We start from the raw sequence: 54656 nt of genomic DNA on the forward strand, positions 1-54656 counted from the left end.
CTGTCGGCAAGCATCCCGACAGGCACCTGCGCGGCCAACCCGCCGATCACGACCGTGCTCATGAACATCGCGGCCTCGGTCACGTCCAGCCCGATCTGGCGCGCAAAGACGACCCCCAGCGCATAGAAGGATCCGATCAGCGTCCCCGCGACGGCGGCGCCCACAACGCCCACGGGCGAGGCGGCAAACAGTTGCCTCACGCCCAGAGCGCGCAGGTCCGACAGGTTCGGCTCGCCCAGCCGGGTCTTGGCGACGGGGATCAGCGCAAGGCCGATCAGCGTGGCCGAGATCATCAGGTGATCGTCCCCGCCCACCGGCGCGACGTTCACAAGCGTCTGGCCAAGCGCGATCGCCAGATAGAAGGCCAGCATGTAATAGCCCAGAATGCGCCCGCGCGTCTCGTTGCTACTGCGCTCGTTCAGCCAGCTTTCGATGGTCGTGGTCATCCCCGCGATGCAGAACCCGTTGACGATGCGCAAGATCACCCATGCCGCCGGATGAAAGAAGAACGCATAGGCAAGGCATACCGCCGCCGTGAGGGCGGCGAAAACCGCGAAGGCACGGATATGGCCGATCCGCAGAATGACGCGCTTGGCGCGAAAACCCCCCAGCGCGAGGCCCAGGTAGTAGGCAGCCATGATGATGCCGATGAGGGCCACGGGGAATCCCGTCGCCTCCATGCGCAAGGGCAGGACCACGCCCAGCAGGCTGTTTCCGGCCATGAAAGCCACCGTGCCGCCGAAGAGGGACTTGACGGGGGTAAGCAGCCCGCGAAGGTTTTGAGCCATTGCAGCGATCCGAACCGGGTTTCTGGGTGCGGACTGTCAGATAGAGCTGACGACCACCCGTGGACCATATCGCGGTTTGCCGAAACATGGCAGCCCGGCAGTTCCCGGCCCGGCGTGCCGGCTCAGGGGCAAGGGGCTGCGGGCGGGCACACCAGCACATCGCAGGGCGCATCGCGCAAAAGGCGCCGGGTCACGCTGCCGATGAACGCCCGGCGGATCAGGCCGTTGCGACCGGGACCGACGACGATGAGATCTGCCTTGACCAGTCGCGCCGCCCGCGCGAAAGCCGTCGCGGATGCGCCTCGCAGGATTTTCGTTTTCACATCCGGGGCGAAGGCCGCCGCGATATCGCGCAGCCGCTGCTGTGCATCGCGCGCCAGGGCCTGGCGATAGGATGCCAGCTCGGCCTGGTCCGTGCCGCTTCTGAGCATCGCACCTTCGAGGGGCGGGGGGATCTGAACCGCTTCGGCAAGGGTGAGCGAGGCGGATGGCAACAGACTGCGCGCGCAGCGGAGCGATCGCTCCACGTCGTCGTGGCCGTTCGTCGCCACGATGACCTTGCCGTAGGCGTCATCTGCCTCGCGTTTGACCACCAGCACCGGGTGGCAGCCAGAAGCGATGAGCCTGTCGGTTGTCGAGCCCAATAGCTTGTCGGCGATACTGACCTTTTGATGTGCGCGCATGACGACGAGGCCCGGCCGAAGCGCGTCGCAAATGTCGATCAGACCCAAGGAGGGCGATCCCGCTTCGACGCGCATTTCCACCTGGCCCGGATCAACCTGCAGGCGGCTGAGCGCCGCGCCGATCTTGTCGCGTGCGGCGAGGGCGGCCTGGCCCATCTGGCTGCCCACGCTGGCGATATCACCCGCCCCTGCGGGAAGATCGACGAAATGAACCGCGATCAGCCGCGCGCCGGATGCCGCGCATAGCTCCAGCGCGCGGGCCAAAACGGCGTCGTCCTGCGGAAAATCACCGATAGGGGCGAGGATAAGTTTCTCTGTCATGGCACATCTCCATCGCCAAACGCCGCTCTTGTTAAGGTCATCCCGGCACATGAGTCCCGATGTCCGAGACGCCCCGCAGTTTGCGCCTTCCAAAGAATGCGCCGAATTTTAGTGTTCGACTGACTGGCGGCTGCAATCAATCGCTTACGCTGCTTTGAGATAGGCTCTCTGGACGGGCTCAGCCGTTCTGTCGCCTTGATTGACGGGGCGCATCACCAACTCGCGATCGTCGAGTGTCTCCACAAGGCGCCCGATCTCGGCGCGGTGCACGCCGATCTCCTGCAGAGTTCTGTCATCCAACGCGTCCAGCGCTGCGATCATCTTGCGCCGCTTCCAATTTCGCGCTGCGGAACGAAGGGCGTGTCCAATGGCATCTGTGAGCCGCGTCGTTTTTCGAGCGATAGCGATGAAGGGGCGGGGTTGGAAAGCGAGGTGACGGGACATGTTATCCTCCTGTCCTGAGCGACGATGTGGCGGATCGACCAAGCGCGCATCGCCGACGCGGTTGCGCGGCTGCACGTCATCGGATCGTCCGTTACGGGTGAGGTGAATGGATCTGACGAAACCCCGAGGCAGCAGCAGGCATATCGCCCGCCCGCTCGGGGCTATGGGCGGTTCAGAAGGTTACCTGCGCCGGGCAGGTGCCTCTTATGAACTCTGAGCATCATCATATCCCATAGCTGATGGCGCGAGGGCGATCTTGCAAGCCGCCGTGCGCGCCCGCCCGCGGGCTCGGCGCAAAGGCGCCGATGCAGTTGCCAATCGGCATATTGCGCAGCCCGAACCGTCACGGTCGATTGACCTCGCGCAATCGCGTGCCTACATGAAGTATATGTTGGTACATGCAGATCATTATCGATTTTTACTGCTGACCCGCCCGCTTCCCCGGGCGGTGTAAACGCGTTCGCGTCTTTCCTATCCTCCCGGGGCTCCTCGACATTCTGAAACGACGAGATGGCGCAAAGCGGCCGAGGGGATACTTCATGATCGACCTTCATTTCCAATCATACCGAACGTTGAGGCACGCGCCCAGCTAGCCACCAAGCGGCTCCGGCAGTTCGGTCCGCACGAGGCGTGGACGCATTGTGCAATGCGAATGCGCAGTCCCATCGCATGGTGGTGGATATCGGTGCGCGACGCTCCTGCACCGCTTCTCACAGCGGATCGATGTCTCAACAGCCACTTGCGCGCTGCGCCCAGTGTAAGGCGCAGCGCCCGGTCTGACAGCAATTTCTACCTGCCGAACCACCTGATCCTTCGACCTTCTTCAGCCAGACTTTGTCACATCATGAAAGGCACGATAAAATGTTGTCTCCTCAAACGACCACTGCACCCAAAAGCCGCTCGCGCCAGCCGCGCATCGTTCTGAACGCGGACGATCTGCCCCGTATCGAGGCGCTGGCCGACGGGGCGATGGTGCGCAATCCCGCACTGGCCGACCGTCTTTTCGACGAAATAAATCGGGCGCGGATCGTGCCGGCGTCGAAGATGCCCAAAGAGGTGATTGGCATCGGCAGCACCGCGACCTATCGCGATGAAACTACGGGCCAGGAAAAAGCCTTTACGCTGGTCTATCCTGAGGATGCGGATATCGCGCTGGACCGTGTGTCGGTCCTGACGCCCATCGGGGTTGCCCTGCTGGGCCTTGCCGAGGGCGCGGCGTTCCATTGGGACACTCGGGCAAACCAGCGACGAACGCTCACAGTGATACGGGTCGAGCAGTCCGCGGAAAACGGCGAGAGCTGAATGTGTCGGAAGAGCGCCCGCCCGATAGTGCGGCGGGTTTGCTTGAGAAGGGTGTCAAAAACGCCAGCGCGCCCCGTCGCCCCAAAGGCCAAACTTCATTCGGAGACAGCAAGATGAGTTACGGTACCGATCGAGCGGTTTGCAGCAATTGCGCCGAACTTCTGCCGCGCGCGGCAGCGGGCCGCTGCCCCATCTGCAAGGCAACCATAGACCGGCCGGAAGAGGCCGTACCGGCTTGCCATCAGTGTGGCGCCACCCGTGCGCGCATCTGGGCAGGCGGGTGTGCATTTTGCCAAACCGCGGGGCTCAGCCATCCGGTCTCGGACAAGGGCACGGGGATCAGGTCATGAGTGCGAAGCAACATCTATACCGGCTTTTCTGGCCCGTGCTTCTGACGGCAGTCTGTCTGGCTCTCATCCTGTTTCCTGCATTTACCGCGGGTCTGCCAGCGGATGACGAGGCTTTGTCGCGCGGCCTGACGGCGGCGGCTTATTTCGCCTCCGCCTGGCTGGTCGCCCGGATCGCGGCGCTTGCGCTTGACCGGGCGCCGGGGCGGCGACGGCCCTATCCGCGCCTGTTGACCGATATGATCACCGCGCTGCTCTTTATCGTCGCGCTGGTGGCGACGATCTCGCTTTTCATGGGGCAGGGCGCATTTGGCACGCTTGCCGGTTCTGGCCTTGTGCTGGCGCTGTTGGGGTTTGCGATCCGCAACGTCGTGGCGGACATTCTGTCGGGGATCGCGCTGGGCGTCGAAGGCCCGTTCCGCATCGGCGACTGGGTGGATATCGACACGCTGGCGCGCGGCAAGGTGATCGAAATCGGCTGGCGCACCACGCGGCTTCTGACCCGCGACGGCACCTATACGATCCTGCCCAACAGCCAAATCGCCCGGCAAACCATCACCAACTATTCCGCGCCCCGGCCGGAATATCGCGCACAGATCAGCATCACGTTGGATCACGGGATGTCCATCGCCAAGGCGCGGCAAGTCATGCTGGACGCACTCAGGACGGCAAAGCTCATTCAGCAGGAGCCGGCCCCCGATGTGCGCGTCACCTCCTACGATGAAGGCGGGATCACATATGCGCTGCGCTACTGGCTGTCGCGCTTTGACCGCGACATCGACTGCCGGGATGAGGTATTCACGCTGGTCGATGATGCGCTGCGCAAGGCTGGCAGCATCGCACCCTATCGCCGGATCGAGGTTGTTCAGGCATCCGCGACGTGACCCGGCAAAGGCCGCGCGGCAGAGCCTTGCGGCGGCATCTGTGCCTTTATCTGGAAATAATCACCGCCGCATTTGAAAGACCCGAACCGCGGCTGCATACTGCCGAAATGAAACGGAAAGGCGTTTGAAATGAAAGTCGTTGTCATGGGTGCGGGCGTTATCGGCGTCACCACTGCGTATTATCTGGCCAAAGAGGGCGCGGAGGTCGTGGTCATCGATCGCCAGACCGGACCGGGCCTTGAGACCAGCTATGCGAACGCGGGCCAGCTGAGCTACGGCATGTCCTCGCCCTGGGCCGCGCCCGGCATCCCGATGAAGGCCGTCAAGTGGATGTTCATGAAGCGTCGTCCCCTCTTTATCTGGCCGCTGATCAGCCCGACCATGTGGAAATGGTGCGTGCAGATGGTGGGCAACTGCAATGAAGAGAGCTACCGCCGCAACAAGGGGCGGATGGTGCGGGTATCCAGCTATTCGCGCGATGTCATGCCAAATCTGATCGCCGAGACCGGGATCGACTATGACGGGCGCGCGCAAGGCACATTGCAACTCTTCCGTACGGAAAAACAGGTCAAGGCATCAAAGGCCGATCAGGAGGTGCTGGCCGAATACGGCTCGCCCTACGAGGTGCTGAACCGGGACGAATGCATTGCGGTCGAGCCGGCGCTGGCAGAGGTACGCGACAAGTTCGTGGGCGGCCTTCGCCTGACGGCGGACCGGACCGGCGATTGCCGCATGTTCACCATCGCGCTCACCGAAAAATGCGCCGAAATGGGCGTCGAATTTCAGTATGGTCAGACGATCAAGGCGATCGCCGTTGAGGATGGACGCATTGCGGGCATCGACACCGAGATCGCAGGGCGCATCAGTGGGGACGCCTATGTCTGCGCAATGGGCAGCTACGCGGTGAATGTGCTGAACCCCATCGGCGTCAAGCTGCCGGTCTATCCGGTCAAGGGCTATTCGGTGACTTTGCCCGTGACCGATGACGCCTTCGCACCCCAATCCACGGTGATGGACGAAACGCACAAAGTGGCCATCACGCGCCTTGGCGACCGCATCCGCGTCGCGGGGCAGGCCGAAATCGCGGGCTATTCCAACCGGCTCGGGCCGCATGCGACCGACACGGTCAAGCATGTCATCGGCGATCTTTTCCCCAAGGGCGGCGATATCAGCCGCGCCGAGGGCTGGACTGGCCTGCGCCCGATGACGCCGGATGGCACCCCCGTGCTGGGACCGACGCAATATGACAACCTTTTCCTCAACACGGGCCACGGCACGCTGGGATGGACCATGGCCTGCGGGTCGGGCCGGGCGGTCGCGGATGTGGTTCTGGGCAAGACGCCGGAAATCTCCTTCGACGGATTGACGGCGGCGCGCTATGCGAAGTGAGCGAAGCGCCCCGGCCGATGGCCGGGGCGCGCCCTGCGGTTACGCGGGCGTATTGCGGACGGGTGCATATCCACCGCGCGGTTCGCTCCGCCCGTATCCACGCAGTGCCGCGCGGCGGGCCGCACCGGCGCGGAACCTCTGCGGATCGCGCACAGCCTCGCGGATATCGGCCCGTTCAAGGCCAATATCGCGCAACATGTGATCATCCAGCGCCTCCAGCGCCGCAATCGCACGCCGCTGGCGCCATGCGCGTGACAAGAAGCGGGCGAACGGTGCGAGAATGCTCTGCTCGCCATAGTGGCGATCTGCGTAGGACGCGCGCCGGACCATGTCCCGTGTGATGTAGACCGACATTGTTTTCTCCAATCCAGAACATGACATCGCAACGCTTCTTTCGCTGCCCGAACATGCATTGCGCATGGTCAGCGGTGCCTTGCGGAAGGTTTGCGATGTCGTTTGATAGAATGCACGTGATCAAGAGCCCCGGATCGTGACAAGGCGTACCCGCCCGTCCGTCCGGGGTTGCCGGCGGTTCAGTGATTGCCCTGCGCGCTGCGCGGACCTCCCGTGGAAGCTGAACATCGTCATGCTGTAGATATGGCCATCACAACGCTTGCTTACAAGCGTGTCACACTGGCCTGTGTGGTTTATGGCACAACGCTCTGCAGCGTTAAACCAACGGGTCGTCTTGCAGCTTGACGAGGGCCAGTTTGATCTGACTCAGCAACTCACTGCGGTCAACGCCCTCCATGCCTTCGTCTGTCGCGCGCATGTAATCCTTCTTGTCGTCCCGCCATTGCTCCAGCATCCTGATCTTGCGATCACGGCTGAGGCTGTCGTCGCGCAAGAGATCTGCGGGCGTCTCGTATTTTTCAAAATATGCCATGTCGCTTGTCCTTCCATCGTCCTGCTGTCGGCCTGTGCACGCACACGGTAACATGGTGTAACGCGCCACCGCCAACCGGGGTTCCTCTACGGATACCCAAAATGCACAAATTCCCGTCGCTTGTCGCCTGAGCGAAGCCGAAGCACGATGTGAGGGGCAATCGCAGAGACATGCGCAGTGGGTAATTGTGTGCCAACTGCGCCTTGGATACTTCACCGCGGCCACATCGTGCCTCGTATCGGCCCCAAACCGGTTGACCATTCTCCGCTGCGCGCTGCAACTGCGCGATCATATTGCGTCTATACACGTCCGCGGGCCGATCCGCATCATGCCCCTCCAGCACCGGGGAAGATGGAAGGATGAAACGCCCAGTTTCTTCTTGCTGCAAATATCCTGGGGTCCGGGGCAAAGCCCCGAAAAACACCACCTGCGCCCATTAAAAAAGGCGCGCCAATGAGGCGCGCCCTATAAATGTTGCGCAAAGCGTCTTCAGCCGATAGCCGCGGCTTTCACGTCTTCGTCGATATGCGGCAGGTATTGCTCGAAATTCTCTGCGAACATCTTGACCAGTTTGGCCGCCTGGCGGTCATAGCTGTCGGGCTTGTCCCAGGTGCGGCGCGGGTCCAGCAAAACCGTGGGCACGCCGGGCGCGTCCACCGGAACCTCAAAGCCGAAATTGGCATCTGTGCGGAACTTCACATCCCCCAGCGAGCCGTCGAGCGCCGCCGTGAGCAAAGCGCGCGTTGCCTTGATCGGCATGCGGCTACCGGTGCCGTAGGCGCCGCCCGTCCAGCCGGTATTGACCAGCCAGCACGTCGCGCCGTGCTTGGCGATCTTGGCGCGCAGCAGGTTGCCATAGACCTCGGGCCGGCGCGGCATGAAGGGCGCGCCGAAGCAGGTCGAGAAGGTCGGCTCGGGCTCGGTAATGCCGCGCTCGGTACCGGCGACCTTGGAGGTGAAGCCCGACAGGAAGTGATACATGGCCTGCGCCGGCGTCAGGCGCGCGATCGGCGGAAGCACGCCGAATGCATCGCAGGTCAGCATGATGATATTCTTGGGATGCCCGCCCACAGCTGTTTCGCTGGCATTCGAGATGTATTCCAGCGGGTAGGCGCAGCGCATGTTCGCCGTCAGTGAGTCGTCGTCGAAATCCAGTTCCTTGGTCTCTTCATCATAGACCATATTCTCGATGACAGTGCCGAATTTCGACGTGGTGGCATAGATCTCGGGCTCGGCCTCGGGGTCGAGGTTGATCGTCTTGGCATAGCAGCCACCCTCGAAGTTGAAGGTGCCGCGGTCCGACCAGCCATGCTCGTCATCGCCGATGAGCGTGCGGTCGGGATCCGCGCTGAGCGTCGTCTTGCCGGTGCCCGACAGGCCGAAGAAGATGGCGGTATCGACCGGATTGCCCTTGGCGTGGTTGGCCGAGCAGTGCATCGGCATCACGTCCTTTTCGGGCAGCAGGTAGTTGAGCAGGCTGAAGACCGACTTCTTGTTCTCGCCGGCGTATTCCGTGCCGCCGATCAGGATGATCTTGCGGTCGAAATTCATCGCAATAACCGTCTCGCTGCGGCAGTCATGCTTGGCCGGGTCGGCCTGGAAACTGGGGCAGTTGATGACCGTGAAATCGGCGACGAAATTGTCCAGCGCCTCGCGCTCGGGGCGGCGGAGCAGATGGCGGATGAAAAGGCCGTGCCAGGCCAGCTCGGTCACCATGCGCACCTTGATGGCATGCGCGGGGTCGGCGCCGCCGACGAGGTCCTGCACGTAGTAGGTGCCGCCCTTCATGTGCTCGCGCATATCGTCGTAGAGCGCATCGAACCCTTCCGGCGACATGGCGGCATTGTTGTCCCACCAGATGGTATCCTTGACGCTGTCTGTCGCGACAACGTGCTTGTCCTTGGGCGAGCGGCCCGTGAACTTGCCGGTCGACACCAGAAAAGCGCCGCCGCGGCCGAGGGCGCCTTCGCCGTTCTTGAGCGCGGCTTCGATCAATGCGGGCTCGATCAGATTGTAATGCACGCTTTCCAGCCCATCGATCCCTTGATCCTCAAGGCGGAATTTCGGGTTAACCCGTCCCAATGTCATGACACTCTCTCTCCGATATCTGATCCTGGCCGCCCAGTTGGCGCGGTGTGCGGGGCGCATCCTCGGACACGTCTTCGCGCAGACCACGCCGGGTCACGCGGGCCTCTTAGCATGGGGCCCAACGGATTGAACAGGCGACTTTGAGAAGGTTAGCGCAATCAAATTGCCGTTAGCGCAATCGGGGCTGATCGCCGCCGATACGCGGGATTTGCAGCGAATTTGGCCGAAATATGTGAGTCATATTAGCCATTGGTTACGAAAATCGGCCCCAAATGGACTGATAAACGCAGGTGATTCGCGAATTGGGATTGATCGCTAAGTGCAAACAGCGGCATAGTTATGAAAAAAATCAGGCAATCTGAGCAGTACAAGGAATGACGACATGTCCAAAATCGCCCTTGTGGACGATGACAGGAATATTCTGACATCCGTATCCATGACCCTCGAGGCCGAAGGCTTCGAGGTCGAGACCTACAATGATGGCCAGCAGGCCTTCGACGCCTTTTCCAAAAAGCTGCCCGACATGGCGGTTCTGGATATCAAGATGCCCCGCATGGACGGAATGGACCTGCTGCAGCGTCTGCGTCAGAAGTCCCAAATGCCGGTCATTTTCCTGACCTCCAAGGATGACGAGATCGACGAGGTTCTGGGTCTGCGCATGGGCGCGGATGATTATGTGAAAAAGCCTTTTTCGCAGCGTCTCTTGGTCGAGCGCATCCGCGCGCTTCTGCGTCGCCAGGACGCGCTGGAGGGCCATGTGACCGCCGCCGATGCCGAAGAGGGCAAGGTGATCGAGCGCGGCCAGCTGCGCATGGACCCGCTGCGCCATGCGGTAACGTGGAAGGGCTCTGACGTGTCGCTGACCGTGACGGAATTCCTATTGCTGCAGGCGCTTGCGCAGCGCCCCGGTTTCGTCAAGAGCCGCGATCAGCTGATGGATGTCGCTTATGACGATCAGGTCTATGTCGACGACCGGACTATCGACAGCCACATCAAGCGTCTGCGCAAGAAGTTGCGGCAGACCGATCCGGAATTCTCGGCGATTGAGACGCTTTACGGCATAGGCTACAGATATAACGAAGAATAAACGTGACGCTGGCCGAGGGGATTGACGTGCGCGATGCGGCACAAGGACGGGATGGCGACGTAGTCCTTGGCGACGATTTTGTCGCCCCCGATAACGTGGTCGAGGAAGAGTTGCGTGCGCGCCGGGCGCGGCGCGGCTTCTTTTCGCTGCGCGACTCGCCCCTGACACGCAAGATCATCATCTTCAATCTGATCGCGCTGAACATTCTCGTCGCGGGCATTCTCTATCTCAACTCCTCGCGCGACGGGCTTGCCGTGCAGCGGATGAGCGGCCTCGTAGGCGAGGCCGAGCTCGTCGCAAATGTGTTCGAGGTCCAGATGCCCGGCCGCTCGCCCGTCAACCTGATCACAGGCGATGGCGTCGATGTCGAAGGCACATTGGGTGCGATCGACGTTCAGGACGGGGCCGAGGTATTCGTGTTCGACACGACTGGCGGATTGGCCGGGCGTATGACTGGCGAGGCCAGCCGCCCCGCCAGCAGTGCGGACCGGCAGCCGACTGTCATAACCGACGCGATGGCTCGGGTATGGGACTGGCTTTCAACGCCTTTCACGGACAGCAGCGCCGAGACGCTGCCCGATATGGAAGAGCTGGCGCGCGCGCAGGTTCCGGGCGCGTTGGCCGAGGGCACGCAAGTGACTACTGGCGAGCTGGATGGCGGCGCGGTTTTTGTCGTCTCCACCCCGATCGAACAGGACGGCACCGTGGTGGGTGTCGTGTCGATGGTCAGCGCGACGGGCGAGATCGACAATCTGGTGATGTCCGAGCATGAGCGCGTGCTGCAGATGTTCCTGATCGCGACCCTGGTTTCCATTGGCCTCAGTCTGATCCTGGCCTCGACCATCGCGCACCCCTTGGCCGATCTGGCCGCCGCCGCCGAAATCGGCGGCGCGCGCAACCGGGGCAAGCAGGGAGCGGGGCGGATTCGTATCCCCGACCTGACCGCTCGCCCGGACGAGATCGGGCGCCTGTCGGGCGCCTTGCGAGGCATGGTCGCCGCTCTCTATAATCGGATCGACGGGAATGAGCAGTTCGCGGCGGATGTCGCGCATGAGATCAAGAATCCCCTGGCCAGCCTGCGCAGTGCCGTCGGCACGATGCGCGTGGCCAAGCGCGAGGATCAGCGCGAGAAACTGCTCGATGTCATCGACCACGACGTGCGCCGCCTTGACCGGCTGGTCAGCGACATTTCCAACGCCTCGCGCCTCGACAGCGAATTGGTCAAGGAAGAGGAAGAAGCCTTCGATCTGCTGACCATGATGCGTAACCTGGGCGAGTATCTGGGCCAGCAGGCGGGCGAGAAGGGTATCGAGTTCATCACCGATTTCCCGGAAAATCCCATCGTCATCAACGGGCTGGAGGCGCGTCTGGCGCAGGTCTTCGTCAACCTCATCTCCAACGCGACCAGTTTTTGCGAGGAGGGTGATGCGATCCGTCTCTGGGCGCGCCGCCGCGAGAACCGCGTGCTGATCGTGGTCGAGGATACTGGGCCCGGAATTCCTGATCAGGCGCTGACCAAGATATTCCAGCGTTTCTATTCGCAGCGCGACGCGAATGATTTCGGCAACAACTCGGGCCTCGGCCTGGCCATCTCCAAACAGATCGTGGAAGCGCATGGTGGCGTGATCTGGGCCGAGAATATCCGCCCCACCGATGCCGATATCACGTCGGACCCTCTGGGCGCTCGGTTCGTCGTCGGATTGCCGGTCTGAGTCCATGGCGGGTCCGCAGCCTCTGATGCTGCACGCGACAAGTGTGGCTGTCGACGGGCGGGCGGCCATCATCCGTGGCCCTTCGGGCAGCGGTAAATCCGCGCTGGCCTTGCAAATGATCGCGCTGGGTGCGGAGTTGATTGCCGATGACCAAACCTGCATTCACCGCGAGGGCAACGATCTGATCGTCGATGCTCCGGACACGATCCGCGGACGTCTGGAGGCGCGCGGCGTCGGTATTCTGAATGCGCCCGCCGCCGGACCGGCGCGCGCGGTGCTGGTCGTGGATCTGCCCCCTTATGGGTCCACGCCGAATGCCCCCAGATTGCCGCCCGACGAGACGGAGGATCTGCTGGGCGTTGCCCTGCCTTTGGTGCGCGGTGTTGACGCAGGGCATTTTCCAGCCGCTCTTCATCTTTATCTCAAGTACGGGCGAAGTGATTGAAGCGCCCCAGTCAGGACACCCATTCGATGACTTCTGAATCTCAGCGCCCGGACCGCAGTGAGCCACCCGTCGTGCTGGTGACCGGCCCCTCGGGCGCCGGGCGTAGCACCGCGATCCACGCGCTGGAGGATATGGGCTTCGAGGCGATCGATAATCTGCCACTCAGCCTGTTGCCGCGGCTTTTGGGGCCTAGCGACAGCGATGTCGCAGCCCCGTCGGCGCCAGCCAGGCCCATGGCATTGGGCGTGGACCCGCGCAATCGCGATTTCTCGGCCGAGGCGGTGATAGACGCTGTTGACCGCCTTCAGGCGCGCGGCGACCGGCACGTCCAGCTGCTTTTTGTCGATTGCAATCAGGACGTGCTGCTGCGCCGCTTTTCCGAAACGCGCCGCCGTCATCCCCTGGCCCCCGCCGAAAGCGCGCTCGTGGGAATTGTGCGCGAGATGGATCTGCTCCGGGCCGTGCGCACCCGCGCCGATATCCTCATCGACACGTCCGAGCTCAGCCCGCAGCAGCTGCGCGCGGAACTGGAACAGTGGATCACCCCCGGAGATGCCGCGCGCCTTGCCGTGTCGGTTCATTCCTTTTCCTACAAGCGGGGTTTGCCGCGCGGCATTGATATGGTGTTCGACTGCCGCTTTTTGCAAAATCCCTATTGGCAGCCGGAGCTGCGCGCGATGAATGGACAGGCGCCGGAGGTGGCCGCCTATGTCGCCGCCGATCCTCGCTTTGACGACTTCCTGAATAGCCTTACAGGCATGATGAAGCTGCTCTTGCCCGCTTTCGAAGCTGAGGGTAAATCGTACCTCTCGGTCGCGCTTGGCTGCACCGGAGGGCAGCACCGCTCGGTTGCCATGGCGGAAACTTTGGCGCGGACCCTTGCGCAAGAGGGCTGGCAGGTGTCAATTAGGCACCGAGAGCTTGAGCGCGGCCTGTTGAATGCGGCGCGGCCATGATGGCCAAGAGATCCTGCGCGTCCGGCGTATGCGGCAGGGCAAAAGTTACAAGGATTTAAGGGCGTTGATTGGCATCGTCATCGTAGCACACGGCGGCTTGGCGCGAGAGTATCTGGCCGCGATTGAGCACGTCGTTGGCCCTCAAAACGGCATCCGCGCGATTTCCGTCGAAAGCGGCGATGATCGCGAAGCAAAAGCTGCGGAAATCAGCGCTGCCGCCAGCGAGGTGGATCGCGGCGCTGGCGTGGCTGTGGTCACAGATATGTTCGGTGGATCACCCTCGAACCTGTCGATGCCCGCCTGCCGCAGCGGCGATCGCCGCATGCTTTACGGCGCCAACTTGCCGATGTTGATCAAGCTGGCGAAATCGCGAGACAAGGCACTGCCCGATGCGGTACGCGACGCGCTCTATGCGGCGCGCAAATATATCGACAGCCAAAATATTTCAGTGGAAGATTGAGCTTATGTCCGCACCGGTGACGCGCAAGTTGGAGATCGTCAACGTCAAGGGCCTGCATGCCCGCGCCTCGGCCAAGCTGGTTGAGGTCGTCGAAGGCTTCGATGCGACGGCGGAAATCTCGCATGATGGGCAATCGGCCAGCGGCGACAGCATTATGGGCCTTTTGATGTTGGCAGCCGCGATGGGAACCACTATTGACGTCGAAACCCGCGGCCCCGATGCCGAGGCGCTGGCCGATGCGGTGGCCGCCCTCGTCGCGGCCAAGTTCGGCGAAGACATGTAGCGCCTCAGTGCGCTGAGTGACGGATTGGAACGGTCCACTTTGGCAATCGAACATAGCGACGACCGACATCAGGTGCACGGCCAATCCGGCACGGAGGCCGGCGGTCACGGCGCGCCGGGCGGCTCCACGATGACCTTTCCCAAATATGACAGGCGCAGCCTGACATATTCCAATTCCTTCGATCCGCCCCTGACCGCATCTATCATCCGCGGCATTGAGTGGATGACCGGCAAGCTGTCGATCATCCGCATGATCCGCGATTTCGAGCGGCGCGGCGCGCCTACCGGCCAGCCTTTCTGGCGCGCGTCGCTTGACACTATGGGGATTGACCTGCTGACGCCGGAAGACGAGTTGGACAACATACCGCTCACCGGCCCGGTCGTTGCGGTGGCCAATCATCCTCACGGGTTGGTCGATGGCATGATCCTCGCCGATCTGATCGGGCGCCGCCGCACCGATTACAAGATCCTGACGCGCGCCCTTTTGACGGGTATCGACGAGGTGGCCGCCAGCTACATGATCCCGGTGCCCTTCCCGCACGAGCCGGACGCGCAGCGCAAATCGGTCGAGATGCGCGCCAATGCGATGGCCCATCTCAAGGAGGGCGGGCTGATCAGCGTCTTTCCCTCGGGCGTTGTCGCGTCGTCCGATACGATGTTCGGCCCCGCCGTCGAGCGCGAGTGGAACGTCTTTACCGCGCAAATGATCCGCCGCTCGGGTGCCAAGGTGGTCCCGATATATTTCCCCGGTGCCAACAGCCGCTGGTACCAGATCGCCAATCGCATCTCGGTCACGCTGCGGCAGGGCCTTTTGCTGCACGAGGTCGTGCATGCCTGTAATCGCCCGCAAAAGCCTGTCGTGGGCAAGCCCGTTTCGGACGAACGGATGCAGATGCTGCAGAGCGATCCGCGCGGCTTCATGACGTGGCTGCGCGCGTATACCTTGTCGCTGGGCCAGGACAGCGGCGAGGACTGATCGCGCGATGGACCGCCATGCGGCGGTGCGCTATCAGAGTTGCAACACACTTCAGGTAAAGGCGCGCTTATGTCAGGCCACGGCAATCCCATCCCCATGAGTTCGGCCAAATGCGGCCCGCTGACCGGCACCGCGGATGTCCCGGGCGACAAGTCGATCTCGCACCGTTCGCTGATCCTGGGCGCAATGGCGGTGGGAGAGACGCGCATCACCGGCCTTTTGGAAGGCGATGACGTGCTGGACACGGCCCGCGCGATGCGGGCCTTCGGCTCCGAGGTGACGGATCACGGCGGCGGCTCCTGGTCGGTACATGGCGTGGGTGTCGGCGGCTTTGCCGAGCCCGAGGGAGTCATCGATTGCGGTAATTCCGGCACTGGCGTACGCCTGATCATGGGCGCGATGGCCACATCTCCTATCACTGCAACCTTCACCGGCGATGCGTCCCTCAACAAGCGGCCAATGGCGCGCGTGACTGATCCTCTGGCGCTATTCGGTGCGCAAAGCTATGGCCGTGCAGGCGGCCGCTTGCCCATGACCATCGTCGGCGCTGCCGACCCTGTGCCAGTGCGCTACACGACGCCCATGCCCTCTGCGCAGGTTAAATCGGCAGTGCTGCTGGCGGGCCTCAACGCGCCCGGCCAGACAGTAGTGATCGAGCGTGAAGCGACCCGCGATCACTCAGAGCGGATGCTGGCGGGTTTCGGCGCAACCATCACGACCGAGGATACGGATGAAGGCCGCGTGATCACCCTGACCGGCCAGCCCGAGCTGCGCCCGCAAACCATCGACGTACCGCGCGATCCCAGTTCGGCGGCCTTTCCCGTCTGCGCTGCGCTGATCGTGCCCGGCTCGGACGTGCTGGTGCCGAATATTGGCCTCAACCCGACGCGCGCCGGCCTCTTTACCACGCTGCGCGAGATGGGCGCGGATCTGAGCTATGAAAACGCCCGCGAAGAGAGCGGCGAGCCTGTTGCCGACCTGCGCGCGCGCTTCTCGCCCGATCTCAAGGGGATCGAGGTGGATCCAGCCCGCGCTGCCTCGATGATCGACGAATACCCGGTGCTGTCGGTCGTTGCCGCCTTCGCCGAGGGCGCGACGGTCATGCGCGGCGTGGCAGAGTTGCGCGTCAAGGAATCCGATCGGATCGAGGCGATGGCGAGCGGCCTGCGCGCCAACGGGGTCGAGGTCGAAGACGGCCCGGACTGGTGGATCGTTCACGGACGCGGTCACGGCGCCGTGCCGGGTGGCGCTATCTGTGCCAGCCATCTGGATCACCGCATTGCCATGTCTTTCATGATCCTTGGTATGGCGTCCGACAAACCGGTCAGCCTCGACGACGGCGCGCCAATCGGCACGTCCTTTCCGATTTTCGAACCTCTGATGAAGCGTCTGGGCGCGCGGATTACCCGCGGCGATGCCGATTGAAAACGGCTGGACACGGCTGGGCAAAGTTAGCGCCAGACGGCGTGTGCAGGCCGGATTGCTCTCGCTTCGAGAGCGCGGCAGGGGGTAGGGCAGGGGGCGTGTTCGTTCACCTATGCATGAAGTTCGTTGTCAGGTCCGCTCGGGTCTACCCGAAATCTAAACCTGCCCTGGCGGATCAACTTCATGCGTGACTTCAGCCCGGATTTTTTCATTGTCGCTAGGTGCAGTTTACCCGCGCCGTAGCTGTCAGCCCGACAATGCTGGCAGGGTATTCGCAGAATTATTCAGCGTTTTCCGCGACCACAGCCTTGGCGGCGTCTTCCGGCATGATCCGGCCCAAGCCCTCGGCGAAACCGTTCAGCGACAGCGGGATGGCAATTCCGCCCGCGTTCGGCTGTACAACCGTAAGACTTGCGGTCTGACCTCGCGCAAGCGCCCTGACCAGCGCCTCCGGGAGCGCGGCCTCGATCAGGCAGCCACTGGCCACGCATCGCGACCAGGTAAAGCTGGCCGCAACCACGCCATCAATGCTCAGCGTGGGCTGCTGCGTCAGATCGCTGCCGAGTGGCAGGGAGATTTGGGCGAGAAGCGCCTCTTGCGGCGGGGACCATGCGATTGCGGCGATCATCGCGGCGGTGCCCGGATCCTGCGTCAAAACACGTTGGTAGAGCTGGCACCCACCGTCAGCGGGGCTTGCGCCCGAGACGCACTCGACAGCCCAATCGCCGACCGTAGAACGATTGGCCTTATCGAAGGTCACGGCCTCCTGGGCCTGTAGCGAGGACGCCCAAAGAGCGGCCATGGCCAGCCCGAAGGCAAACGTGCACCTGTCAGCGATCAGCATCGGCCAGGATCCGTAGCGGCGTCGCAACAGGGCCTTCGTCAAGCGCCATAGCGGCCCGGGTCACCTCTGGTTGAGGTCTCTGCGCGGACGCGCTGATGAGGTCGAGACGTCTCTGCTGACGCGCGATCAGCGCCTGCTGCACCGCAGGATCCTGGAACTGCCAGATATTTTCCTCGGCGCCTTCAAGGATCAGGTCGTAAACGGCCAACTCGACGGCCTGACGGACCGCAATACCCGTGGGCTCATTCACCGAGAAGCCTGCGTCAAGCTCCAGCAGGCGGTCGACCGCCACAAACCGGAAGATCGAGACCTGATCGGCCAGCGAATAGATCGTCTTCTCGGTTTGCACCGATGTCAGAACTTCGCCGGTTTGAACGCTGACCGCCCGCAGAACGACCGAAATACGGTCGCGGCGATACTCGTAGTTGTTACCAATGCCCAGAAGCCGGGCGCCAATCCCGCCGGTGATCACGTTGGTGTCGTAGTCGATCACGCCACCCGAAATGATGATCCCGGCGAAACGTAGCGGTTGCAGCGCCGACGTCTGCAAGCCACGGTAATTCTGGTTGGTCTGGTCGATCAACTGGCGTTCGGTCAGGAGGTCCTGGATGTTCGCTCGTTCGATCACGTTGAACCACTGGCCGTCGCCGACCTCGGTCAGCACGTCGATCAACACATCCGACATGCCCTGCGACACTGCGCGCGAGAAGCGGGTGAAGTTGTCCGATTCTTCGTTTTGTCCGGTCTTGTCGTCGTATTTGTAGATCGCGACATCGATCGTCTTTTTCGCCGGCGGCAATTGCCGCAGCGCCAAGCCAGTATGGGTCGCAGGGGTCGAGAGCGGGGGGACCGAATCGGGATCGAAACGCGTTCCGATGGACTGCATGCCCAACTCTCCGCATCCGCCAAGCGCCGTCAGTAACCCAAGACTCAGCGCAAGCGCAGTAGGTCTGGGGCAAAGTCTAGGAAATGATTTCATGCTGCCCTCATTGAGCGCCGCCGTTTTTGGCGGTCTATTATTTCTGTCAATTGGAGATCGTTGTGCCAGGAAGAGGCGTGGCCGACGCGGCTGCGGGTGCTGCTGGTGTCACAGGAGGCGTCACGCCGCCGCCAATGCCGCCAAGATCAATTACGATGGGCGGAAAGTTGATGTCAGGCGCACCGCCTCCGCCGCCACCATTGCTGGGCGGTAGATGCGTATTTTGAATTTGAGCTGTGTTGAGCAAATACCCGAAATTATCGGGGTTCCCACCGAAGGCCGGGATCAGGGGTCTGTACAGCAGATCTCCCGCCGTTGCGGCCCCGGCAGCGGTCATCAGCGCCGCCGCAATTAGTCCAGTCAACTTCCTTGCCGTGAACATGATGGCCTCCGTTCAAGCAACAGCCCATATGCAATAATCAGAGCGGCGCCTTGACATCAATCGTTTAAAATATAGACCAACTTACCAAGGCAATCTGAATGCTGCAGTCAGGATCAATTAAGTCTGACGACAGTGCCCCGAGGGGCATTGCGTACTACAATACCTCCACTGTAGCCTTGACCTGCTTGTCCGTAAACAACCTTCGTGCCTACGGAGTCCACGAGGGCAACGGAATTACTGAGGTTGTTGCCGATTTGCGCCGATGCGATCCCGTTTTCCGATCCACCCACGATGGCAGCTGCAGAATAATTGTTGCTGCCCAGTTGAGCTTGCGCGATGGCACTGCCCGGCGAATTCTGGATCACGGCCACGGTGGTGTTGGCGTTGCCTTGTTGCAACACTAGGGTGCCTGAATTGAGGCTGCCCGTGATCGAACTGACCGCACTGTTACCTGTGCCGCCCTGGGCGATGACCGCCGAAGAGCTTGAATCGCCGGAGCCGCCATGTGAGGCCGCCGACGCGCTTTCCTGGGTAACGACCACCTGTTCGAGCGTCAGTCCGTTGCTGACCTGAAATCCGAATTGTTGCGCCTGTGCGGCGGACATGCTGCCCAACATCAGGGCGGTTGCGGCAAGAATTATCATGGGGCGCATATCTGAATCCTTCGAATCGGGTCTCTACCGCTCGTAGTCTAGAGAGCAGGACGCGTTGCGGTTTCCGTCTTCGATGGAGAGCGTGACAGTCAGACGGCCGCCATCTGCAACATACACTGTTGTGGACGACAAAACAAGAAAACCGTCCGTGAACGCAGAGCCTTCGCCGAAGGCGCCCGCCTGCCGCGACAGGGATTTATTGCTGCCCTGCTGCACTTCCATCGTCATGTCATAGGTGCCACGGGGCCAGATCTGCGGATCGACGACACCCTGCAATGTGACGAAGTTTCCGTCCTCCGACATGCGCAGGCTGCAGCTTTCGGACGACGGCGTGGCGCTCGCCTGTGCGGCGCTCAACGCAAACAGAAGTAGGGTTGGGAACATCTTCATGCCGTGCTCCTCATCAGGCGTTGATACGGGGGCGCCAAACTGGCGCCCCCGGTCGTGTCGTGTCTTCCCTGCCGAGGCTGAGAAGGAGAGCCTATCAGTTGCTCTGGTAGTTGACAGCTTGGTTGCCGTTGCCCTGCTGGATGATTGCGCTCTTGTTCGCAGTACCCAGCTGGATGCTTGCGGCGGAGTTCAGAGACGCCGCACCAGCAACCGCACCGATTGTGGCCAAGCCTGCCGGGATTGCAACGTTCCGCATCGTGCCATCGATCGCGGACAGCGAGTTGGAAGCGCCGCCACCCTGCGAGATGAACGACAGGTTGTCGTCACCCACCTGGACCTGCGCCGCGGTGTTGTCCCCATTGTTCTGGAACGTCACAGCCGAGTTGTTGTTGCCGAACTGCGAGTTGGCCGCGATGTTGTGGTTGCCGTCCTGCAGGATGACCGACGAGTTGTCGTTGCCGACCTGTGCGGCGGCAGCGCCGTTATCGTCACCGTCCTGGAAGATCGCGTTCGCATTGTTATCGCCCAGCTGCGCGATGGCGGCTTCGTTGCCGGCGTCGGTCTGACTGATGATCGCGGTGTTCGCTTCACCATTCTGGATTGTCGCCGATTCTTGGCGGACGCCCGACTGCATGTTCACAGCCTGGTTGTTGTTGCCGACCTGGAACTGAAGGTTGGCGTTCGACTGCTGCTGAGCGACAGTGCCCTGAATGCCACCCGAGGTTGCGCCACCGGCGGTAATTGCCGCGCTCAGGTTGACCACAGCCCGTGCTTCGTTGCCAGCTGCGCCAGCCCAGGCATCGGCTTGCTCGTCGTTGCCGCCGCCAGCCGAGTCGAGAGCTTGTGAGTTGTTGCGGGGGCCACCATCCTGATTGGCCGTCGCGGCTGTGTTGCTTTCCGCGCTCGCGTTTGCCGGGGCAAGGCCCGCACCGGTCGAGGTTGCCTGAGCTGTTGCCATACCGGCCGCAAAGACCATCGCTGTTGATGTCAAAAGAAGCTTTTTCATTTTTGTAATCCTTTTCGATCCATACCCACCCCGAGGATGTCCTCGCGGCATACCCAACGATAAGAAGCGCAGCGGCAGCGGGACATTCTGGAGATCACCCATGGCCTATCGGCACCGGTCCCGGTGGTTCGGGGGTCGATGATGCGGGAAAACCCTCGCGGCAGGGTGGGGGGCGTAACCGATTCCGGTACTGCCCCTACAAGGAAACCGGTTGATTGAGTGATTCGTGTGGGGTTCTCCGGTACGCTTTGGTTTGCAAGTCGCAAAAAACTTGACTTGGCGTTAACTTTTGGCGAATTTATGGCAACGTTGCATCACGTACGTTTATTGCAAAATATGTTTCGAGATTGAAATTCAAGGCTGGTTTGCCGGCCCGAAGGTTGAACGATATTTTTCGTCGTTGGGGGATCAGATATGGATGCTTTGCTAAAATCGGTGGCCATTGCGACTGTTCTGGGTCTGACCGGAGCCGCCGAGCATGCGCGCGCCGGCGACCGGGTATATGTGCCGCAAGCGACCTCGGCCTCTAAACTGGTTTACGTGCGTCAGGCGCTCGAGCTGCCGGACCAACGAGGCGCGCGCGCAGCAGCGGCACGGGCGCAGCGTGCCGAACAGGTGCAGAGCACACGAACCGCTCAGCAGGCGCGGCCGACTTCTGACGCGTCCATGTTGGAGCTGAGACCTGCGAATGTACCTGCACTACCCGCCGCGCATATCGCGGTGGACTAAGACGATTTCAGGCGCTTCGGCCCATGGGCCGATCCGGAACACTGACAGACGGTTTTTTGGTGACGGTGTTGGCCTGGTGTAATTTCAAGATGAGTTGGGGGATTTAATGAGTAATTTTGACAAGAAGACAGTCGGCATTCTGGGGGGATGCTTTTTGGTGAGATCCGCTTTGGAGCTCATTCTGGCGGAGCTGAAGCTAGACTACGTCGCTGCCGACGATCCCGGAAATGTCCCGCCTGATGTTGGCGTTGTTCTGTTGTCCTACACGACAAACGAGGCCCTTACCGAGTGCATCGCGGCCTGCATGGACAGAGCCGAGCCGCCGCGTATCGTTCTGTTTCCTCAGGACGCGTCTCTGCTGGAGAGCGTTCGCGGCCTTCCGGCCGATGTCGCAGCGGTTGTACCGCCCACCCTGGCAGCGCCCGAGATCCGATCGGTGATATCGCTGGTGGTCGAGGGACACCGCATTCTGCCCTTCGCGTTGTCCGACGGTCACCGCGTGTCTGGCGCCGGAAGACCGGATCGCATCCGGCCCGGCCTTTTGACCGAGCGGCAGCTGGAGATCCTTCGCGAAGTTGCCAAGGGACAATCGAACAAGGCGATCGCACGGTCGCTTTCCATCTCGATCAACACTGTCGAGGCGCATGTTTCCAGGATCATTCGGAAGCTTCAGGTGGATAACCGGACGCAAGCCGCGCTCGCGCTGCGCGAGGGGGTTCCGTCATCCAAGCCTTCGGTCAGTGCGCACGGTGTCGCGGCCGCGCAAGCTTGAAGGTTGCGGCCCCGCACGTGCCCGTGCACTAGCACAAAACACTCCGGCTCATCAGAGGGTGACGCCTTGACCTGTCGCATCGATAACGCCCGTGCATTCCGGATCAGACCGATGAACTGTCAAAAGTGGGGGCCGACCGGCGCCGGTGGTCTTGGGGCGGCGCCGGTCTGTCTTCGCCGAAATGCTTGGGGTAAGTCAGGCAGCGAAGGGTTAGGATCAGGATTTAGTAACTTAACAATAGCGCATCACGCGCCTGGGCCCGGTGTCGAATGTTGACGAAACGCGCAGCCTCCGACGTCAACGCTTTTGGCGCCAAGTTTGGGCGGCTCGTCCGGTCCTACCGTGATGACCTTGGCCTCTCCGTGCGCGACCTTGCCATCAACGTCTGGAATGACGAAGGGCGCAAGGCCAGCATTTCGCGGCTCGAGAACGGGCATGTTGCCAACCCTGCGGCGCGCACCGTGCAGCGCCTGGCCCACGCGCTGGGCATTCCACAAGACGAGATAGACGCGCTGCGCGAACCTCCGCAAAGTCTTCCGTCGCAGCTGGAGGGCCTGCCAAACGCGCGCCGCGACCAGCTTGAGGCGCTGGCGAGCCGGTTCGAGATCGACAACGTGTTCGACAAGTCTGACGCGGAATTGCGCACGTTACTTGACGGCAAGGCATCCGAATATCGCATCTTCAAACGCCGGCTTGACGAGTTGGACGATCGCCTCACCCACGTGGCCGACATCAAGGCCGCGGCCCGCGAGGCGGCTGCGCAGCTGGACCTCGACAAGTATGAAGAGCTTTTGCTGCAGATCGACGAAAGCTATAGCGAGATGACCGTGCGCGCCAAAGAGGCGCGCGCGCGCAACGCGCTGCTGCGGGGGCGCGCCGATGAAGCCTATCAAGGCTTTGCCAGCGCTGCCGAGACATGGCGCAACATCGACCCCTCTCGATCCGTGAAAGGGCGGCTGGAATATCATCGGGCGCTCTTCGAGCACGGTTTGCGTTTTGGCGGAACGGGACTGGAACGCTCGGCTGACATTCTGCGTCCGGCGCTGGCCACTCAGGACTGTGCCGCCCCGCGCCGCGCACGCGTGTTGCAGAACTTGGCCAACGCCCTCGCCAACATAGGGGTCCGGTCCGAAGGCACCGCCAGCATGGCCTTGATGGACGAGGCGACCCAGAAGTATGAGGAGGCGCTTTCGCTTGTCTCCGAAGATGAGGACGGCGACGTATGGGCAATGGTGCAGCAGAACCTCGGGGCTGCCCTGTCGATGCGCGCGAAACAGTGCGATGACACCGGCGAGCGCCGCGCCTTTCTGGGCCGCGCAATCGAAGCCTTCCGCGCGGCGCTGCGCTTGCGTCCGCGCGACAGCAAGCCGCTTGAATGGGCAATGACAACTCAGAACGTGGCTGTCACCTTGTTGGAGACGGCGCACGCGACACCCGGGAAAGACGGGCTCATGCTGCTCAAGCGGGCGGATCAACTACTGCACGACACGCTGGGGGTTCGCAGCCGTGACGCGGCGCCGTTCGACTGGGCGTTGACACAGGAAAACCTCGCAATCGTATCTCAGGCGATGGCCGAGCGCTGTGCTGTATCCGAACGCGCGGACCACCTCGCATCGGCCGCGCGCCATGTCGCCGCCGCGCTGGAAGTATTCCAGTCCGAGGGCGACACGTACTACCATGAGAAAGCGTCCGAACTGGCCTTGGAAATTAAACAGAGCGCAGCGCAAGCGAAATCGGACGACCCGGCGGCCTGAGCATGTGCCATCCCTGGGCCCTCAGGCGCACGCAATTTCCAACATCGGGCTCTATCTGACTCTTCGTCCCACAAGGGAGCCGCGCAGGCTGGCCTCTGGTTATTCGGGCATATTCAGGCTGACGCTGGTCACCGCGCACCCCAGGGATCGAAACCGCGTTTTATTGCCAACCGTTGGGGCTGCGTCCGCATTCTTGGGCATCGGCCGGCAATCGGCATTGGTTGTTCCTGTCGGAGATCTTTTGTCTCGGCCCGAGGGCCGTTTTGGCCAAAATCCTGCCGCCGGATTAAGAGAGCGGCGCGCCCGTTGCCGAACGCGCCGCCCTTGATCATTGGATCAATTCATTAATTCAGTGCCTTGTCCGTCACGGTGTGCGTCCAAGCAGCCTCGCCGGGATCAGCGGTGATGACCGGGTCCGAGCCGCCGGAGAGCAGCGAATTGATCGTGCGCTGGAAATCGGCAGGATCAAGCGCGCCGTTGCTGCCCGCGGTCAGCTTTGCAATCTCTTTCATCATGCGGATCTGATGGTCTTCGGTCTGGGCGCCACTGGCGTCGTTATCGAGCACGATCATTGCGGCCTCTTCGGGGTTCTCTTCGGCCCATTTCCAACCTTTCATCGACGCGGCCACAAAGCGCGCCATCTTGTCGACGAAGGCCGGATCTTCGAGGTTCTCGCCCAGGACATAAAGTCCGTCCTCAAGGGTGGAAACGCCCTGATCCTCGTATTTGAAGACCACCAGCTCTTCGGGGGTCAGCCCCGCGTCGAGGACCTGACCATACTCGTTATACGTCATGGTCGAGATGCAGGCCGCCTGACCCTGCAACAGCGGATCGACGTTGAAACCCTGCTTGAGCACAGTCACGCCGCCGTCCGAACCATCCGTGGGGATGCCCAACTGGCTCATCCAGCTGAGGAAGGGATATTCATTGCCGCTGAACCAAACGCCCAACGTCTTGCCCGGAAAATCCTCCGGCGTCTCAACGCCGCTATCCTTTCGGCAGGTCAGCATCATGCCCGAGGATTTGAAGGGCTGCGCGATGTTGACGAGGTCAAGACCCTTCTCGCGGCTGGCCATGGCCGAGGGCATCCAGTCAACCACCACATCCGCGCCGCCGCCCGCGATGACCTGCGCGGGGGCGATATCGGGGCCGCCCGGCTTGATCGTTACGTCAAGATCGACCTCATCGTAAAAGCCCTGATCCTGCGCCACGTAATAGCCCGCAAACTGCGCTTGCGTGACCCATTTCAGTTGCAGTGTGACGTCATCCGCCGCCTGCGCCGCGCCCGCGCCCATGAGGGCCGCGCCGGCCAGTCCGAGCGTCTTGGTGAGTGTTTTCATTTTGTCATCTCCCTGTTGATTATCGTTGTCGTTCATCGGCCCCGCTGTGACGGGTGCCAGAAGGTCAGCGCCTTTTCCGCCAGCGCGATTGCACCATAGAAGGCGGATCCCGCCAGTGCAGCTACCACGATCTCGGCCCAGACCAGATCCATCGCCAGTTGCCCGACCGAGATGGAAATGCGGAATCCCATGCCCTTGGTGGGCGAGCCAAAGAATTCTGCCACGATCGCCCCGATCAGCGCCAGTGTCGTAGCGATCTTGAGCCCGTTGAAAATGAAGGGCAGGGCGGCGGGCAGGCGCAGTTTCAGCAGCGTCTGCCAATAGCTTGCCGCATAGGTGCGCATCAGGTCGCGCTGCATCGCGCCGGTATCGGCGAGGCCTTGCACCGTGTTCACGAGCATCGGAAAGAATACCATGACGACCACGACCGCGGCCTTCGACTCCCAATCAAAGCCGAACCACATGACCAGGATCGGCGCGAGGCCGATGATCGGCAGTGCGGCCATGAAATTGCCGATGGGCAAAAGCCCGCGTTTCAGAAAGTCGAACCGGTCCACCGCGATGGCCACCAGAAACGCCGCGCCGCACCCCATAACATAGCCGCTCATCGCACCCTTGATGACCGTTTGAACGAAATCCTGCCACAAAAGCCCGGTGGATGCCGCGAAGGTGATGGCGATATCGCTGGGTGCGGGTAAGAGAACCGGGCTGATGCCAAAGCCGCGCACCGCAATCTGCCACAGCGCCAGCAGCGTGAGGCCGAAGATCACGGGAACGAGGATGCGCGCCGCCCGCGTGTCCCACCGTGCGAGCCACGCATTGAACCGCCACGCCCCCAGCCAGACGGCCAAAAGGAGCGCGAGCACCGGACTGAGCAGCGCGGCACCGATCAGAAGGGCGGCGATCAGCGCCAATTGCGCGGCGAGGCCCAGCCCGCCAGCTGTTCGCGTTCCCTCCATGCTCATCGCCCCATCCCCATGCGCGCCAGCGCCAGCCGCTGCACCGCGCCGATGATCCCGACAAGGATCGCCGCAAGAAGCGCAGCCATCAAAAGCGCGCTCCAGATCTGCACTGTCTGGCCATAATAGCTACCGGCCAAGAGCCGCGCGCCAAGGCCCGCAACCGCACCCGTCGGCAATTCGCCGATGATCGCGCCGACGAGGCTGGCCGCCATGGCGATCTTGAGCGAGGTAAAGAAATACGGCATCGAAGATGGCAGACGCAGATAGCGGAAGGTTTGCACGCGGCTGGCATTCCACGTGCGCATCTGATCGAGCTGCATGGCATCGGGGCTTCGCAGGCCCTTGACCATGCCGACGACCACCGGAAAGAACGACAGATACATCGAGATCATGGCCTTGGGCAGCAGGCCCGAGATGCCGATCGCGTTCAGCACCACGATGATCATCGGCGCGATCGCGATGATCGGCACCGTCTGGCTGGCGATCACCCAAGGCATGACGCTGCGGTCCATGGTTCGGTTGTGCACGATTCCGACCGCCAGCAGGATACCCAGGCCCGTGCCCAGCAAAAAGCCCAGCATCGTCGCGCTGAACGTGACCCAAGCGTGGTAGATGAGCGAGCGCTTGGAAAAGCCGCGCCCCTTCAGCACCATCGCGCCCGTCGTGTCCCAGATCTCGACCGCCACTTGATGCGGCGCCGGCAGCTTGGGCTTGTCCTGGCTCCAGGTGTCGGCAACAAGGTCGCTGGCGCTCAGCTCGATGCCAGCACGCTGCGCTTTGTCATAGGCCCAAGGCGCGTTGAGCGGGATGGCCGCCACGTACCAAAGCGCAAGGATGGCCGCGACGACAGTGAGGATGGGCCCGGTGTTTCTCATGAGGCGGGTCCTGCTTTCATTGTTCCGCAAATACTCTGCTGGAGCGCCCGCACCGTGCGTCGGTCTTTGAGTATTTTAAGAACAATGAAAGGAACTGATGGTGTCCTGTCCCCACGGTACAGGCTGGAGAGTCGATGACCGTGAACAGTGAAAGTCCTCGCGGTGTTACGACGACCTGGGGCATGGTGCGGGGCGCCGCGATCACTCATCGCCGTGCCCCGCACGCAGACCCTCGCGGACGCGGTGGGCGATGTCGATGAATTGCTGGCTGTCGCGGATATCCAGAGGGCGATGCCGCGGGAGGGGGCTGTCGATCACATCCGCGATGCGGCCCGGGCGGGGGGACATGACGACGATCTTCGTGCTGAGATAGACCGCCTCGGGGATCGAATGGGTGACGAAGCAGATCGTCTTGCCCGTGCGGTCCCAGAGCTTCAGTAGCTGCTCGTTCAGGTGATCGCGCACGATCTCGTCCAGCGCGCCGAAAGGTTCGTCCATCAGCAGGATATCCGCATCGAAGGCCAGCGCGCGCGCGATCGAGGCGCGTTGCTGCATGCCGCCCGAAAGCTGCCAGGGGAATTTCTTTTCGAACCCCGAGAGTTCGACCAGCTCCAACACCTCTGTCGTGCGGCGGGCCTGCTCGTCCCTGGAATAGCCCATGATTTCCAGCGGCAGGCGGATATTGCCGCCGATGGTGCGCCACGGATAGAGGCCGGCGGCCTGAAAGACATAGCCATAAGCTCGGTTGCGCCGCGCCTCCTCGGGTGTGACGCCATTGACGGTAATCGTGCCAGCCGTCTGATGCTCGAGATCGGCCATCACGCGCAGAAACGTTGTTTTGCCGCAGCCTGAGGGGCCGATGAAGCTGACGAAATCGCCTTGCCTAACGTCAAGCGAGACATCCTTCAGCGCATGAACCGGCCCGTCATTTGTCTGGAACGTCAGCGACAGGTTCTCGGCACTGATGATCGTGTCCCTCGGATCCGTATCCTTCACGCGTCAAACCCCCAGAGCTTGGCTTCGGCAAATTCGACCGAGTTCCGTGCCGGGTCGCGCACATAGATCGAGCGCGCGCCATTCGGCCATTCGAAGTCCGCTTCGATCTCGACATTTCGGGCGGCGAAATGGGCCGCCCATGCATCGAGATCGTCGGGACCGGCGCGAAAACAGACATGGCCCTCGCCCTTGGCACCATGGGGCGGGACGGGAAATTTGCCGCTGCTGTCCTGCGTCGCCTCCGGATCGAAGAGGAGGATCATGGATGTCTTGCAGCGCAGGAAAATGTGCCGGCCATCGACGCGAACCTCTTCCTCGAGGCCAATGATATCCTTGTAGAAAACGGCCGTCTCCTCGAGGTTTTCGGCATAGAGCGCCGTTTCCAGCACGGCTTCGGGGGGCTGGGGCATGGCCATCTGAGGTTCAGATCCCCGCCGGAATGTTCAGCGGATCGCGCTGGATCATCTTGGGCGCGTTGAGCGCCTTCCACTTGCTGAGCGCGCTATGCGCCGAGGGAAACGCCGGGCGCGGCACGAAACGTCCGCGGCCCGGTTGGGGCTGCGAATTCTGGCCCCAGGCCCAGATCACCTCACCGCGGCTGAGCGTGTAGCGGCTGTTGGCCGTCACTTCGAAGCCCTCGAAAACGTTGTAATCGAGGATCGAATGGTGATTGGCGGGGCTGATCGTCTTGGTGATCTTGGGATCCCACACCACGATATCGGCATCCGCTCCTTCGACGATCGCTCCCTTTTTTGGGTATATATTCAGGATCTTGGCGACGTTTGTTGATGTAACGGCGACAAACTCGTTCGGCGTCAGTCGGCCCGTCTCGACACCCGTGGTCCAGAGGACCGGCAAGCGCTCCTCCAGACCGTTGGAGCCGTTGGGGATAATGCGGAAATCGTCGCGACCCGCGCGTTTCTGCTCGGTCGAGAAGGCGGCATGATCTGTGGCGACAACCTGCAATGATCCCGCCTGAAGCCCGGCCCAGAGCGAATTCTGGTGCTCCTTGTTGCGGAACGGGGGCGACATGACCCGCCGCGCGGCATGGTCCCAATCCTTGTTGAAATACTCGCTCTCGTCGAGCGTCAGGAACTGCACCAGCGGCTCGCCATAAACGCGCATGCCCTTCTGGCGTGCGCGCCGGATCGCTTCGTGGGCCTGCTCACAGCTCACATGTACGATATAAAGCGGCACGCCCGCAGCATCGGCGATGCAGATGGCGCGGTTCGCCGCCTCGCCCTCGAATTCCGGGGGGCGGCTATATGCATGCCCCTCGGGGCCGGTGATGCCCTGATCAAAGTATTTCTGCTGCATCTCGGCCACCAGGTCGCCGTTCTCGGCATGGACCATCGGCAGCGCGCCCAGCTCGGCGCAGCGTTTGAACGAGGCGAACATCTCGTCATCCTCGATCATCAGCGCGCCCTTGTAGGCCATGAAATGCTTGAAGGAATTGACGCCCATGTCGACGGCGTCCTTCATCTCGTTGAAGACATTCTCGTCCCAGCCGGTGATCGCCATGTGATAGCCGATATCGCTGCAGATCTGCGGCGCGGATTTGCGGTGCCACTCGTTGATCGCATTCTTGATGCTGCCATCGGCGCCGGGCAGGCAGAAATCGACCAGCATCGTGGTGCCGCCGCAGGCCGCAGCCCAGGTGCCGGTCTCGAATGTTTCCGCCGCTGTCGTGCCCATGAACGGCATTTCCAGATGCGTATGCGGGTCGATCCCGCCGGGAATGACATAGGCGCCCGAGGCGTCGATAACCTCGTCGCCCTTCAGGTCCTCGCCGATCTGCTTGATCGTCTCGCCTTCGATCAGCACATCGGCCTTCCACGTGCGGTCGGCGGTGCAAACGGTGCCGCCCTTGATGACTTTGGTGGTCATGATGTTTCTCCCTTGATCGCGTCTCGGCTTTTTCTTCTTGCTTTAAATATCCCGGGGGAGGCACTGAATTTTCGTAGAAAATTCAGTGTTGGGGGCTGGCCCCCAGCTACCCCTCGACCCCCGCTGTCTCCACCACGGCGTGCAACAGCACATCGGCTCCGGCGCGGGCCCATTCCATTGTGATTTCCTCGGCCTCGTTATGGCTAAGGCCATCGACGCAGGGGCACATGACCATCGCGGTGGGCGCGACGCGGTTGATCCAGCAGGCGTCGTGGCCCGCGCCCGAGATCACATCCTGATGCGAATAGCCCAGGCGCTCGGCGGCGGAGCGGATGGCGGTGACGCATCCCTTGTCGAACTCGACCGGATCGAACCCGCCGACCTTTTCGAAGCTGACGTCGAGCTCCATCTCGTCGCAAATCGCTTTCGCAGCCTCCTTCATCTCGCCGACCATCTTGGCGAGCACGTCGATATCGGGCGAGCGGAAATCGACGGTGAAGACGGCCTTGCCGGGGATCACGTTGCGCGAATTGGGATAGACCTCGAGCGCGCCAACAGCGCCCACGGCACTGGGGCCGTGGGCGAGGGCGATCTCGTCCACCTTCTCCAGCACCCGCGCCATGCCCAGACCCGCATTGCGCCGCATCGGCATAGGAGTGGAGCCGGTATGCGCGTCCTTGCCCGTGATGGTCACTTCGGTCCAATCAAGGCCCTGGCCATGTGTTACGACGCCGATATCCTTGCCTTCGGCCTCCAGAATGGGTCCTTGCTCGATATGCAGCTCGAAAAAGGCCTTCATCTTGCGTTCGCCCACGGGCTCGTCGCCCTCCCAGCCGATGCGTTTCAGCTCATCGCCGAAACGCTTGCCGTCGCGGTCCGTGCGCTCCTTGGCCCAGTCTTCATCATGCAGCCCGGCAAAGACGCCCGAAGACAGCATGGCGGGTGCAAAACGCGTGCCTTCCTCGTTGGTCCAGTTGGTGACGACGATGGGGTGCTTTGTCTTGATGTCGAGATCGTTCAGCGTGCGCACCAGCTCCAGTCCCGCCAGCACCCCCAGAACGCCATCGTATTTGCCACCCGTCGGCTGCGTATCCAGATGCGAGCCGACATAGACGGGCAGGGCGTCCGGATCGCTGCCCGCGCGGGTGGCGAACATATTGCCCATCGTGTCGAGCCCCATCGTGCAGCCGGCATCTTCACACCATTTCTGGAACATCGCGCGGCCTTCGGCATCTGCATCGGTCAGCGTCTGGCGATTATTGCCGCCCGCCACTCCGGGACCGATCTTGGCCATCTCCATCAGGCTATCCCACAGCCGCTCGCCGTTGATCTTGAGGTTCTGTCCCGGTGCGGTCGTGGAGGCGGTCATGATAGTCCCTTTCTGCTGCGGTGCGGGCCGCGGTCTTTTTACCTTTTGGTCAACTAAACGATTGCGGAGCGGGCCTTGGCTGTCAAGAATAGTGTTGGGCGATCGGCGCGCTGGCAGCCCATGGATTGGATAACTCGCATCAAAGCCAAGGGGCCGCCATGACCGAGCCGTTGAAATCACCCGCGCCCAGCCGGATCCAGCGCCGCAACCGCGCGCGAATCCTGGAGGCGGCGCTGGATGTTTTCGCGCAGCATGGCTATCGCGGCGCAACGCTGGATCAGATTGCCGAGAGCGCGGGACTAAGCAAGCCGAATATCCTTTATTATTTTGCCGGCAAGGAAGAGATCCATGTCACCTTGCTGCACCAGCTTATGGATAATTGGCTGGAGCCTTTGCGCCAGCTCGATCCCGATGGCTCCCCCTTGGAAGAGCTTTTGACCTATGTGCGCCGCAAGCTGGAAATGAGTCAGGCCTTCCCGCGCGAAAGCCGCCTCTTTGCCAACGAGATATTGCAGGGCGCGCCGCGCATCGCGCCCTTGCTGGAGGCCGAGTTGAAGCCGCTCTTCGACGGTGCCGCCGCGCTGATTGACCGCTGGGCCGGGGCGGGCGCCATCGCACAGGTCGACGGGCGGCACCTGATCTTTTCCATTTGGGCCACAACGCAGCATTACGCGGATTTCGAGGCGCAGATCGCCAAGTTGATGGGGCCGGATGCCCCGCGCGAGGGGGCGGCAGAGTTTCTGAACGGCCTTTATACAAGGGCGTTGGCGCCGGATCAGAGTTGATGCGGCATTAAGCATCCGGTGCAATGCCGCTGGCAGGCTGGCGGGTGTGGCGTGTATCCTCGGACCTGGGTGGTGGCCTGGGAGTGGGCCTGATGAGGGGTTATTATTATCGCGATTTCGGTGTCGAACATGGGGCCGAAGATGAAAAGGTGCAGGCGCGCTTGCGCCTCGATCAGATGCGCCGGGCGTTGCGCGAGGCCTCTGGCGTGTGTCGTGGCGCGCCGCCTGACGCGGCGGAGCCTGCGCCGGTCACAGGGCAGATACTGGAGGATGGCGATCCAGCCGGAGAGGGCGCGCGCGTCATTGACGGTGATGCTCTGGACGGCGAGAGGCAAGCCGCTTCCGTCTGGAGCAATGTCAAACTGAAACCTGAAACAATGCGTCGGCCCAAGCGCCGCTAGGCGGTATAGCCCCCGCAGCGGGACGTCCCGCGACGGGGGTGATGCTTATTCTGCGGCGCAGGCGCCCGGATTGTTCGGGTGCGTTGTCCAGTTGGCATATTCCGCCTCGACGACCTTGCCGGTGCGCGGATCCGTGGTGCCGGGCGCCATCGCCTCCATCGTGATGCAGCCCTCGACCGGGCAGACATTGACGCAAAGGTTGCAGGCGACGCATTCGGCGTCGATCACCTCGAAGGTGCGATCCTCGGACATGGAAATCGCCTGATGCGAGGTATCCTCGCAGGCCGCGTAGCAGCGCCCGCACTTGATGCAATCGTCCTGGCTGATCACGGCCTTGGCAACGTAATTCAGATTCAGATCCTGCCAGTTGACCGTGTTGGGCACCGCACGCCCGACAAAGTCGCGGGTATTCTCATAACCTTTTTCATCCATCCACTGCGACAGGCCCGAGATCATCTCTTCGACAATCTTGAAGCCGTAGGTCATCGCCGCCGTGCAGACCTGCACGTTGCCGGCGCCCAGTGACATGAATTCGGCAGCATCGCGCCAAGTGGTCACGCCGCCGATCCCGCTGATCGGCAGGTTCCGGGTTGCAGGATCGCGGGCGATCTCGGCCACCATGTTCAGCGCGATGGGCTTGACCGCAGGGCCGCAATAGCCGCCATGGGCGCCTTGCCCGTCGATGGTAGGCTCGGGCGCGAAGAGATCCAGATCGACCGACGTGATCGAGTTGATCGTGTTGATCAGGCTGACCGCGTCCGCGCCGCCCTCCATCGCCGCCTGAGCGGGCTTGCGGATATCGGTGATATTGGGCGTCAGCTTGACGATCACTGGCAGATCCGAGTGCTTCTTGCACCAATGCGCCACCTGGCCGACATATTCGGGCACCTGGCCCATCGCGCTGCCCATGCCGCGCTCGCTCATCCCGTGGGGGCAGCCGAAGTTAAGCTCGACCCCGTCGCATCCCGTATCCACGACGCGGTGCAGGATCTCGCGCCAGGCCTCCTCGTTCATCGGCACCATCAGCGACGCGATCAGCGCGCGGTCCGGGTAATCCCGCTTGACGCGCTTCATCTCCTCCAGGTTCACCTCGAGCGGGCGGTCGGTGATCAACTCGATATTGTTGAGGCCCAGCAGGCGCCGATCGGCGCCGTAGATCGCGCCATAACGCGGGCCATTGACGTTGACCACAGGGGGCCCCGCCTCGCCCAGTGTCTTCCACACCACGCCGCCCCAACCCGCATCGAAGGCGCGTCGCACGTTATATTCCTTGTCCGTCGGCGGCGCCGAGGCCAGCCAGAAGGGGTTGGGGGATTTGATCCCGATGAAGTCGGTCGTCAGATCAGCCATGTCGCGGCCTCCCGTTGGTTGCATGTGGCCCGTTGAGTAAGGCGCTGTCAGTCATTGCGCATTTGGTGCGCGGGGCAGTGGTAAGAGCTGCGTCCCCCCACCTTCTTCACTGTAATCTCGCCACCATCGCAGCGAGCGCAGGCCGCGCCCACCTTGCGATTGTGGATCAGCCAATCCTCAGGCAGCTTGGAATAGACGGCTCCGGTGTCGATGACCGCGCCAAGAATGTCCCGCATAGTGCCGTGAAGGCTTGCGATTTTCCCTGTCGGCAGGTCACACGCTCGTGCCTCTGGATGGATGCCGGTTTGATAGAGCGCCTCGTCCGCCCAGAGATTGCCGACGCCCGCCAGTTTTTTCTGGCTCAAAAGCGCCGATTTGATGGCGCCCCGTGTGGTGCCTACTCGGTTCGCAAAGGCGTTGTCCCCGATCTGCAGCGCGTCCGGCCCAAGGCCCTTGCCGTCGATGAAAGCCTCCACATCCTCGATCAGCTGAATATGCCCAAACTTGCGCGGATCGCGGAAAAGTAGCTGGGTGCCGCCTTCGAACGCAATCGACAGTCGGACGTATTTGGGTGGGGTCTCATCCGTGTCCACCACGCGCAAGGATCCTGCCATTCCCAGATGGATATGCAGCCAAGGCCCGTCCTTGGAGCCGGCAAAGATATACTTTCCGTGCCGCTGCGTGCGGGTGAATTGCGTGCCCACAAACCCCGCGAGTTCGTCCGCGCTGGGCAAGCTCATGTGACTGACCTCGCCCAAGAACACGCCCGTGATCGTGCGGTTCAGCGCCCCCGCCTCGATCCGCTGGCGGGCGGCTTCGGCTTCGGGCAGCTCAGGCATCGCGCGTCAGGCTGGCGTGAATGTCCATGGCGGCATCACGCCCCTCGGCCACCGCCGTCACGGTCAAATCGTCGCCGCCCGCTGCACAGTCGCCGCCGGCCCAGACACCTTTGACGCTGGTGCGGCCTGCACCTGTCACGGCGATCTTGCGGCCGTCAAGATCGGGCAGGCCCGCGCCCTCCAAGGTCTGCCCGATGGCGCGGAACACCTGATCTGCGGCAAGTCGAAAGGTCTGGCCCGTGGGTTTCAGCGCGTCGTCCGTATATTCGAATTCGATCTCGCGCACCGCGCTATTGCCGATCACGGCGACCGGGCTGGCGTTGGTGATGATCCGCACACCCGACGAGGCGGCCAGATCCTGCTCGAATACGCTGGCGTTCATCCGGTCGCGGCCCCGCCGATAGACCAGCGTGACATTCAGCGCGCCAAGACGTTTGGCTTGGACAGCGGCGTCCACGGCAGTCATGCCGCCGCCGATCACCACCACGTCGCGCCCGATAGGCAGGGTCGACAGATCACCAGTCTGGCGCAGGTCGGCAATGAAATCCACCGCGTCGCGCAGGCCGTCCTTATCCTCGCCCTCAAGGTTCAGCGCATTGACGCCGCCGAGGCCAATGGCCAGGAACACCGCATCGAAATCCGACACCATTTCGTCCAGCGTCACCTCGCGCCCAAGTGCCTTGCCCGTCTCAATCGTGATGCCGCCGATCTTGAGCAGCCACTCCACCTCGCGGGCGGCAAAGTCATCCGGCGTCTTGTAGCTGGCGATGCCATACTCATTGAGCCCGCCCGGCTTGGGCCGCGCGTCGTAGACCGTCACGCCATGACCCAGCATCGCAAGGCGGTGCGCGCAGGATAGACCCGCGGGCCCGGCGCCGACGACGGCGATGCGCTTGCCCGTGTCCGCAGCCCGCGTGAAGGGGTGAATGCCCGCTTCCATCAGCGTGTCGGTGGCATAGCGTTGCAGCTGGCCAATCAGTACCGGCTTGCCCTCGGCCACCTCGCGCACGCAGACCTCCTCGCAAAGCGTTTCGGTCGGGCAGACGCGGGCGCACATGCCGCCCATGATGTTCTGGCTGAGGATCGTCTTGGCCGCCGCCTCGGGCGTGCCGGTGGCGATCTGCCGGATGAAAAGGGGGATGTCGATATCGGTGGGGCAGGCCGTGATGCAGGGCGCATCGTGGCAGAAATAACAGCGGTCGGCAGCCACAAGCGCCTCATGCGGGTCCAGCCGCGGATGCAGATCCGAGAAGTTTTCGGCATAGTCGGCCTCGGGCAGTCTACCTGGGACGATACCGGGGGTAAAAGCGCCTTGTGTCATGGCGTCCTCCTTGAGCAAGGGGTGGCTACCGACGAGTAAAGCACGGAATTATTTTTTATCAAACGGTAAAAAACAGCCGGGTGAGAAATTTTATGCCACAAAGACGGCCGTAAACGATTTTTTAATGTCCAAAACCGGCTCAAGCAGATCTTTGGTAACGCGGTGTTAACCGTTTGTCCTGCAGGTTGAGACGATGAGAAATGTCATGATCCTCATCGTCGCCGCGCTGGCCCTGATGGCTTGCGACACGCCCGGTCCCGCGTTTAGAGGGGTCGAGCCTGTGCGCATAGGGCTGCGCGGCGACGTCTTCGACGTTCGTGTAGACGGCGTGCAGGCCCAGGCGATGCGCCTCAACGCGCGCTGGGCGCCCAATCTTGACAGCGTTGCCCCGAACGGCGTTCTGGCGATCGAGGAGGTGTCGGGCTGCCGCGTGCGCAAGCTCTACGGTGATGCCGCGCTAATGACGGCGCGGCTGGACTGCGGCCAGAAGTTGGAGCCGTTGCCACGCGGATTTGCCTATGACTGCGACGTCTACAAGATCTTTGACGGGCTGGCCGAACTTGACTGCAGGCCGAATTCCGCGTGATCGGCGCGGCTTGATCTTGGCAGCGGTTTGGGCCTATAGCACGCGCGAGGGCAGCATCGCCCGCTGAGGATGATTTCCATGAATTACAAGGCACAGGGCGCACCCAAGATGGGCCGCAACGCACCGCGTCACGCCGAGCATAACGCGCCCGGATCGGACAAGGACCCGTTCGGCAAGCGTGGCAAAGGCCGTCCGACCAAGGAAGAGCTTTTGGAGCGTATGAAAACGGCGCAGGCCAAGACGTCCGGCAAATAGGGCAGGGCGACGGCCCCGCGCTAGAGTGTTTTCTCCATATAAACGCTGACATCGTTCGGCGCGTAATCGCCGAATATGCCGCAGCGTTTGTATCCGTGCCGCTCGTAGAGACGGACCGCACCCGCCAGCACATCGGCGGTTTCAAGCCGCAACAGGGGTAGTGCCGCGTCGCGTGCATGATCTTCGAGCGCGCGTAGAATTGCGGCAGCCACACCGCGCCCGCGCGCCGCATTTGCGGTGAACATCGATTTGACCTCGCCGTAGCCGTCCATTGCCACAAGCGCGCCGGTGCCCAGAATCTCGCCACCCTCCCGGGCGCCGACGAAATGCACCTCGGGCGCACAGAGGGCTTCGAAGCCCAGGAAGTAATTTTCCTCGGGCTCGAACAGCTCTTGCATCATCGCATGGCTTTGCGTCAGCAGAGCGTGCGGGCCGGGCGCGAGAGGGTTCATGGGCTCGATAATCAACATGGCCGGGATCTGGCCTGCGCATCACGCCCAAGTCAAGCGCAGTTGCGCGTCACCGATTGCCTTGGCGTCAATATCTTGTGGATAACTGCCCATCATCCGCCAGATGCGGGGGTATTTCATTGACAGAATGCCGCAGCGGCGGTCACATTGGCCGCCAGTTCGCTGCCGCCCGCAGCTCATTTTGGAGACGACACGCCCCTTGCGCTTTTCCAGGCTCAAACTCAACGGCTTTAAAAGCTTTGTCGACCCGACCGATTTGATCATCGGAGCCGGGCGCACTGGCGTGGTCGGCCCCAATGGCTGCGGCAAGTCGAACCTTCTGGAGGCGCTGCGCTGGGTCATGGGCGAGAATCGCCCCACCGCCATGCGCGGCGGCGGGATGGAGGATGTGATCTTCGCGGGCGCATCGTCCCGTGGCGCGCGCAACTTCGCCGAGGTGACGATCCACATCGACAACGCCGATCGGCTGGCCCCCGCGGGGTTCAACGACAGCGACCACATCGAGATCGTCCGCCGCATCACCCGCGACGTGGGCAGCGCCTATCAGGTCAACGGCAAGGACGTTCGTGCCCGCGATGTGCAGATGCTCTTTGCCGATGCCTCGACCGGCTCGCATTCGCCCGCGCTGGTGCGGCAGGGCCAGATTTCCGAGCTGATCAACGCCAAGCCGAAATCGCGCCGCCGTATTCTGGAGGAGGCAGCGGGCATCTCGGGCCTTTACCAGCGCCGCCACGAGGCCGAGTTGAAACTCAAGGGCGCCGAGGCAAATCTTGCCCGCGTCGATGATACGGTCGACCAACTGGCCAGCCAGCTGGCCACGCTTGCGCGTCAGGCGCGGCAGGCGGCGCGCTATCGTGCGATCGGGGACGAGCTGCGCACCGCCGAGGGGCTGCTGTTCTACCGACGCTGGCGCGAGGCGGACGAGGCGCTGAACGTCGCGAGGTCGGAACTGCGCGAACGCACCGCCGCCACCGCCCGCGCTGAAACCGTCGCACGTGATGCAGCCAAGGCCCGCGCAGCTGCCGATGATGCCCTGCCCAAGTTGCGCGAGGAGGAGGCGATTGCCGCCGCCGTCTTGCAGCGCCTCAGCGTGCAGCAAGGCAGCCTTGCCGATCAAGAGGCCGCTGCCCGCGCGCGGATTGACACATTGGAGGGGCGCATCACGCAGCTGGTGCGCGATATCGAGCGCGAGGCGGGCCTCAACTCGGATGCCGGCGACACGATCAAACGGCTGGAATGGGAGCAATCCGAGCTGGCCAAGGCCAGTGAGGGGCATGAGGCTCGGCTTGAGGCCGCTGCCGAGGTCGCGCGCGAGGCCAGCCACAGTTTGCAAGCCAGCGAGGCGGATTTGAGCGCGCTGACCGAAGATGTTGCGCGGCTGGCCGCCCGCCACCAATCGGCGCAGCGCCTGTTGGCCGATAGTCGCAAGACGCTGGAGCGTAGTGAAGCCGAAGAGGCGCGCGCACGCAGCGCCGTTGAGGCAAGCCGCGCTGCCATGGAGAAGGCAGGCGCAGAGTTCGAGGTGGCCACACAGGCCGAGGCCGACGCGCTGACCGCTGCCGAGGCCGCCGAGGCCGCGCTGACCGCAGCCGATGCCGCGCGGAGCGACACGCAGACGCGCGAGGCCGCCGCGCGCGCAGAGCGCAGCGAGGCCGAGGGCGAGTTGAGCGCGATCAGCGCCGAGGTCTCGGCGCTTGCACGCCTCTTGGAGCGGGATACGGCCGAAGGGGGCCAGATCCTTGATCGCCTGCAGGTGCAGCAGGGCTATGAAAAGGCGCTGGGCGCCGCGCTCGCCGATGATCTGCGCGCACCGCAGGTCGGCCCCGACGGGCCTTCGGGATGGGCCGAATTGCCACCCTATGACACGCCTCAAACCCTGCCCGATGGAGCGCAGCCGCTGACGCAGAACGTGTCCGTGCCCGACGTGCTGGCGCGCCGCATGGGCCAGATCGGCCTTGTCGATTCCGATGACGGCCTGCGCCTTCAGCCCCTTTTGAAACCCGGCCAGCGCCTTGTCAGCCTTGAGGGCGACCTCTGGCGCTGGGACGGCTATCGTGCCTGGGCCGAGGATGCGCCTTCGGCGGCGGCTTTGCGGTTGGAACAGCTGAACCGTCTGGAAACGCTCAAGCAACAGATGGCCCACGCGTCGGCCCGCGCCGATGGCGCGCGGGGTGCGCATGAAACGCTGGGGCGCCAACTGGCCGAGCGGACCGAGGCCGACAAGGCCGCGCGCGCCGCGCGCCGCGCCGCGGATGCCGCCGTCAACGATGCCTCCCGCGCGCTCAGCCGCGCCGAAGCGGACCGCAACCTAGCGGCGTCCAGGATGGAATCGCTGGGCCTTGCCGTCACGCGCCACGGGGACGAGGCGATGGCGGCCCGTGCGCAGCTGGCCGAGGCCGAAAAGGGCCTTGCCGATCTGGGCGATCTGGAGGCCGAGCGTGCCCGCGCCGAGGACATGAAGATGACGGTCGAGGCCGCGCGCATCACCATGATGACGCGCCGCTCCGCCCATGACGAGCTACGCCGCGAGGGCGAAGCGCGCCTGCGCCGCAGCCAGGAAGTGACCAAGGAACTCAGCGGCTGGCGTCACCGCCTGGAGACCGCCGAGAAGCGCAGCGCAGAGCTGCGCGAGCGCAAGGAGGCGTCCGAGGCTGAACTGGCCGAGGCCGCGTCGCAGCCCGAGACCATCGCGGCCGAGCGCGCCGCGATTGCCGTCAAGATTACCGAGGCGGAGGCCCGCCAAACCGCCGCCCGCGATACGCTCAGCGCCGGCGAGGGCGCGTTGCGCCAAGCCACCGAGGCCGAGCGCGCCGCCGAACGCGCGGCCGGCGAGGCCCGCGAGGCCCGCGCGCGCAGCGAGGCGCGCACCGACGCCGCCGCCGAGGCGCGGCGCAGCGCCCATCAGCGCATCGCGGACGAGCTGGAGACATCGCCCGAGGCGCTGCTGGAGCAGTTGCAGATGGACGTGGACAACATGCCCGCTTCCGACGCGATCGAGGCCGAGGTCAACCGGCTCAAGCGGCAGCGCGATGCTCTGGGCGCGGTCAACCTGCGCGCCGAGGAAGATGCGAAGGAGATCGAGGAAGAGCATGGCACGCTGATCGCCGAAAAGACCGACCTCGAAGAGGCCATCAAGGCGCTGCGCAGCGGCATCGCCAGCCTCAACCGCGAGGGGCGCGAGCGGCTCTTGACCGCGTTCGAGCAGGTGAATTCCAACTTTGCCATGCTTTTCAAGCATCTCTTCGGCGGCGGCGAGGCCAATCTGGTGCTGGTCGAGAGCGACGACCCGCTCGAGGCCGGGCTCGAGATCATGTGCCAGCCGCCGGGCAAGAAACTGAGCGTGCTCAGCCTGCTGTCGGGCGGCGAGCAGACACTGACCGCGCTGGCCCTCATTTTCGGCGTATTCCTCGCCAATCCCGCGCCGATCTGCGTGCTGGATGAGGTGGACGCGCCGCTGGATGATGCCAACGTGGCGCGATTCTGTGATCTGCTGGACGAGATGTGCCGGCGCACCGAGACGCGCTTCCTGATCATCACCCATAATGCTGTCACGATGAGCCGGATGGACCGCCTTTTCGGCGTCACGATGGCCGAACAGGGCGTGTCGCAACTGGTCTCAGTCGATCTGAAGAAGGCCGAGGCGATGGTCGCCTAGAGGCGGTCCAGGAGTGCCCGGGTGGGCCAGGCATCGGCGGGCAGGCCCAATTCGGCCTGCACATCCTGCACCGCAGCGCGCGTTCCGGCGCCCAGAATACCGTCGATCCCGCCCACATCATGGCCGCGCGCCGCCAGCTTTTCCTGCAGACGCTTCATCTGCGCCAAATCGAGTCCCGGATCGGGATCACCCAATCGCATGACCGGCGCGCCTTCCAGCCGGGTGGCGAAGTATGCGGCGGTCAGAACGTAGGTGTAGCTTTGATTCCACTCGAAAAGGACGCGGAAATTCGGGTAGGCGACAAAGGCTGGCCCGCCGCGCCCCTCGGGCAGCAGGAGGTTGGCAGGCAGCTCGGGCGCCAGCGCGCCGTCGCGGGCAGTGACGCCCATCGCGGCCCATTCGGCGCCTGTCTTGGTCGTGCGCAGCCCGGTCTGCGACCAGTCGAGATTCGCGGGCAGAGTGACCTCCTGCAGCCACGGCTCGTTCGCGCGCCAGCCCAGATGCTGCAGCATCCGGCCCCCGGACATCAGCGCATCGGGCGCGGAAGTCTTGAGCGAGACATGCCCGTCGCCATCGCCATCGACGCCATTGTCGAGGATATCCTGCGGCAGCATCTGCACCATCCCGATCTCGCCCGCCCAGGCGCCGGTGGTGCGGTCCGGGTCGAAATCGCCCTGCTCGTATAGGGTGAGCGCCGCGAAGATCTGCGGGCGGAAAAGGGCAGGGCGGCGGCAATCATGGGCTAGGGTGACCAGCGCGTTCAGCGTATTGAAATCGCCCTGGAAGCCGCCGAAGTCGGTCTCGAACGCCCAGAATGCCAGCAGCACGCCGCGGCTGACACCATACTCCGCCTCGATCCGGTCGAAGATCGCGTCCATTTCCTGTCCCTTGGCACGCCCGGTGTTGAGCCGATTCGATGAGATCAGGCGCTGCGCGAATTCCGTGAACGGCTTTAGAAAGACGCCCTGTGCGCGGTCGGCGCGCAGCACCGCTGCATCCTGTTTCACCCCCGCGAAAAAGCGATCGGCGCCGGCGGGGTCGTGCCCGCGGGCGGCGGCCTCGCTGCGCAAATCCGCGACGAAATCGCTGAAGCCACCGCCACAGGGAGCGCCCTGCTGGGCGGGGGCTATGCCGGGCACGGCAAGGGCCATGAGTGCGGCGAGAAAAGGCAAAAGATGCATTGGATTCCTCATGGAAACTCGTGGCTTAAAGGCAGTTAAGCGCATTTCCCGGCTCTGAGAAACCCGAAGTTAACGAATGGATTCGAATATGATCCGGTCACAGCAGGAGGGCCGCCACGCAAGCACAGATGAAAACCACGCTCCAGGCGCGCCAGAGCATCCGAACCGCCGCGTCGACCTGGGCGGGTCCGGGTGCGCGCATCCCCTCGGGATGGACGAAGGGATAGTCCTGCATCGCGCCGCCATAGGCCCGCGGCCCCGACAGGGCGACATTCAGGCTGCGCGCCATCGCCGCCTCTGGCCAGCCGCCATTGGGCGAGCGGTGGCGGTGCGCGTCCAGCACGATACCGGCCCAGGCCGGGCGGGGCCGGGTGAGCAGTGCGATCAACGCGGCGCTGAGGCGGGCAGGGGCAAGGTTGAGCAGATCATCGAGCCGGGCCGAGGCCCAGCCAAAGGCCGCATGGCGCGGGGTGCGGTGGCCGATCATGCTGTCGGCGGTATTGACGGCCTTATAAAGCACGAGGCCCGGCACTCCCGCGATGGCCAGCCAGAACAGTGGCGCGATGACGCCATCGCTGAAATTTTCGGATGCCGACTCGATGGCCGCGCGGCTGACATCGGCCTCGCTCATGGCTCCCGTGTCGCGGCCCACAATCATGGCGACGGCGCGGCGCCCGTCCTCAAGGCTGCGGCGCAGGGCGCGGGCGACCTCGGCCACGTGATCGACGAGGGAGCGCTGCGCGAGGAGGATGGCTGCGGCGATTACGCTTGCCACATCGCCGGCCCAGGCAATCATCGCGCCGGCGCCCCAGGCACCAGCGCAGAGCACCGCAAGCGCGAGCACACCTTTGGCCCGGCGCCACGTCCCGCGGTTCAGCGCGGCCTCCAGCGCGTCAATGGCCCGGCCCATCAAGACGGCGGGATGCGGCACGCGCGACCAGATCCAGCGCGGCTCGCCAAAGGCGGCGTCCAGCGCCATGGCAAGCGCCATGATGGCGGCGATGGTCATCGGCTTGTTCCTTTTTGAGCGTCCCCCTTCGGCGTTCAAATGCAATTCGGCCGAGGGCGCAAGGGCGCACAGCCGGCATTGGGCATGGGGCAAGCGGGACCGTGCAAATGAGGAACAAGGCGATATTTCGTAAAAACTTAACTTGATCGAAAGGCATAACGCGTCAACGTTGAAAGCGTAGCTTTACTGAAGAAGGCCGAACGATGGACATGCAGTTGCCGCAATACGTGCAGGCGGGCCTCGATGCGGCCCGCCGCAAGGCCGAGGCCCGGAGCAAACGGCTGCGGGTCGAGGTGGGCGGCAAATCCGTCCTTATCTTGCGCGCATGGCCGGGCGGCTTTGCCGTGGCAGCCGAAGATGGCGCCACATTGCGCGGCCTCGTCGATCTTTTCGACGGATCGCGCCACCTGTCGCGCGGACTGATCGTTGCCGCCGCCGACGAGGACGGCGAGCGGATCTTCGACTACAAGCGCATGACCGAGGCGACGGGCGACCAGCCAGCAGATTTCGTGCGCGCAGCGGACGCCCCTGCCGCGTTACTCAACGCCCCACGTAGCGACGATTTCTGAAACGGGCTCGCTCAGGTCACTGCAAATCGGCAAACGCGTCCTGCATCCGCGCCACAGCCTCGGCGACACGCGCGCGCGGGGTGGCAAGGTTGAACCGCATGTGGTTCTCCCCTCCGGTGCCAAAGCTGGGCCCGTGATTTGCTGCGATGCGCGCGCCCTTCTGAACGCGTGCGGTTGCTTCGTCCGCTGTCATGCCGGTGCCGGTAAAATCGACCCAAGCCAGGTACGTCGCCTCGAGCGGCATGGAGCGCACGCCCGGTATTTTGCCGATGCCCTCATCAAAGATTTTGCGGTTACCGTCGATATACGCGCAGAGCGCGTCGACCCATGCGGCTCCCTCGGGGGAGTAGGCGGCCTCGGTCATGAAGAGACCAAAGGAATTGGCCGAGATGCCCATCGCCGCCATGCGCGCGGCAAACCGTGCGCGCAGCTTCTCATCGGAGATAATGACATTGCCCGTATGCGAGCCGGCGATGTTAAAGGTCTTGGTCGTCGCGGTCATCATCACCAACCGGTCCTGGAGCCCGTCGATCAGGGCCATCGCGGTGTGATGGTGTCCCGGCATTACGAGATCATGATGGATCTCGTCCGAGACGAGGATCAGGTCGTGCCGCCGAGCGAAGGCCGCCACGCCCTCCAGCTCTTCGCGGGTCCAGACGCGGCCACCTGGATTGTGCGGCGAGCAAAGGATCAGCATCGTCTCGCGGCCCGTCATCTGTGTGTCATAGCGATCGAAATCCATGACGTAGCGGCCATCTTCAAGCGCCAGTTCGCATTCGACCACCTCGCGCCCCGACGCTTTGATGGTGCGGGCGAAGGCGTGATAAACGGGCGTAAAGAGCACGACCCCATCGCCGGGTGCGGTGAAGGCGTCAAGGCACATCGCGGTGCCGTGGACGAGGCCATGTGTGGTAAAGATCGCGTTCTTGTCGACGCTCCAGCCGTGACGCTCTTTCATCCACCACTGGATCGCGGCGCGATATGCGCCCTCTTCACCATAATAGCCGTAGATGCCATGGTCCTGCATCCGGGCGATCGCCTCGGACACACAGGCAGGCGGGCGGAAATCCATGTCGGCCACCCACATCGCGATCCCGCCTTCGGGGCAGACGCCGTAGATCGGCTCCATCATGTCCCATTTGCTGGAATGGGTGCCCACCCGGTCGATGATCTCGTCAAAATTCATGGCTGTGCTCCTTGATGCCCGGACAGTCGCAGGTTGGCGCGGAAGCTAACGGGTATTGAGCGAGGTGCAAGGCCCGTTGCACTGGCGCAGGGCTTGGCCTACATGCCCCCCATGAAAATGCCGATCCTGATCCACCCCGATCCCCGCCTCAAGAAGGTCTGCGCGCCCGTCGATGACGTTACGGGTGATGTGCGAACGCTGGCCGAAGATATGCTGGAAACAATGTATCACGCGCCGGGGATTGGCTTGGCGGCGCCGCAGGTGGGCATTCTCAGCCGCCTGATCGTGATGGATTGCGTCAAGGAGGAAGGCGCAGCGCCCAAGCCGATGGTGATGTTCAACCCCGAAGTGACGGCCAGCAGCGACGCGCTGAATGTCTACGAGGAGGGGTGCCTTTCGATCCCCGACCAGTTCGCCGAGGTGACACGTCCGGCCGAGGTCGAGGTCAAGTGGATCGATATGGACGGCAAGGAACAGCGCGCGGGCATGGATGGCCTTTGGGCGACCTGCGTGCAGCACGAGATCGACCATCTGAACGGCAAGCTTTTCATCGACTATATCGGCCCGATGAAGCGGCAGCTGATCACGCGGCGGATGCAAAAGCTGAAACGCGAACAGGCGCGGGACTAGCCCATGACCGTGCGCCGCTGCATTCCCTGGCCGGACAAGAGGCTGCGCACGCCTGCCACGCCGGTCGACGCGATCACGGACGAGATCCGCGCGCACTGGGACGACATGATCGATACGATGGAGGCGATGCCGGGCGTCGGCCTTGCCGCGCCGCAGATCGGCGTGATGCTGCGCCTTGCCGTCGTCGATGCCAGCGAGGCGCGCGGACAGGCGATCCGCATGGCCAATCCCGAAGTGCTTCATGCCAGCGTTCAGATGCGCCCGCATGAGGAGGCAAGCCCCAACCTGCCCGGTCTCTCGGCGCTGGTGGCGCGGCCCCGCGCGGTGACGGTCCGCTACATGAACGAGGCGGGCGAGATGGAAGAGCGCGATTTCGTGCATCTCTGGGCCACATCGGTGCAGCACCAGATCGACCATCTGAACGGGCGCATGTATTATGATCGGTTGACCAAGCTGCGCCGCGACATGTTCCTGCGCCGCGCACGTAAAGTGATAGGTTAGCAATGCGTATTATCTTCATGGGAACGCCTGATTTTTCCGTTCCGGTGCTGGAGGCTTTGGCCGAGGCCGGGCACGAAATTGCCGCCGCTTATTGCCAGCCGCCGCGCCCTGCAGGGCGCGGCAAGAAGGACCGTCCCACGCCTGTGCATGCGCGCGCCGCCGAGATGGGGCTGGAGGTGCGCCATCCCGTCTCGCTGAAGGGCGAGGCCGAGCAGGCAGAATTCGCAGCGCTGGGCGCGGATGTCGCCGTGGTCGTGGCCTACGGGCTGATCCTGCCGCAAGCGGTGCTGGATGCGCCCATGCGTGGGTGCCTGAATATCCACGCCTCGCTCCTGCCGCGCTGGCGCGGAGCGGCGCCAATTCACCGCGCGATCATGGCGGGCGACGCCGAAACCGGGGTTTGCATCATGCAGATGGAGGAGGGGCTGGACACCGGGCCGGTCCTGATGCGGCAGGCTACACGGATCGGCGCCGAAGAGACCACGGGCGCCCTGCATGACCGGCTGAGCACCATGGGCGCCGGGCTGATCGTTGAGGCGCTGGCGCAGCTGGATACCTTGGAGCCAAAGCCACAGCCCGAGGCGGGCGTCACTTATGCCGCCAAGATCGACAAGGCCGAGGCGCGCGTCGATTGGAGCGGGGATGCTGTGCAGATCGACCGCCAGATCCGCGGTCTTTCGCCCTTTCCGGGGGCATGGTGCGACGTGGACGGCGTGCGCATCAAGCTGCTGGCCTCGACGCTTGCAAGCGGCGCGGGAGCGCCAGGCGAGGTGCTGGACGCTGGCGCGGGCGGCATGATTGTCGCCTGCGGGCAGGGCGCCGTGCGGCTTTTGCGCTTGCAGCGGGCCGGGCGCGGCGCGCAGGATGCGGGCGAGTTCCTGCGCGGCATGGCCGTGCCGGTGGGCACAAGGCTATAGGGCGGGCAAATGTTTCCAACCATCATGGGCACGGTCGTGATCGCCGGGATCGTCGGGTATCTGTCGGAGAAATCCGGCTTTACTCGCAACGGCATCCTGCAATCCATCATCATCTGCATCGGTGGCGCGTTCCTCGCCTATTTCGTGCGGCTAATGTTCGGGATCGGCTTTGGTTCGCCGGGGCTCAATGCAATCGCGTCGTCCGTGGGTGCGCTGGTCATCGTGCCGACCCATTGGCGCGGGCGGCGCTAGATCCGCGGGCACTGGATTTGAGTATTTTTGCCAAGATGAAGCTGGGGGGCGTCACTGCCGGGGTGGGCGCGCCTTGTAGACGGGCAGGGACCAGCCGAAGGCGAGCGAGCCTGCCCGCAGCGCCCATGTGACCGAGGCGCAGCCGCCGAGAAGGAACAGCGGCTCCGCATCCACATATCGCAGCAGGACGGCAGCAAGTGCGCCGGCAAAGGCGGCGCTGACATAAAGCTCGCCCTGTTTCAGCACGAGTGGCACCTCGCCGATGACCACGTCGCGCATCAGCCCGCCCATGCAGCCTGTGACCATACCCATCAGCACGATGATCGGCGCGGGCTGGGACATCAGCATCGCCGCGCTGACGCCTGCCGGCACTGCGACGGCAAGGGCGAAAGCATCAAGCCAGAGGAGCCAGCGATAGCGGCTTTCGACCAGATGGGCGGTGAAGAAAATAAGGACCGCCGCGCTGACGGCGATCAGGATATAGGTGGGATCGTGCATCCAGAAGACAGGGTAGCGATCCAGCAGCACATCGCGCAGCGTGCCGCCGCCCACCGCCGTGAGGCAGGCGATGAAGGCGAAGCCCACGATATCAAGCTGCGCACGGCTGGCGACGATGGCGCCGGTCAGGGCAAAGATCAGCACCGACGCGTAATCGAGAAGGACCGGCGGGCTCATTTGGCGGATGTCTTGAACGGGGCCATGCCCTCGCGGGCAAGCTCGTCGGCGCGCTCGTTTTCGGGGTGGCCCGCATGGCCCTTGACCCATTCCCACGTCACGTCATGGCGCGCCTGAGCGGCGTCCAGGCGCTGCCAGAGCTCGACATTCTTGACGGGCTTCTTGGCGGAGGTTTTCCAGCCGTTGCGCTTCCAGCCGTGGATCCAGCCGGTGACACCGTTCTTGACGTATTGGCTATCGGTAACGATGGTCAGCTTTGACGGCTTCGCAAGCGTTTCCAACGCGTTGATGGCGGCAAGAAGTTCCATCCTGTTGTTGGTGGTGTTCGCTTCGCCACCCTTCAGGCTTCGCTCTTTCACGATCCTGTCGCCCTCCACCGCGCGCAAGAGCGCGCCCCAGCCGCCGGGGCCGGGATTGCCTGAACAGGCACCGTCGGTATAGGCGTAAAGTTCAGGCATGGGCGTGTATCACGATCCAGTCCGCAGCGGTGCCGTCAAGCCCGGTATCGCGGCCCGTCCAGCTGGGGCCGATTGCGAGCCCCGCGCTTTTCAGCAAGCCGCGCAGCTCGTCACCGGTGACATAAGTATACAGCCGCCCAAGCGTGTCGCGTGCCTCGCCCGTGCCGGTCTTCATCCCGATATGCAGCAGGCCGCCCGGTTTCAGCGCAGTCTTCAGCGTAGCGAGATGTCCCGGCAGTTCGGACCGCGGCGCATGCAACAGGCTGAAATTGGCCCAGATGCCGTCGTAGATATGAACGCCGCCGATTTCGTCGAAGCTGGCTTGCCATGCGGTCACGCCGGGATGCGCCGCGGCCATATCGACCATCTCGGGCACCGCATCCACCGCGTCGACGACGAAGGCGCGATCCGCCATCTGTGCCGCCGCGCGGCCCGGACCGCAGCCCAGATCGAGCACGCGCGCGCCCGGCGGCATGGCTGCGATGAAGGCGGCCAAGTGCTTGTCAGCTTCCAGACCCTCGGTCAGGTCGGCATAGGCCTGCGCCTGCGCGCCGTAGACGGCGAGGGTTTCGGAATCCACGCTCATGCGAAGACGCCGATGGCGAGACAGGTGAGGACGATGGCGGTCAGAAGAACGCGCAGCTGCATCCACCAGCCGGGCGCGGCGCCGTAGCGCCAGAAGAGCCAGTCAAGCGCCAAAAGCCCCGTGAAACCCGCCATCAGAGAGATTCCCGCGCTGGAGGGCCCGCCCCCGGTGGTGAAGAACGCCCAAAGCGCCGGGATGACGGACAGCGCATAGCCTGTGGTCGCCTGCGCGCCCTCGAGCCGGGTGGAAAAACCCCAGAGCACGCCTGACATGAAGGACAGGATGATCGCGCCGTAGAAAAGCATGACGTATGGCCCGGCGAAACGCGGCCCTATGGCGCGGATCGTCCAGGCCCCAAGCTCCGGGTTCAGGACGGTCAGCGCGCCCCAGATAAAGGGGATCAGCCCGGCGAGGCCAAGGATCAGGGCAGAGCGCGGGATGGCCGTCATGCAGGCATCCTCAGCACGCGGGGCACTTTGAATTCGACGTTCTCGATAGCCGTCTCGACCTGCTTGATGGTGACATCGTAGCGCGCCTGCAGCGCCTCGATCACCTCGTTGACCAGCACTTCGGGCGCCGAGGCGCCGGCGGTGACGCCTATGCTGCGGATCCCTTCGAGGCTGCGCCAGTCGATATCGGTGGCGCGCTGCACCAGCTGGGCATAGCCGCATCCGGCGCGCGCGCCGACCTCGACAAGACGGCGGGAATTGGAGGAATTGGGCGCACCGACGACCAGCATCGCCTCGCACTCTGCGGCCATCGCCTTGACCGCCGCCTGGCGGTTGGTGGTGGCGTAGCAGATGTCTTCCTTGTGCGGACCCTTGATGGCGGGGAAACGCGCATTGAGGGCGGCGACGATGCCGATCGTGTCATCCACGCTGAGCGTGGTCTGCGTGACATAGGCCAGCGCGCTCTCGTCGCGCACGTCGAGCTTGGCCACATCGTCCTCGGTTTCGACCAGCAGGACCGCGCCATCGGGCAGCTGGCCCATCGTGCCGATGGTCTCGGGGTGGCCCTCGTGGCCGATCATGATGATCTGCAGGCCCGCCTCATGGTGGCGCTCGGCCTCGATGTGGACTTTTGACACCAGCGGGCAGGTGGCATCGACATAGATCATCTGGCGTTTGTCGGCCTCGGCGGGCACGGATTTCGGCACGCCATGGGCGGAGAAGATCACCGGGCGGTCATCGGGGCATTCGTCCAGCTCTTCGACAAAGACGGCGCCTTTGGCGCGCAGATCATCAACGACATACTTGTTGTGCACGATCTCGTGCCGCACATAGACCGGCGCGCCCCATTTCGTCAGCGCCATCTCGACAATCTTGATCGCGCGGTCGACGCCCGCGCAAAAGCCGCGCGGTGCCGCGAGATAGAGGGTGAGGGGGGGATTGGTCATGGCGATGCTCCTTGGGGGCAGAGGTAAGGGACCGGGCGGCCTGCGTCCAGAGGGGACGGCCGAATTGCCGCGCTTGACGCGGCGCGCGGGCCGCGCGCATCGTCGGACGAAGAGCAGGGGATACGTGATGACATACGATCTGGCCGTGGTTGGCGGCGGCATTCTGGGCCTTGCACATGCGTGGCAGGGCGCGCGCGCCGGGCTGCGCGTCGCCGTGTTCGAGCGTAATGCGTATGCCGACGGCGCATCCGTGCGCAATTTCGGCATGCTTGCCATCGCGGCGCAGCAGCCGGGGCCGGAGCTGCAAAGCGCGCGGGCAAGTCTGGCTGCGTGGCAGGAGGTGGCGGCGAGCGCCGGCATCTCGCTGCGCCAGGCGGGCTGCCTTTTTGTGGCGCGGCGCCCCGAAGAGATGGACCTCTTGGTCGAGAGGGCTGCGGCACGTGGCCCCGACGTGCAGGACTTCACGCTGATTGGCGCCGAGGATCTGGCGTGCCATGCGCCGGGTCTGAAGGAGGGCGCGCTGGGCGCGCTCTATAGCCCCGAGGCGTGGAAGGCGGACCAGCGCGGCGTGCCTGCCGCGATCGCCGCTTGGCTGGCACGCGACCATGGTGTCACCTTTCATTTCGGAACAGAAGTGATCCATGCGGGCGATGGCCAGGTCGAGACGACCGACGGGCAGCACGCGGCGGGCCAGATCGTGATTTGCGGCGGAAATGACTTTGCCCGGCTTTGTCCCGATGCTTGGGCGCAAAGCGGCGTTTCCACCTGTCGGTTGCAGATGCTGCGCACAGCGCCGCAGCCCGAAGGCTGGCGGCTCAAGCCGTTCGTCATGGGCGGGCTCAGCATGGCGCGCTATACCGCGTTTGCCAATTGCGACGCGCTGCCTGCTCTGCGCGCGGTGCAAAGCGCTCAGATGCCCGAGGCTGTGAAACACGGTGTACATGTGATTATCGCGCAGGAGGATGACGGAAGCATCACATTGGGGGACTCGCATCACTATGGTGCCGGTGCCGCGCCAGACGATCCCGCCAAGGTCGATGACTTGATCCTGGCCGAGACAGATGCGCTGATGACACTCCCGGAAAGGCGCATCGCCGCGCGATGGGTCGGCAACTATGCGCATCTGAGCGGTCAGTCGCTCTTGCGGATATCCCCGTGCGCCGGCGTGACAGCGGTCACCGTCACGAACGGGCAGGGAATGACACATGGTTTCGCCGTTGCGGCCGAGACGATCGCAAACCTGACGGCCTGACCGAGCGCAGGCGCGTCAGAGCCGGTCTGTCAATCGGTCGTCTCAACAGTGTCGTTGCTCGAGCGATCATTCTGGCCTTCGCGCGGGGGGCGCCCGATCACGTCTTTGAGATCTTCCAGTTCGATGAAGTTGTCCGCCTGTCTGCGCAGATCGTCCGAAATCATCGGCGGCTGGCTGCGAATGGTCGACACGACAGAAACACGCACGCCCTGCCGCTGTAGCGACTCGACCAGCGGGCGAAAATCGCCGTCGCCGGAGAAGAGCACAATGTGATCGACGCGCGGAGCCAACTCCATCGCATCCACCGCCAGTTCGATATCCATGTTGCCCTTCACCTTTCGGCGACCCTGGCTATCGGTGTATTCCTTGGCGGGCTTCGTCACCATTGTGAAGCCGTTGTAGTTAAGCCAGTCGACCAATGGGCGGATCGGTGAATAGTCGTCATTTTCCAGCAGCGCAGTATAGTAGAACGCGCGCAAAAGCTTGCCGCGGCGCATGAACTCACTGCGCAGCAACTTGTAGTCAATGTCGAACCCCAGTGCCTTACCCGCAGCGTAAAGGTTGGACCCGTCGATAAAGAGCGCCAGGCGCTCGTCTTTGTAGAACATAACGATATCCTTTCGGCCCTCGATGGCGTGGCATGGACCGCGCGGCCTGAGGGACAAGGTGTAAATTCGGCGCCGCATTGGAAAAAGCGGAAGAACCCAAATGGGAGCGCAGTCTTGCCTTGCGGCAGTCGCTCTGAGATCTAGTCATGGTGGCAACGCGGAACCGGCGAGGAAAGGTCCATTCGACATGGCTGACGCGAGGGAATTTGGCGATTTTTTGATAGCTTTGGGCGGAAACATGCCATCCGACGACGTTTCTGGCGCCAGATCGCCCGCCGACACGCTGCGCGCGGCACTGGCGGCGCTGGAAGCCGAAGAGCGGGTCAGTCTTACAGCGGTCAGCCACTTTTACGCCACGCCCTGCTTTCCGGCAGGCGCAGGGCCGGATTACGTGAACGCCGCCGCGCGGCTGGCGAGCCGCGTTGCGCCCGCGGGGATGCTGGACCTGCTCCACCGGATCGAGGCCGAATTCGGACGCATGCGGACCCAGCGGTGGGGGCAGCGGGTGCTGGACCTCGACCTGATTGCCTGCGGCGACACTGTGCTGCCCGATCCTGCGACCTATAGGCAATGGCGCGATCTGCCTCGGGACGCGCAAATGAACTGCGCGCCCGAGACGCTGATCCTGCCGCATCCGCGGCTGGAGGACCGCGCCTTCGTTCTTGTGCCGCTCGCGGATGTGGCGCCGGACTGGTGCCACCCCGTGACCGGGCGCAGCACCGCGCAGATGCTGTCCGATTTGCCGCCCGAAAGCCGCGCTGAGGTGGTGCGCCTGCCGTAACCTGCTTGCACCTGGCCGCGCTGCCGCGTAATAGCAAAGTTTACACCCCGATTCTACTCATTCCCGGAGGTCTCATGGCCCGCGTTACGACCGAAGACTGCGTCGACAAGGTTCCCAACCGTTTCGATCTGGTGCTCCTTGCCGCGCACCGCGCCCGCGAAATCTCGTCCGGCGCATCGCTGACCGTCGAGCGCGACAACGACAAGAACCCCGTTGTTGCCTTGCGCGAAATCGCCGAAGAGACCCAGAGCGCGGCCGAGTTGCGCGAGCGCATGATCGAATCGAACCAGACCGAGATCGAGGTGGACGAGCCCGAGGAGGACCAGATGGCCCTGCTGATGGGCGGCGAGGCCGACAAGCCCGCCGAGGACGACATGTCCGAAGAGCGCCTTCTGCGCGAACTCATGAGGGCGCAAGGTCAGGAGTGACGCCGCGCGCTTCATGCTGACGATGGCCGCGCCGCGCGGCGGGTGAACGTGATGATTACCGCCGACGACCTGATTGCACTGGTCCGCACCTACAACCCACGCTGCGACGAAACGCTGCTGCGGCGCGCCTATGATTACGGGCGCCGCATGCATGACGGGCAAACCCGCCACTCGGGCGAGCCCTATTTCACCCATCCCATCGCCGTTGCATCGATCCTCGCCCAGCAGCGGCTGGGCGATGCGACGCTGGTGACGGCCCTTCTGCACGACACGATCGAGGATACCCGCGCCTCCTACGTGGCGGTTGCCGAGATGTTCGGCAGCGAGATTGCCGATCTGGTCGATGGCGTGACCAAGCTGACCAATCTTCAGCTCAGCAGCAGCGAGACCAAGCAGGCCGAGAATTTCCGCAAGCTGCTGATCGCCATGTCCAAGGACCTGCGCGTCATTCTGGTCAAGCTGGCGGACCGTCTGCACAATATGCGCACCATCAAGGCGATGCGCCCGGACAAACAGGTGCAAAAGGCGCGCGAGACGATGGATATCTATGCGCCGCTTGCCGGCCGCATGGGCATGCAATGGATGCGCGAGGAGCTGGAGGATCTGGCGTTCCGCGTCATCAACCCCGAGGCGCGCGCGTCGATCATGCGCCGTTTCATCACCCTGCAACGCGAATCGGGCGATGTGATCACGCGCATCACCGGCGATATCCGCAAGGAATTGGCCAAGGTCGGCATCGAAGCCGAGGTGCTGGGCCGCGCCAAGAAGCCTTACTCGATCTGGCGCAAGATGCAGGAAAAGGATCTGGCCTTTTCGCGCCTGTCGGACATCTACGGCTTTCGCATCATCTGCGCGTCGGAAAGCGATTGCTATTCCATCCTCGGCGCAATCCACCAGCGTTGGCGCGCCGTGCCGGGCCGGTTCAAGGATTACATCAGCCAGCCCAAATCGAACGGCTACCGCTCGATCCACACCACGGTTTCGGGCCGTGACGGCAAGCGCGTCGAGGTGCAGATCCGCACGCGGCAGATGCACGACGTCGCTGAGGCGGGCGTGGCCGCGCATTGGTCCTACCGCGACGGCGTGCGCAGCGAGAACCCCTTTGCCGTTGATCCCGCCAAGTGGATCAGCACGCTGACCGACCAGCTGGAC

The 54656-nt window shown here is 63.3% G+C and carries 60 protein-coding genes (2 of these 60 running past the window's edge); 28 read left to right on the forward strand and 32 right to left on the reverse strand.

Annotated features, from left to right (window positions below):
- From BW975_RS06730 to BW975_RS18440, 3 genes are all read right to left on the reverse strand, one after another.
- Nucleotides 1-788, reverse strand: the 5' portion of a protein-coding gene (locus BW975_RS06730) for an MFS transporter (protein ID WP_076532095.1). The gene continues 493 nt to the left of window position 1, outside the view; the window shows 788 of its 1281 coding nt (coding positions 1-788); it begins with the start codon at nt 786-788; its stop codon lies off the left edge, out of view.
- 122 nt (nt 789-910) lie between these two features.
- Complete coding sequence (locus tag BW975_RS06735; RefSeq protein ID WP_076532097.1) at nt 911-1792, reverse strand: universal stress protein; 882 nt, start codon at nt 1790-1792, stop codon at nt 911-913.
- Nucleotides 1793-1936: 144 nt separating this feature from the next.
- Complete coding sequence (locus BW975_RS18440) at nt 1937-2113, reverse strand: DUF1127 domain-containing protein (protein ID WP_170846536.1); 177 nt, start codon at nt 2111-2113, stop codon at nt 1937-1939.
- Between the two features lie 984 nt (nt 2114-3097).
- On the opposite strand from BW975_RS18440, the gene rnk reads away from it, so the two are divergent.
- The 3 genes from rnk to BW975_RS06755 all read left to right on the forward strand — a co-directional run bounded on the left by rnk (nt 3098) and on the right by BW975_RS06755 (nt 6158).
- Nucleotides 3098-3538: a nucleoside diphosphate kinase regulator gene (gene rnk / locus BW975_RS06745; RefSeq protein WP_076532100.1), complete on the forward strand. Its 441-nt coding sequence runs from the start codon at nt 3098-3100 to the stop codon at nt 3536-3538.
- Nucleotides 3539-3884: 346 nt separating this feature from the next.
- Nucleotides 3885-4769: a mechanosensitive ion channel family protein gene (locus BW975_RS06750; RefSeq protein WP_076532102.1), complete on the forward strand. Its 885-nt coding sequence runs from the start codon at nt 3885-3887 to the stop codon at nt 4767-4769.
- A gap of 129 nt (nt 4770-4898) precedes the next feature.
- Complete coding sequence (locus BW975_RS06755) at nt 4899-6158, forward strand: D-amino acid dehydrogenase (RefSeq protein ID WP_076532103.1); 1260 nt, start codon at nt 4899-4901, stop codon at nt 6156-6158.
- A gap of 39 nt (nt 6159-6197) precedes the next feature.
- Here BW975_RS06755 and BW975_RS06760 read toward each other — a convergent pair whose 3' ends face one another.
- From BW975_RS06760 to BW975_RS06770, 3 genes are all read right to left on the reverse strand, one after another.
- Nucleotides 6198-6512, reverse strand: coding sequence for a DUF1127 domain-containing protein (locus BW975_RS06760; protein WP_076532105.1), 315 nt, complete (start codon nt 6510-6512; stop codon nt 6198-6200).
- Between the two features lie 316 nt (nt 6513-6828).
- Nucleotides 6829-7044, reverse strand: a complete 216-nt coding sequence (locus BW975_RS06765; protein WP_076532106.1) for a hypothetical protein — start codon at nt 7042-7044, stop codon at nt 6829-6831.
- Between the two features lie 489 nt (nt 7045-7533).
- Nucleotides 7534-9132 (reverse strand): phosphoenolpyruvate carboxykinase, encoded by a 1599-nt coding sequence (locus BW975_RS06770; RefSeq protein WP_076532108.1) that lies wholly within the window; start codon nt 9130-9132, stop codon nt 7534-7536.
- A 382-nt stretch (nt 9133-9514) separates the two neighbouring features.
- Between BW975_RS06770 and BW975_RS06775 the strand changes: the two genes are divergently transcribed.
- The 8 genes from BW975_RS06775 to aroA all read left to right on the forward strand — a co-directional run bounded on the left by BW975_RS06775 (nt 9515) and on the right by aroA (nt 16475).
- Nucleotides 9515-10219, forward strand: a complete 705-nt coding sequence (locus tag BW975_RS06775) for a response regulator transcription factor (protein WP_076532109.1) — start codon at nt 9515-9517, stop codon at nt 10217-10219.
- A 2-nt stretch (nt 10220-10221) separates the two neighbouring features.
- Complete coding sequence (locus BW975_RS06780; protein WP_076532111.1) at nt 10222-11931, forward strand: sensor histidine kinase; 1710 nt, start codon at nt 10222-10224, stop codon at nt 11929-11931.
- A 25-nt stretch (nt 11932-11956) separates the two neighbouring features.
- Nucleotides 11957-12376: an HPr kinase/phosphorylase gene (locus BW975_RS06785; protein ID WP_244512488.1), complete on the forward strand. Its 420-nt coding sequence runs from the start codon at nt 11957-11959 to the stop codon at nt 12374-12376.
- Between the two features lie 26 nt (nt 12377-12402).
- A complete protein-coding gene (gene rapZ, locus BW975_RS06790) occupies nt 12403-13332 on the forward strand; it encodes an RNase adapter RapZ (RefSeq protein WP_076532114.1) in 930 nt (309 codons plus the stop codon).
- 64 nt (nt 13333-13396) lie between these two features.
- A complete protein-coding gene (locus BW975_RS06795; protein ID WP_076533476.1) occupies nt 13397-13792 on the forward strand; it encodes a PTS sugar transporter subunit IIA in 396 nt (131 codons plus the stop codon).
- Between the two features lie 4 nt (nt 13793-13796).
- Nucleotides 13797-14075 carry an HPr family phosphocarrier protein gene (locus BW975_RS06800; protein WP_076532115.1) on the forward strand — a complete coding sequence of 93 codons (279 nt, stop codon included), beginning with the start codon at nt 13797-13799 and terminating at the stop codon, nt 14073-14075.
- Nucleotides 14076-14204: 129 nt separating this feature from the next.
- Nucleotides 14205-15050: a lysophospholipid acyltransferase family protein gene (locus BW975_RS06805; protein ID WP_076533478.1), complete on the forward strand. Its 846-nt coding sequence runs from the start codon at nt 14205-14207 to the stop codon at nt 15048-15050.
- A gap of 69 nt (nt 15051-15119) precedes the next feature.
- Nucleotides 15120-16475 carry a 3-phosphoshikimate 1-carboxyvinyltransferase gene (gene aroA, locus BW975_RS06810; protein WP_076532117.1) on the forward strand — a complete coding sequence of 452 codons (1356 nt, stop codon included), beginning with the start codon at nt 15120-15122 and terminating at the stop codon, nt 16473-16475.
- Nucleotides 16476-16755: 280 nt separating this feature from the next.
- Here aroA and BW975_RS06815 read toward each other — a convergent pair whose 3' ends face one another.
- The 6 genes from BW975_RS06815 to BW975_RS06840 form a co-directional block, all read right to left on the reverse strand.
- Entirely contained in the window at nt 16756-17319 is a 564-nt protein-coding gene (locus tag BW975_RS06815; RefSeq protein WP_076532118.1) for an invasion associated locus B family protein, read from the reverse strand.
- The gene (locus tag BW975_RS06820) at nt 17306-18205 is read right to left on the reverse strand and encodes a CsgG/HfaB family protein (RefSeq protein ID WP_076532120.1); all 900 of its coding nucleotides are present in this window, start codon (nt 18203-18205) and stop codon (nt 17306-17308) included. The genes BW975_RS06815 and BW975_RS06820 overlap by 14 nt, the downstream gene beginning before the upstream one ends.
- Nucleotides 18206-18344: 139 nt before the next feature.
- Nucleotides 18345-18680 carry a curli assembly protein CsgF gene (locus tag BW975_RS06825; protein WP_083687004.1) on the reverse strand — a complete coding sequence of 112 codons (336 nt, stop codon included), beginning with the start codon at nt 18678-18680 and terminating at the stop codon, nt 18345-18347.
- Between the two features lie 113 nt (nt 18681-18793).
- Nucleotides 18794-19333: a hypothetical protein gene (locus BW975_RS06830; RefSeq protein ID WP_076532124.1), complete on the reverse strand. Its 540-nt coding sequence runs from the start codon at nt 19331-19333 to the stop codon at nt 18794-18796.
- Nucleotides 19334-19357: 24 nt separating this feature from the next.
- Nucleotides 19358-19723 carry a curli-like amyloid fiber formation chaperone CsgH gene (csgH, locus tag BW975_RS06835; protein ID WP_076532126.1) on the reverse strand — a complete coding sequence of 122 codons (366 nt, stop codon included), beginning with the start codon at nt 19721-19723 and terminating at the stop codon, nt 19358-19360.
- A gap of 94 nt (nt 19724-19817) precedes the next feature.
- On the reverse strand, nt 19818-20729 hold the full coding sequence (locus tag BW975_RS06840) for a hypothetical protein (protein ID WP_076532128.1): 912 nt from the start codon (nt 20727-20729) through the stop codon (nt 19818-19820).
- 414 nt (nt 20730-21143) lie between these two features.
- Between BW975_RS06840 and BW975_RS06845 the strand changes: the two genes are divergently transcribed.
- The 3 genes from BW975_RS06845 to BW975_RS06855 all read left to right on the forward strand — a co-directional run bounded on the left by BW975_RS06845 (nt 21144) and on the right by BW975_RS06855 (nt 23984).
- Nucleotides 21144-21458 (forward strand): hypothetical protein, encoded by a 315-nt coding sequence (locus BW975_RS06845; protein ID WP_076532130.1) that lies wholly within the window; start codon nt 21144-21146, stop codon nt 21456-21458.
- Between the two features lie 106 nt (nt 21459-21564).
- Nucleotides 21565-22230, forward strand: coding sequence for a helix-turn-helix domain-containing protein (locus BW975_RS06850; RefSeq protein WP_076532132.1), 666 nt, complete (start codon nt 21565-21567; stop codon nt 22228-22230).
- 269 nt (nt 22231-22499) lie between these two features.
- Nucleotides 22500-23984 carry a helix-turn-helix domain-containing protein gene (locus BW975_RS06855; RefSeq protein WP_076532133.1) on the forward strand — a complete coding sequence of 495 codons (1485 nt, stop codon included), beginning with the start codon at nt 22500-22502 and terminating at the stop codon, nt 23982-23984.
- Nucleotides 23985-24328: 344 nt separating this feature from the next.
- Here the strand turns inward: BW975_RS06855 and BW975_RS06860 are convergent, their stop codons facing one another.
- The 7 genes from BW975_RS06860 to BW975_RS06890 all read right to left on the reverse strand — a co-directional run bounded on the left by BW975_RS06860 (nt 24329) and on the right by BW975_RS06890 (nt 31413).
- Nucleotides 24329-25324, reverse strand: coding sequence for an ABC transporter substrate-binding protein (locus tag BW975_RS06860; protein WP_076533480.1), 996 nt, complete (start codon nt 25322-25324; stop codon nt 24329-24331).
- A 32-nt stretch (nt 25325-25356) separates the two neighbouring features.
- Nucleotides 25357-26289 carry an ABC transporter permease gene (locus tag BW975_RS06865; protein ID WP_244512486.1) on the reverse strand — a complete coding sequence of 311 codons (933 nt, stop codon included), beginning with the start codon at nt 26287-26289 and terminating at the stop codon, nt 25357-25359.
- Entirely contained in the window at nt 26286-27161 is an 876-nt protein-coding gene (locus BW975_RS06870) for an ABC transporter permease (protein ID WP_076532135.1), read from the reverse strand. The genes BW975_RS06865 and BW975_RS06870 overlap by 4 nt, the downstream gene beginning before the upstream one ends.
- Before the next feature lie 201 nt (nt 27162-27362).
- Nucleotides 27363-28157 carry an ABC transporter ATP-binding protein gene (locus tag BW975_RS06875; protein WP_076532138.1) on the reverse strand — a complete coding sequence of 265 codons (795 nt, stop codon included), beginning with the start codon at nt 28155-28157 and terminating at the stop codon, nt 27363-27365.
- Nucleotides 28154-28573, reverse strand: a complete 420-nt coding sequence (locus tag BW975_RS06880; RefSeq protein WP_083687006.1) for a VOC family protein — start codon at nt 28571-28573, stop codon at nt 28154-28156. Before BW975_RS06880 ends, BW975_RS06875 begins: the two co-directional genes overlap by 4 nt.
- A gap of 7 nt (nt 28574-28580) precedes the next feature.
- Nucleotides 28581-30044 carry a dihydropyrimidinase gene (gene hydA, locus BW975_RS06885; RefSeq protein WP_076532141.1) on the reverse strand — a complete coding sequence of 488 codons (1464 nt, stop codon included), beginning with the start codon at nt 30042-30044 and terminating at the stop codon, nt 28581-28583.
- A gap of 106 nt (nt 30045-30150) precedes the next feature.
- The gene (locus BW975_RS06890) at nt 30151-31413 is read right to left on the reverse strand and encodes a Zn-dependent hydrolase (RefSeq protein ID WP_076532144.1); all 1263 of its coding nucleotides are present in this window, start codon (nt 31411-31413) and stop codon (nt 30151-30153) included.
- Nucleotides 31414-31571: 158 nt separating this feature from the next.
- On the opposite strand from BW975_RS06890, the gene BW975_RS06895 reads away from it, so the two are divergent.
- Both BW975_RS06895 and BW975_RS06900 read left to right on the forward strand, forming a co-directional pair.
- Nucleotides 31572-32198: a TetR family transcriptional regulator C-terminal domain-containing protein gene (locus BW975_RS06895; protein ID WP_076532146.1), complete on the forward strand. Its 627-nt coding sequence runs from the start codon at nt 31572-31574 to the stop codon at nt 32196-32198.
- Nucleotides 32199-32290: 92 nt separating this feature from the next.
- A complete protein-coding gene (locus BW975_RS06900; RefSeq protein ID WP_139194210.1) occupies nt 32291-32599 on the forward strand; it encodes a hypothetical protein in 309 nt (102 codons plus the stop codon).
- Between the two features lie 45 nt (nt 32600-32644).
- Here BW975_RS06900 and preA read toward each other — a convergent pair whose 3' ends face one another.
- Genes preA through BW975_RS06915 form a run of 3 tightly spaced genes read right to left on the reverse strand, consistent with a single transcriptional unit; the run spans nt 32645 to nt 36109 of the window.
- Nucleotides 32645-33949, reverse strand: a complete 1305-nt coding sequence (gene preA / locus BW975_RS06905) for an NAD-dependent dihydropyrimidine dehydrogenase subunit PreA (protein ID WP_076532151.1) — start codon at nt 33947-33949, stop codon at nt 32645-32647.
- Between the two features lie 47 nt (nt 33950-33996).
- Nucleotides 33997-34788 carry an Fpg/Nei family DNA glycosylase gene (locus tag BW975_RS06910; protein WP_076532154.1) on the reverse strand — a complete coding sequence of 264 codons (792 nt, stop codon included), beginning with the start codon at nt 34786-34788 and terminating at the stop codon, nt 33997-33999.
- Nucleotides 34781-36109 (reverse strand): NAD(P)-dependent oxidoreductase, encoded by a 1329-nt coding sequence (locus tag BW975_RS06915; protein ID WP_076532157.1) that lies wholly within the window; start codon nt 36107-36109, stop codon nt 34781-34783. Before BW975_RS06915 ends, BW975_RS06910 begins: the two co-directional genes overlap by 8 nt.
- 205 nt (nt 36110-36314) lie before the next feature.
- Between BW975_RS06915 and BW975_RS06920 the strand changes: the two genes are divergently transcribed.
- Together BW975_RS06920 and BW975_RS18045 are read left to right on the forward strand one after the other, a co-directional pair.
- The gene (locus tag BW975_RS06920) at nt 36315-36695 is read left to right on the forward strand and encodes a hypothetical protein (protein ID WP_092746200.1); all 381 of its coding nucleotides are present in this window, start codon (nt 36315-36317) and stop codon (nt 36693-36695) included.
- A gap of 78 nt (nt 36696-36773) precedes the next feature.
- A complete protein-coding gene (locus BW975_RS18045) occupies nt 36774-36950 on the forward strand; it encodes a hypothetical protein (protein WP_092746199.1) in 177 nt (58 codons plus the stop codon).
- Between the two features lie 20 nt (nt 36951-36970).
- Here BW975_RS18045 and BW975_RS06925 read toward each other — a convergent pair whose 3' ends face one another.
- The gene (locus BW975_RS06925; RefSeq protein WP_076532162.1) at nt 36971-37420 is read right to left on the reverse strand and encodes a GNAT family N-acetyltransferase; all 450 of its coding nucleotides are present in this window, start codon (nt 37418-37420) and stop codon (nt 36971-36973) included.
- Between the two features lie 199 nt (nt 37421-37619).
- Here BW975_RS06925 and BW975_RS06930 point away from each other — a divergent pair, with 199 nt between their 5' ends.
- A complete protein-coding gene (locus tag BW975_RS06930) occupies nt 37620-41075 on the forward strand; it encodes a chromosome segregation SMC family protein (protein WP_076532164.1) in 3456 nt (1151 codons plus the stop codon).
- Here the strand turns inward: BW975_RS06930 and BW975_RS06935 are convergent.
- Together BW975_RS06935 and cbiB are read right to left on the reverse strand one after the other, a co-directional pair.
- Nucleotides 41072-42256: a lytic murein transglycosylase gene (locus tag BW975_RS06935; protein WP_076532166.1), complete on the reverse strand. Its 1185-nt coding sequence runs from the start codon at nt 42254-42256 to the stop codon at nt 41072-41074. The two genes, BW975_RS06930 and BW975_RS06935, sit on opposite strands and share 4 nt — an antisense overlap.
- Before the next feature lie 97 nt (nt 42257-42353).
- Entirely contained in the window at nt 42354-43265 is a 912-nt protein-coding gene (gene cbiB / locus BW975_RS06940; protein ID WP_076532168.1) for an adenosylcobinamide-phosphate synthase CbiB, read from the reverse strand.
- A gap of 203 nt (nt 43266-43468) precedes the next feature.
- On the opposite strand from cbiB, the gene BW975_RS06945 reads away from it, so the two are divergent.
- Complete coding sequence (locus BW975_RS06945) at nt 43469-43834, forward strand: hypothetical protein (protein WP_076532170.1); 366 nt, start codon at nt 43469-43471, stop codon at nt 43832-43834.
- 16 nt (nt 43835-43850) lie between these two features.
- Here the strand turns inward: BW975_RS06945 and BW975_RS06950 are convergent, their stop codons facing one another.
- A complete protein-coding gene (locus BW975_RS06950) occupies nt 43851-45020 on the reverse strand; it encodes a MalY/PatB family protein (RefSeq protein WP_076532172.1) in 1170 nt (389 codons plus the stop codon).
- A 111-nt stretch (nt 45021-45131) separates the two neighbouring features.
- Between BW975_RS06950 and def (BW975_RS06955) the strand changes: the two genes are divergently transcribed.
- From def (BW975_RS06955) to BW975_RS06970, 4 genes are read left to right on the forward strand one after another with little or no spacing between them, the layout of a single operon-like run.
- The gene (def, locus tag BW975_RS06955; protein WP_076533487.1) at nt 45132-45650 is read left to right on the forward strand and encodes a peptide deformylase; all 519 of its coding nucleotides are present in this window, start codon (nt 45132-45134) and stop codon (nt 45648-45650) included.
- Nucleotides 45651-45653: 3 nt separating this feature from the next.
- Complete coding sequence (def, locus tag BW975_RS06960; RefSeq protein WP_076532173.1) at nt 45654-46151, forward strand: peptide deformylase; 498 nt, start codon at nt 45654-45656, stop codon at nt 46149-46151.
- Between the two features lie 2 nt (nt 46152-46153).
- The gene (gene fmt, locus BW975_RS06965; RefSeq protein WP_076532175.1) at nt 46154-47068 is read left to right on the forward strand and encodes a methionyl-tRNA formyltransferase; all 915 of its coding nucleotides are present in this window, start codon (nt 46154-46156) and stop codon (nt 47066-47068) included.
- Nucleotides 47069-47077: 9 nt separating this feature from the next.
- Nucleotides 47078-47320 (forward strand): hypothetical protein, encoded by a 243-nt coding sequence (locus tag BW975_RS06970; protein WP_076532177.1) that lies wholly within the window; start codon nt 47078-47080, stop codon nt 47318-47320.
- Between the two features lie 51 nt (nt 47321-47371).
- Here the strand turns inward: BW975_RS06970 and BW975_RS06975 are convergent, their stop codons facing one another.
- From BW975_RS06975 to ispH, 5 genes are read right to left on the reverse strand one after another with little or no spacing between them, the layout of a single operon-like run.
- The gene (locus BW975_RS06975) at nt 47372-47995 is read right to left on the reverse strand and encodes a trimeric intracellular cation channel family protein (protein ID WP_076532178.1); all 624 of its coding nucleotides are present in this window, start codon (nt 47993-47995) and stop codon (nt 47372-47374) included.
- The gene (rnhA, locus tag BW975_RS06980) at nt 47992-48453 is read right to left on the reverse strand and encodes a ribonuclease HI (protein ID WP_076532180.1); all 462 of its coding nucleotides are present in this window, start codon (nt 48451-48453) and stop codon (nt 47992-47994) included. The genes BW975_RS06975 and rnhA overlap by 4 nt, the downstream gene beginning before the upstream one ends.
- The gene (locus tag BW975_RS06985) at nt 48446-49039 is read right to left on the reverse strand and encodes a class I SAM-dependent DNA methyltransferase (RefSeq protein ID WP_076532181.1); all 594 of its coding nucleotides are present in this window, start codon (nt 49037-49039) and stop codon (nt 48446-48448) included. Before BW975_RS06985 ends, rnhA begins: the two co-directional genes overlap by 8 nt.
- Nucleotides 49036-49488, reverse strand: coding sequence for a DUF3429 domain-containing protein (locus BW975_RS06990; RefSeq protein ID WP_076532183.1), 453 nt, complete (start codon nt 49486-49488; stop codon nt 49036-49038). Before BW975_RS06990 ends, BW975_RS06985 begins: the two co-directional genes overlap by 4 nt.
- Complete coding sequence (ispH, locus tag BW975_RS06995) at nt 49485-50435, reverse strand: 4-hydroxy-3-methylbut-2-enyl diphosphate reductase (protein WP_076532185.1); 951 nt, start codon at nt 50433-50435, stop codon at nt 49485-49487. The genes BW975_RS06990 and ispH overlap by 4 nt, the downstream gene beginning before the upstream one ends.
- A 127-nt stretch (nt 50436-50562) precedes the next feature.
- On the opposite strand from ispH, the gene BW975_RS07000 reads away from it, so the two are divergent.
- The gene (locus BW975_RS07000) at nt 50563-51687 is read left to right on the forward strand and encodes a TIGR03364 family FAD-dependent oxidoreductase (protein WP_076532187.1); all 1125 of its coding nucleotides are present in this window, start codon (nt 50563-50565) and stop codon (nt 51685-51687) included.
- A 29-nt stretch (nt 51688-51716) separates the two neighbouring features.
- Here BW975_RS07000 and BW975_RS07005 read toward each other — a convergent pair whose 3' ends face one another.
- Nucleotides 51717-52295, reverse strand: a complete 579-nt coding sequence (locus tag BW975_RS07005; protein WP_076532189.1) for a LabA-like NYN domain-containing protein — start codon at nt 52293-52295, stop codon at nt 51717-51719.
- A 187-nt stretch (nt 52296-52482) separates the two neighbouring features.
- Here BW975_RS07005 and folK point away from each other — a divergent pair, with 187 nt between their 5' ends.
- From folK to BW975_RS07020, 3 genes are all read left to right on the forward strand, one after another.
- Complete coding sequence (folK, locus tag BW975_RS07010; RefSeq protein ID WP_076532191.1) at nt 52483-53076, forward strand: 2-amino-4-hydroxy-6-hydroxymethyldihydropteridine diphosphokinase; 594 nt, start codon at nt 52483-52485, stop codon at nt 53074-53076.
- A 74-nt stretch (nt 53077-53150) separates the two neighbouring features.
- Nucleotides 53151-53504 (forward strand): DNA-directed RNA polymerase subunit omega, encoded by a 354-nt coding sequence (gene rpoZ, locus BW975_RS07015; RefSeq protein WP_076532193.1) that lies wholly within the window; start codon nt 53151-53153, stop codon nt 53502-53504.
- Between the two features lie 51 nt (nt 53505-53555).
- Nucleotides 53556-54656 carry the 5' portion of a RelA/SpoT family protein gene (locus tag BW975_RS07020; RefSeq protein ID WP_076532195.1) on the forward strand. Its footprint extends 1035 nt past the window's final position, so the window shows 1101 of its 2136 coding nt (coding positions 1-1101); its start codon is at nt 53556-53558; its stop codon lies off the right edge, out of view.

This window comes from Roseovarius nanhaiticus (assembly GCF_900156535.1).
Classification (GTDB): domain Bacteria; phylum Pseudomonadota; class Alphaproteobacteria; order Rhodobacterales; family Rhodobacteraceae; genus Roseovarius; species Roseovarius nanhaiticus.

Excerpts from the sequence above, each read along its gene's own strand:
- BW975_RS06910 (WP_076532154.1), bottom strand. The coding sequence starts at position 34,788 with ATGCCTGAGCTGCCCGAAGCCGAAGCCGCCCGCCAGCGGATCGAGGCG.
- BW975_RS06880 (WP_083687006.1), bottom strand. The coding sequence starts at position 28,573 with ATGGCCATGCCCCAGCCCCCCGAAGCCGTGCTGGAAACGGCGCTCTAT.
- fmt (WP_076532175.1), top strand. The coding sequence starts at position 46,154 with ATGCGTATTATCTTCATGGGAACGCCTGATTTTTCCGTTCCGGTGCTG.
- BW975_RS18045 (WP_092746199.1), top strand. The coding sequence starts at position 36,774 with ATGAATTACAAGGCACAGGGCGCACCCAAGATGGGCCGCAACGCACCG.
- BW975_RS06925 (WP_076532162.1), bottom strand. The coding sequence starts at position 37,420 with ATGTTGATTATCGAGCCCATGAACCCTCTCGCGCCCGGCCCGCACGCT.
- BW975_RS06750 (WP_076532102.1), top strand. The coding sequence starts at position 3,885 with ATGAGTGCGAAGCAACATCTATACCGGCTTTTCTGGCCCGTGCTTCTG.
- BW975_RS06865 (WP_244512486.1), bottom strand. The coding sequence starts at position 26,289 with ATGAGCATGGAGGGAACGCGAACAGCTGGCGGGCTGGGCCTCGCCGCG.
- BW975_RS06830 (WP_076532124.1), bottom strand. The coding sequence starts at position 19,333 with ATGCGCCCCATGATAATTCTTGCCGCAACCGCCCTGATGTTGGGCAGC.
- BW975_RS06970 (WP_076532177.1), top strand. The coding sequence starts at position 47,078 with ATGTTTCCAACCATCATGGGCACGGTCGTGATCGCCGGGATCGTCGGG.
- BW975_RS07005 (WP_076532189.1), bottom strand. The coding sequence starts at position 52,295 with ATGTTCTACAAAGACGAGCGCCTGGCGCTCTTTATCGACGGGTCCAAC.
- BW975_RS06755 (WP_076532103.1), top strand. The coding sequence starts at position 4,899 with ATGAAAGTCGTTGTCATGGGTGCGGGCGTTATCGGCGTCACCACTGCG.
- BW975_RS06815 (WP_076532118.1), bottom strand. The coding sequence starts at position 17,319 with ATGCTGATCGCTGACAGGTGCACGTTTGCCTTCGGGCTGGCCATGGCC.
- BW975_RS06805 (WP_076533478.1), top strand. The coding sequence starts at position 14,205 with ATGACCTTTCCCAAATATGACAGGCGCAGCCTGACATATTCCAATTCC.
- BW975_RS06945 (WP_076532170.1), top strand. The coding sequence starts at position 43,469 with ATGGACATGCAGTTGCCGCAATACGTGCAGGCGGGCCTCGATGCGGCC.
- BW975_RS06870 (WP_076532135.1), bottom strand. The coding sequence starts at position 27,161 with ATGAGAAACACCGGGCCCATCCTCACTGTCGTCGCGGCCATCCTTGCG.
- BW975_RS06820 (WP_076532120.1), bottom strand. The coding sequence starts at position 18,205 with ATGCAGTCCATCGGAACGCGTTTCGATCCCGATTCGGTCCCCCCGCTC.
- aroA (WP_076532117.1), top strand. The coding sequence starts at position 15,120 with ATGTCAGGCCACGGCAATCCCATCCCCATGAGTTCGGCCAAATGCGGC.
- BW975_RS18440 (WP_170846536.1), bottom strand. The coding sequence starts at position 2,113 with ATGATCGCAGCGCTGGACGCGTTGGATGACAGAACTCTGCAGGAGATC.
- BW975_RS06915 (WP_076532157.1), bottom strand. The coding sequence starts at position 36,109 with ATGACACAAGGCGCTTTTACCCCCGGTATCGTCCCAGGTAGACTGCCC.
- BW975_RS06770 (WP_076532108.1), bottom strand. The coding sequence starts at position 9,132 with ATGACATTGGGACGGGTTAACCCGAAATTCCGCCTTGAGGATCAAGGG.
- BW975_RS06775 (WP_076532109.1), top strand. The coding sequence starts at position 9,515 with ATGTCCAAAATCGCCCTTGTGGACGATGACAGGAATATTCTGACATCC.
- def (WP_076533487.1), top strand. The coding sequence starts at position 45,132 with ATGAAAATGCCGATCCTGATCCACCCCGATCCCCGCCTCAAGAAGGTC.
- def (WP_076532173.1), top strand. The coding sequence starts at position 45,654 with ATGACCGTGCGCCGCTGCATTCCCTGGCCGGACAAGAGGCTGCGCACG.
- rnk (WP_076532100.1), top strand. The coding sequence starts at position 3,098 with ATGTTGTCTCCTCAAACGACCACTGCACCCAAAAGCCGCTCGCGCCAG.
- rpoZ (WP_076532193.1), top strand. The coding sequence starts at position 53,151 with ATGGCCCGCGTTACGACCGAAGACTGCGTCGACAAGGTTCCCAACCGT.
- BW975_RS06860 (WP_076533480.1), bottom strand. The coding sequence starts at position 25,324 with ATGAAAACACTCACCAAGACGCTCGGACTGGCCGGCGCGGCCCTCATG.
- BW975_RS06785 (WP_244512488.1), top strand. The coding sequence starts at position 11,957 with ATGCTGCACGCGACAAGTGTGGCTGTCGACGGGCGGGCGGCCATCATC.
- BW975_RS06920 (WP_092746200.1), top strand. The coding sequence starts at position 36,315 with ATGATCCTCATCGTCGCCGCGCTGGCCCTGATGGCTTGCGACACGCCC.
- BW975_RS06850 (WP_076532132.1), top strand. The coding sequence starts at position 21,565 with ATGAGTAATTTTGACAAGAAGACAGTCGGCATTCTGGGGGGATGCTTT.
- folK (WP_076532191.1), top strand. The coding sequence starts at position 52,483 with ATGGCTGACGCGAGGGAATTTGGCGATTTTTTGATAGCTTTGGGCGGA.
- ispH (WP_076532185.1), bottom strand. The coding sequence starts at position 50,435 with ATGACCAATCCCCCCCTCACCCTCTATCTCGCGGCACCGCGCGGCTTT.
- BW975_RS06890 (WP_076532144.1), bottom strand. The coding sequence starts at position 31,413 with ATGACCGCCTCCACGACCGCACCGGGACAGAACCTCAAGATCAACGGC.
- BW975_RS06950 (WP_076532172.1), bottom strand. The coding sequence starts at position 45,020 with ATGAATTTTGACGAGATCATCGACCGGGTGGGCACCCATTCCAGCAAA.
- BW975_RS06985 (WP_076532181.1), bottom strand. The coding sequence starts at position 49,039 with ATGAGCGTGGATTCCGAAACCCTCGCCGTCTACGGCGCGCAGGCGCAG.
- BW975_RS06900 (WP_139194210.1), top strand. The coding sequence starts at position 32,291 with ATGAGGGGTTATTATTATCGCGATTTCGGTGTCGAACATGGGGCCGAA.
- BW975_RS06895 (WP_076532146.1), top strand. The coding sequence starts at position 31,572 with ATGACCGAGCCGTTGAAATCACCCGCGCCCAGCCGGATCCAGCGCCGC.
- BW975_RS06840 (WP_076532128.1), bottom strand. The coding sequence starts at position 20,729 with ATGAAAAAGCTTCTTTTGACATCAACAGCGATGGTCTTTGCGGCCGGT.
- BW975_RS06990 (WP_076532183.1), bottom strand. The coding sequence starts at position 49,488 with ATGACGGCCATCCCGCGCTCTGCCCTGATCCTTGGCCTCGCCGGGCTG.
- BW975_RS06825 (WP_083687004.1), bottom strand. The coding sequence starts at position 18,680 with ATGTTCACGGCAAGGAAGTTGACTGGACTAATTGCGGCGGCGCTGATG.
- rnhA (WP_076532180.1), bottom strand. The coding sequence starts at position 48,453 with ATGCCTGAACTTTACGCCTATACCGACGGTGCCTGTTCAGGCAATCCC.
- BW975_RS07000 (WP_076532187.1), top strand. The coding sequence starts at position 50,563 with ATGACATACGATCTGGCCGTGGTTGGCGGCGGCATTCTGGGCCTTGCA.
- cbiB (WP_076532168.1), bottom strand. The coding sequence starts at position 43,265 with ATGACCATCGCCGCCATCATGGCGCTTGCCATGGCGCTGGACGCCGCC.
- BW975_RS06845 (WP_076532130.1), top strand. The coding sequence starts at position 21,144 with ATGGATGCTTTGCTAAAATCGGTGGCCATTGCGACTGTTCTGGGTCTG.
- BW975_RS06765 (WP_076532106.1), bottom strand. The coding sequence starts at position 7,044 with ATGGCATATTTTGAAAAATACGAGACGCCCGCAGATCTCTTGCGCGAC.
- csgH (WP_076532126.1), bottom strand. The coding sequence starts at position 19,723 with ATGAAGATGTTCCCAACCCTACTTCTGTTTGCGTTGAGCGCCGCACAG.
- BW975_RS06855 (WP_076532133.1), top strand. The coding sequence starts at position 22,500 with ATGTTGACGAAACGCGCAGCCTCCGACGTCAACGCTTTTGGCGCCAAG.
- BW975_RS06975 (WP_076532178.1), bottom strand. The coding sequence starts at position 47,995 with ATGAGCCCGCCGGTCCTTCTCGATTACGCGTCGGTGCTGATCTTTGCC.
- preA (WP_076532151.1), bottom strand. The coding sequence starts at position 33,949 with ATGGCTGATCTGACGACCGACTTCATCGGGATCAAATCCCCCAACCCC.
- BW975_RS06760 (WP_076532105.1), bottom strand. The coding sequence starts at position 6,512 with ATGTCGGTCTACATCACACGGGACATGGTCCGGCGCGCGTCCTACGCA.
- BW975_RS06935 (WP_076532166.1), bottom strand. The coding sequence starts at position 42,256 with ATGCATCTTTTGCCTTTTCTCGCCGCACTCATGGCCCTTGCCGTGCCC.
- BW975_RS06800 (WP_076532115.1), top strand. The coding sequence starts at position 13,797 with ATGTCCGCACCGGTGACGCGCAAGTTGGAGATCGTCAACGTCAAGGGC.
- BW975_RS06735 (WP_076532097.1), bottom strand. The coding sequence starts at position 1,792 with ATGACAGAGAAACTTATCCTCGCCCCTATCGGTGATTTTCCGCAGGAC.
- rapZ (WP_076532114.1), top strand. The coding sequence starts at position 12,403 with ATGACTTCTGAATCTCAGCGCCCGGACCGCAGTGAGCCACCCGTCGTG.
- hydA (WP_076532141.1), bottom strand. The coding sequence starts at position 30,044 with ATGACCACCAAAGTCATCAAGGGCGGCACCGTTTGCACCGCCGACCGC.